The 57,671-nt window shown below is 41.2% G+C and carries 50 protein-coding genes and 3 tRNA genes (1 of these 53 running past the window's edge); 42 read left to right on the top strand and 11 right to left on the bottom strand.

Annotated features, from left to right (window positions below):
• The 29 genes from D7V92_RS12025 to hutH form a co-directional block, all read left to right on the top strand.
• Positions 1-1,418 carry the 3' portion of a lipopolysaccharide biosynthesis protein gene (locus D7V92_RS12025; protein ID WP_121772963.1) on the top strand. 16 nt of this gene lie to the left of the window's left edge, so 1,418 of the gene's 1,434 nt are visible here — the last part of the coding sequence; its start codon lies off the left edge, out of view; its stop codon occupies positions 1,416-1,418.
• Positions 1,419-1,454: 36 nt separating this feature from the next.
• Positions 1,455-2,567 carry a DegT/DnrJ/EryC1/StrS aminotransferase family protein gene (locus D7V92_RS12020; protein WP_121772962.1) on the top strand — a complete coding sequence of 371 codons (1,113 nt, stop codon included), beginning with the start codon at positions 1,455-1,457 and terminating at the stop codon, positions 2,565-2,567.
• A 2-nt stretch (positions 2,568-2,569) separates the two neighbouring features.
• Entirely contained in the window at positions 2,570-3,778 is a 1,209-nt protein-coding gene (locus D7V92_RS12015; protein ID WP_121772961.1) for an ATP-grasp domain-containing protein, read from the top strand.
• A complete protein-coding gene (locus D7V92_RS12010; protein ID WP_121772960.1) occupies positions 3,754-4,728 on the top strand; it encodes a hypothetical protein in 975 nt (324 codons plus the stop codon). Before D7V92_RS12015 ends, D7V92_RS12010 begins: the two co-directional genes overlap by 25 nt.
• Before the next feature lie 3 nt (positions 4,729-4,731).
• Positions 4,732-5,334, top strand: a complete 603-nt coding sequence (locus D7V92_RS12005; protein WP_121772959.1) for a GNAT family N-acetyltransferase — start codon at positions 4,732-4,734, stop codon at positions 5,332-5,334.
• Positions 5,321-6,490 (top strand): serine hydrolase, encoded by a 1,170-nt coding sequence (locus D7V92_RS12000; RefSeq protein WP_158598887.1) that lies wholly within the window; start codon positions 5,321-5,323, stop codon positions 6,488-6,490. The genes D7V92_RS12005 and D7V92_RS12000 overlap by 14 nt, the downstream gene beginning before the upstream one ends.
• Positions 6,487-7,725, top strand: a complete 1,239-nt coding sequence (locus D7V92_RS11995; RefSeq protein WP_121772957.1) for a hypothetical protein — start codon at positions 6,487-6,489, stop codon at positions 7,723-7,725. The genes D7V92_RS12000 and D7V92_RS11995 overlap by 4 nt, the downstream gene beginning before the upstream one ends.
• An 87-nt stretch (positions 7,726-7,812) precedes the next feature.
• Positions 7,813-8,952 carry a hypothetical protein gene (locus D7V92_RS11990; RefSeq protein ID WP_121772956.1) on the top strand — a complete coding sequence of 380 codons (1,140 nt, stop codon included), beginning with the start codon at positions 7,813-7,815 and terminating at the stop codon, positions 8,950-8,952.
• A 2-nt stretch (positions 8,953-8,954) separates the two neighbouring features.
• Positions 8,955-9,584, top strand: a complete 630-nt coding sequence (locus D7V92_RS11985) for an acetyltransferase (RefSeq protein ID WP_121772955.1) — start codon at positions 8,955-8,957, stop codon at positions 9,582-9,584.
• 18 nt (positions 9,585-9,602) lie between these two features.
• Positions 9,603-9,833, top strand: a complete 231-nt coding sequence (locus tag D7V92_RS11980) for an acyl carrier protein (protein ID WP_121772954.1) — start codon at positions 9,603-9,605, stop codon at positions 9,831-9,833.
• Positions 9,833-10,582 carry an SDR family NAD(P)-dependent oxidoreductase gene (locus D7V92_RS11975; RefSeq protein WP_121772953.1) on the top strand — a complete coding sequence of 250 codons (750 nt, stop codon included), beginning with the start codon at positions 9,833-9,835 and terminating at the stop codon, positions 10,580-10,582. Before D7V92_RS11980 ends, D7V92_RS11975 begins: the two co-directional genes overlap by 1 nt.
• A gap of 5 nt (positions 10,583-10,587) precedes the next feature.
• On the top strand, positions 10,588-11,346 hold the full coding sequence (locus D7V92_RS11970) for an SDR family NAD(P)-dependent oxidoreductase (RefSeq protein WP_121772952.1): 759 nt from the start codon (positions 10,588-10,590) through the stop codon (positions 11,344-11,346).
• A gap of 14 nt (positions 11,347-11,360) precedes the next feature.
• The gene (locus D7V92_RS11965; RefSeq protein ID WP_121772951.1) at positions 11,361-12,758 is read left to right on the top strand and encodes an AMP-binding protein; all 1,398 of its coding nucleotides are present in this window, start codon (positions 11,361-11,363) and stop codon (positions 12,756-12,758) included.
• A 12-nt stretch (positions 12,759-12,770) separates the two neighbouring features.
• Entirely contained in the window at positions 12,771-13,010 is a 240-nt protein-coding gene (locus D7V92_RS11960; protein ID WP_121772950.1) for an acyl carrier protein, read from the top strand.
• Positions 13,011-13,021: 11 nt separating this feature from the next.
• Positions 13,022-14,083 (top strand): 3-oxoacyl-ACP synthase III family protein, encoded by a 1,062-nt coding sequence (locus D7V92_RS11955; RefSeq protein WP_121772949.1) that lies wholly within the window; start codon positions 13,022-13,024, stop codon positions 14,081-14,083.
• A 28-nt stretch (positions 14,084-14,111) separates the two neighbouring features.
• The gene (locus D7V92_RS11950; protein WP_121772948.1) at positions 14,112-15,185 is read left to right on the top strand and encodes a polysaccharide biosynthesis protein; all 1,074 of its coding nucleotides are present in this window, start codon (positions 14,112-14,114) and stop codon (positions 15,183-15,185) included.
• Between the two features lie 19 nt (positions 15,186-15,204).
• A complete protein-coding gene (gene wecB / locus D7V92_RS11945) occupies positions 15,205-16,335 on the top strand; it encodes a non-hydrolyzing UDP-N-acetylglucosamine 2-epimerase (RefSeq protein WP_121772969.1) in 1,131 nt (376 codons plus the stop codon).
• 19 nt (positions 16,336-16,354) lie between these two features.
• Positions 16,355-17,212, top strand: a complete 858-nt coding sequence (locus D7V92_RS11940; RefSeq protein ID WP_121772970.1) for an SDR family oxidoreductase — start codon at positions 16,355-16,357, stop codon at positions 17,210-17,212.
• Positions 17,213-17,225: 13 nt separating this feature from the next.
• Entirely contained in the window at positions 17,226-18,428 is a 1,203-nt protein-coding gene (locus tag D7V92_RS11935) for a glycosyltransferase family 4 protein (RefSeq protein WP_121772947.1), read from the top strand.
• Between the two features lie 51 nt (positions 18,429-18,479).
• Positions 18,480-19,097, top strand: coding sequence for a sugar transferase (locus tag D7V92_RS11930; protein WP_233572839.1), 618 nt, complete (start codon positions 18,480-18,482; stop codon positions 19,095-19,097).
• Positions 19,094-20,089 carry a formyltransferase family protein gene (locus tag D7V92_RS11925; RefSeq protein WP_121772945.1) on the top strand — a complete coding sequence of 332 codons (996 nt, stop codon included), beginning with the start codon at positions 19,094-19,096 and terminating at the stop codon, positions 20,087-20,089. Before D7V92_RS11930 ends, D7V92_RS11925 begins: the two co-directional genes overlap by 4 nt.
• Positions 20,079-20,759 carry a PIG-L deacetylase family protein gene (locus D7V92_RS11920; RefSeq protein ID WP_121772944.1) on the top strand — a complete coding sequence of 227 codons (681 nt, stop codon included), beginning with the start codon at positions 20,079-20,081 and terminating at the stop codon, positions 20,757-20,759. The genes D7V92_RS11925 and D7V92_RS11920 overlap by 11 nt, the downstream gene beginning before the upstream one ends.
• 13 nt (positions 20,760-20,772) lie before the next feature.
• Positions 20,773-22,017 (top strand): DegT/DnrJ/EryC1/StrS aminotransferase family protein, encoded by a 1,245-nt coding sequence (locus D7V92_RS11915; RefSeq protein WP_121772943.1) that lies wholly within the window; start codon positions 20,773-20,775, stop codon positions 22,015-22,017.
• Between the two features lie 346 nt (positions 22,018-22,363).
• Positions 22,364-23,398 carry a Fic family protein gene (locus D7V92_RS11910; protein ID WP_121772942.1) on the top strand — a complete coding sequence of 345 codons (1,035 nt, stop codon included), beginning with the start codon at positions 22,364-22,366 and terminating at the stop codon, positions 23,396-23,398.
• A 235-nt stretch (positions 23,399-23,633) separates the two neighbouring features.
• Positions 23,634-25,637: a urocanate hydratase gene (locus D7V92_RS11905; protein WP_087342302.1), complete on the top strand. Its 2,004-nt coding sequence runs from the start codon at positions 23,634-23,636 to the stop codon at positions 25,635-25,637.
• Positions 25,634-26,539 (top strand): glutamate formimidoyltransferase, encoded by a 906-nt coding sequence (ftcD, locus tag D7V92_RS11900; RefSeq protein ID WP_048928726.1) that lies wholly within the window; start codon positions 25,634-25,636, stop codon positions 26,537-26,539. Before D7V92_RS11905 ends, ftcD begins: the two co-directional genes overlap by 4 nt.
• 3 nt (positions 26,540-26,542) lie before the next feature.
• Complete coding sequence (gene hutI, locus D7V92_RS11895; protein WP_121772941.1) at positions 26,543-27,793, top strand: imidazolonepropionase; 1,251 nt, start codon at positions 26,543-26,545, stop codon at positions 27,791-27,793.
• A gap of 35 nt (positions 27,794-27,828) precedes the next feature.
• Entirely contained in the window at positions 27,829-28,452 is a 624-nt protein-coding gene (locus tag D7V92_RS11890) for a cyclodeaminase/cyclohydrolase family protein (RefSeq protein WP_008779294.1), read from the top strand.
• A gap of 3 nt (positions 28,453-28,455) precedes the next feature.
• On the top strand, positions 28,456-29,952 hold the full coding sequence (gene hutH, locus D7V92_RS11885) for a histidine ammonia-lyase (protein ID WP_005859147.1): 1,497 nt from the start codon (positions 28,456-28,458) through the stop codon (positions 29,950-29,952).
• Between the two features lie 142 nt (positions 29,953-30,094).
• Here hutH and D7V92_RS11880 read toward each other — a convergent pair whose 3' ends face one another.
• Complete coding sequence (locus D7V92_RS11880; RefSeq protein ID WP_121772940.1) at positions 30,095-31,264, bottom strand: ATP-binding protein; 1,170 nt, start codon at positions 31,262-31,264, stop codon at positions 30,095-30,097.
• A gap of 232 nt (positions 31,265-31,496) precedes the next feature.
• Here D7V92_RS11880 and D7V92_RS11875 point away from each other — a divergent pair, with 232 nt between their 5' ends.
• Entirely contained in the window at positions 31,497-32,651 is a 1,155-nt protein-coding gene (locus D7V92_RS11875) for an acyltransferase (RefSeq protein ID WP_121772939.1), read from the top strand.
• A gap of 117 nt (positions 32,652-32,768) precedes the next feature.
• Here the strand turns inward: D7V92_RS11875 and D7V92_RS11870 are convergent, their stop codons facing one another.
• Complete coding sequence (locus tag D7V92_RS11870) at positions 32,769-33,878, bottom strand: Mrp/NBP35 family ATP-binding protein (protein WP_005859141.1); 1,110 nt, start codon at positions 33,876-33,878, stop codon at positions 32,769-32,771.
• A 27-nt stretch (positions 33,879-33,905) separates the two neighbouring features.
• Positions 33,906-34,664: a tRNA (guanosine(46)-N7)-methyltransferase TrmB gene (trmB, locus tag D7V92_RS11865; protein ID WP_057316424.1), complete on the bottom strand. Its 759-nt coding sequence runs from the start codon at positions 34,662-34,664 to the stop codon at positions 33,906-33,908.
• A 145-nt stretch (positions 34,665-34,809) separates the two neighbouring features.
• Here trmB and D7V92_RS11860 point away from each other — a divergent pair, with 145 nt between their 5' ends.
• Complete coding sequence (locus tag D7V92_RS11860) at positions 34,810-36,708, top strand: glycosyltransferase 87 family protein (RefSeq protein WP_121772938.1); 1,899 nt, start codon at positions 34,810-34,812, stop codon at positions 36,706-36,708.
• A gap of 104 nt (positions 36,709-36,812) precedes the next feature.
• Here D7V92_RS11860 and D7V92_RS11855 read toward each other — a convergent pair.
• The 3 genes from D7V92_RS11855 to D7V92_RS11845 all read right to left on the bottom strand — a co-directional run bounded on the left by D7V92_RS11855 (position 36,813) and on the right by D7V92_RS11845 (position 37,108).
• A tRNA-Asn gene (locus D7V92_RS11855) sits at positions 36,813-36,886 on the bottom strand.
• A gap of 43 nt (positions 36,887-36,929) precedes the next feature.
• A tRNA-Asn gene (locus tag D7V92_RS11850) sits at positions 36,930-37,003 on the bottom strand.
• 31 nt (positions 37,004-37,034) lie between these two features.
• Positions 37,035-37,108: transfer RNA gene (locus D7V92_RS11845), tRNA-Asn, on the bottom strand.
• A 111-nt stretch (positions 37,109-37,219) separates the two neighbouring features.
• Between D7V92_RS11845 and D7V92_RS11840 the strand changes: the two genes are divergently transcribed.
• Positions 37,220-38,197: an adenosine kinase gene (locus tag D7V92_RS11840; RefSeq protein WP_009016953.1), complete on the top strand. Its 978-nt coding sequence runs from the start codon at positions 37,220-37,222 to the stop codon at positions 38,195-38,197.
• A gap of 48 nt (positions 38,198-38,245) precedes the next feature.
• Positions 38,246-39,952 carry a S41 family peptidase gene (locus D7V92_RS11835; protein ID WP_044546013.1) on the top strand — a complete coding sequence of 569 codons (1,707 nt, stop codon included), beginning with the start codon at positions 38,246-38,248 and terminating at the stop codon, positions 39,950-39,952.
• Positions 39,953-40,022: 70 nt separating this feature from the next.
• Here the strand turns inward: D7V92_RS11835 and D7V92_RS11830 are convergent, their stop codons facing one another.
• From D7V92_RS11830 to D7V92_RS11815, 4 genes are all read right to left on the bottom strand, one after another.
• The gene (locus D7V92_RS11830; protein WP_009016954.1) at positions 40,023-41,201 is read right to left on the bottom strand and encodes a metallophosphoesterase; all 1,179 of its coding nucleotides are present in this window, start codon (positions 41,199-41,201) and stop codon (positions 40,023-40,025) included.
• Between the two features lie 2 nt (positions 41,202-41,203).
• Positions 41,204-42,298, bottom strand: coding sequence for a metallophosphoesterase (locus D7V92_RS11825; RefSeq protein ID WP_036610750.1), 1,095 nt, complete (start codon positions 42,296-42,298; stop codon positions 41,204-41,206).
• Between the two features lie 288 nt (positions 42,299-42,586).
• Positions 42,587-43,279 (bottom strand): response regulator transcription factor, encoded by a 693-nt coding sequence (locus tag D7V92_RS11820; protein WP_008772690.1) that lies wholly within the window; start codon positions 43,277-43,279, stop codon positions 42,587-42,589.
• 6 nt (positions 43,280-43,285) lie between these two features.
• On the bottom strand, positions 43,286-44,632 hold the full coding sequence (locus tag D7V92_RS11815) for a sensor histidine kinase KdpD (protein ID WP_233572838.1): 1,347 nt from the start codon (positions 44,630-44,632) through the stop codon (positions 43,286-43,288).
• Positions 44,633-44,822: 190 nt separating this feature from the next.
• On the opposite strand from D7V92_RS11815, the gene D7V92_RS22240 reads away from it, so the two are divergent.
• The 7 genes from D7V92_RS22240 (at position 44,823) to D7V92_RS11790 (ending at position 51,883) form a co-directional block, all read left to right on the top strand.
• Positions 44,823-44,969: a hypothetical protein gene (locus tag D7V92_RS22240; RefSeq protein WP_164497358.1), complete on the top strand. Its 147-nt coding sequence runs from the start codon at positions 44,823-44,825 to the stop codon at positions 44,967-44,969.
• 47 nt (positions 44,970-45,016) lie between these two features.
• Positions 45,017-45,181 (top strand): hypothetical protein, encoded by a 165-nt coding sequence (locus D7V92_RS22080; RefSeq protein ID WP_154398146.1) that lies wholly within the window; start codon positions 45,017-45,019, stop codon positions 45,179-45,181.
• 183 nt (positions 45,182-45,364) lie between these two features.
• Entirely contained in the window at positions 45,365-46,669 is a 1,305-nt protein-coding gene (locus tag D7V92_RS11810) for a radical SAM protein (protein ID WP_008772687.1), read from the top strand.
• An 11-nt stretch (positions 46,670-46,680) separates the two neighbouring features.
• On the top strand, positions 46,681-48,996 hold the full coding sequence (locus D7V92_RS11805) for a TonB-dependent receptor (protein WP_008772686.1): 2,316 nt from the start codon (positions 46,681-46,683) through the stop codon (positions 48,994-48,996).
• A gap of 2 nt (positions 48,997-48,998) precedes the next feature.
• On the top strand, positions 48,999-51,203 hold the full coding sequence (locus D7V92_RS11800) for a peptidase domain-containing ABC transporter (protein ID WP_121772937.1): 2,205 nt from the start codon (positions 48,999-49,001) through the stop codon (positions 51,201-51,203).
• A gap of 4 nt (positions 51,204-51,207) precedes the next feature.
• Positions 51,208-51,396, top strand: a complete 189-nt coding sequence (locus tag D7V92_RS11795) for a hypothetical protein (RefSeq protein WP_005859114.1) — start codon at positions 51,208-51,210, stop codon at positions 51,394-51,396.
• 52 nt (positions 51,397-51,448) lie between these two features.
• Positions 51,449-51,883 carry a nucleotidyltransferase substrate binding protein gene (locus D7V92_RS11790; RefSeq protein ID WP_008779305.1) on the top strand — a complete coding sequence of 145 codons (435 nt, stop codon included), beginning with the start codon at positions 51,449-51,451 and terminating at the stop codon, positions 51,881-51,883.
• Between the two features lie 262 nt (positions 51,884-52,145).
• Here D7V92_RS11790 and D7V92_RS11780 read toward each other — a convergent pair whose 3' ends face one another.
• Positions 52,146-52,787, bottom strand: a complete 642-nt coding sequence (locus tag D7V92_RS11780; RefSeq protein WP_005859107.1) for a SagB/ThcOx family dehydrogenase — start codon at positions 52,785-52,787, stop codon at positions 52,146-52,148.
• Positions 52,788-53,033: 246 nt separating this feature from the next.
• Here D7V92_RS11780 and D7V92_RS11775 point away from each other — a divergent pair, with 246 nt between their 5' ends.
• Entirely contained in the window at positions 53,034-55,508 is a 2,475-nt protein-coding gene (locus tag D7V92_RS11775) for an outer membrane beta-barrel family protein (protein WP_008779306.1), read from the top strand.
• A gap of 124 nt (positions 55,509-55,632) precedes the next feature.
• Entirely contained in the window at positions 55,633-57,387 is a 1,755-nt protein-coding gene (locus D7V92_RS11770; protein ID WP_121772935.1) for a DUF6057 family protein, read from the top strand.
• Positions 57,388-57,671: the final 284 nt, after the last annotated feature.

Genomic DNA, 57,671 nt, shown 5'->3' with positions numbered 1-57,671 from the left:
AATATAAAACAATTAAGGGCTTTATTTGGAGTGCTGTCGAACGTTTTTCTGTTCAAGGTGTACAGTTTTTGATCATGATTGTGATGGCTCGATTGTTATCTCCGAAGGATTATGGTTTGGTTGGAATGCTGACTATATTTATCGCTGTTTCTCAGTCTTTGATAGATAGTGGTTTTTCTCAGGCATTGATCCGGAAACAGAATCGCAAGGAAACAGATAATTCTACTGTTTTTTATTTCAATGTTGTGGTTGGTTTTTTACTTTATGGGATGTTATTCTTCATGGCTCCTTTTGTTGCTGATTTTTACGATACCCCGGAGTTAACCAACTTGATGCGTATTATTTGTATCAGTATTTTATTTAATTCTTTTGCGGTTGTTCAGCGAGCTTTATTGACGATTCGTATTGATTTTAAGACACAAGCTAAGGCTAGTTTTACCGCTGCTATTCTTTCGGGAATAGTAGGTATAAGTATGGCTTATGCTGGTTATGGCTATTGGTCTATTGTGGTACAACAATTGACTGATTTAGGTATTAATACTTTACTTTTGTGGTCACTTACTCAATGGAGACCTAAATGGGTTTATTCTTGGCATTCTTTTTGCGAATTATTTACCTTTGGATCTAAGTTAATGTGTTCTGGTTTATTGGATGTCGTGTATCGGAATATGTATTTGTTGGTTATAGGTAAGGTTTTTAATGCTTCTTCGTTAGGATATTATACCCGTGCCCATCAGTTTGCGGCGTTCCCCTCATCTAATTTGACAGGAATCTTGCAACGTGTTACTTATCCGGTTCTCTGCCAGATACAAGATGATGACGAACGATTGGCATTGATTTATCGCCGTTTTTTGCGTATTTCCGCATTCTTGATATTTCCTTTGCTGATGGGACTCTCTGCCTTGTCAAAGCCTTTGGTGTTATTATTGTTGAAAGAACAATGGCTATTTGCTGCGACCTTGTTGCAAATTATTTGTTTTTCCATGATGTGGTATCCTATACATGCTATTAACCTGAACTTATTACAAGTAAAGGGGCGTTCAGATCTTTTCTTGAAATTGGAGATCGTTAAGAAGATGGTGGCAGTATTGGTGTTATGTGTCACTGTTCCCATAGGATTGGTACCAATGTGTGTAGGACAGATAATGACTTCTGTTATTTGTTTGGTTATCAATACACATTATACAGGTAAGTTGATACAGGTGGGTTTTCTATGCCAGATGCGAGACTTATTCCCTATATTATTACTTTCCTTTAGTATGTGGATAGTGATTTATTTTTTTAGCACAATCTTGTTAAATAATCTCATTCAGTTGTTCGTAGGCGTAATGGTTGGAACCATCTATTATATGGCTGTTTCTTATCTATTTCGTTTTCCAGAGTTAGATGAACTACTTACCATTATCTACAGGAGATAATGTGATTTCAAGCCATAAACTAAGAAATATATATAAATGAAATCAAATGAATTGATTACGGTGACCTCCCCGTTGTTACCTGATCTTGATGGGTTTTACGAACTGTTGAAAGATATTTGGAAACGAAAATGGATCACGAACAATGGCTATTATCACCAAGAATTAGAAAAGGCTCTTTGTGAGTATTTGAAAGTACCATACATAAGCTTATTCACGAACGGTACTCTTCCATTGATAACAGCCTTGCAAGCGTTTCGCATCACGGGTGAGGTCATTACTACGCCTTACAGCTTTGTGGCTACCACCCATTCCCTTTGGTGGAACGGTATCAAGCCTGTATTTGTGGATATTGATCCATCTACGGGAAATATAGATCCTGACAAGATAGAGGTTGCCATCACACCTAAGACGACAGCCATTATGCCGGTTCATGTATACGGTAAGCCTTGTGATACGAGACGTATTCAAGAGGTTGCGGATAAGTACGGGTTGAAGGTCATATATGATGCCGCCCATGCCTTTGGTGTGGAGGTGAATGGTGAAGGTATTCTTAATGCGGGTGATATGTCCACATTGAGTTTTCATGCTACCAAGGTATACAACACGATAGAGGGGGGGGCTTTGGTAATGCACGATGCTCAGACCAAGAAGCGTGTCGACTATCTAAAAAATTTTGGTTTTGCAGGAGAAACGGAGGTGGTAGCCCCTGGTATCAATAGCAAAATGGATGAGGTGCGTTCCGCTTACGGTTTACTGAATTTGCGTCAGGTAGATCAAGCGATAGAGGCTCGTCATCAAGTTGCCATAAAGTATCGAGAGGCTTTGCGTGAAGTAGAGGGGATTACTTTCTTTGAAGATATGCCAGGTGTGAAGCACAACTATTCTTATTTTCCTATTTTCGTAGATGAAAAGAAATATGGGATGAGTCGTGATGAACTCTATTTCAAGTTGAAGGAACGAGGGATATTAGGTCGTCGTTATTTCTATCCGCTTATCAGTACGTTTACGACTTATAGGGGATTGGAAAGTGCCAATCCTAATAATCTGCCAAATGCGCATAAGATGGCTGAGGAGGTAATATGCTTGCCGATGTATCATGCGTTGAGCGAAGAGGATGTGGAGAGGATAATCGAACAAATAATCAAATAGTTATGATACAGAAGAAACTATTATTATTAGGAGGATTGCGTTATTTGTTGCCTGTGATTGAGGCAGCTCATAAGCAAGGTTATTATGTGATTACTTGCGATTATATGCCTGATAACGTAGCCCACCAATACGCTGATGAATACCATAATGTGAGTATTATAGACAAGGAGTCCGTTCTTAGGCTATCAAAGGAGTTGAGTATTGATGGCATTATGTCTTTTGCCGTGGATCCGGGTGTGATGACTGCCGCATATGTACAAGAACAAATGGGATTACCTGCTTTTGGCCCGTATGAGTCGGTTTGTATTTTGCAGAATAAAGATTGTTTTCGGAGTTTCTTGGCTGAGCATGATTTTAATGTTCCCAAAGCAAAAGGTTTTTCTTCTTTAGATGAAGCGTTGGCTGATAAAGATTGGTATCCTTGGCCTTGTATTGTAAAACCAACTGATTCAGCAGGGAGTAAAGGCGTGATGCGTGTGGATACTTTGGAAGAGTTAGAGCGTGCCTTGCGATACGCCTTTGAGCATTCGCTATCTAAAAGGGTTATTGTGGAAGAATTTATTGAAAAGCAGGGGTGTTCTTCGGATTCAGATTGTTTTTCTTTGAATGGGAAGTTGAAGTTTATATCCTTTTCCGCACAACGTTTCGATGAAAATGCGGTAGGGCCATATGTTCCCTCTGCATATTCATGGCCTTCATCTATGAATATGCAGCAGGAGACAGAATTGACATCTGAAATACAACGCTTGTTGAGCCTTTTGAAAATGCGTACCAGCATTTATAATATAGAGACGCGTGTGGGTATGAATGGTAAACCTTATATTATGGAAGTGTCTCCCCGGGGAGGAGGTAATCGATTGGCTGAAATGTTATGTTTTGCGACGGGCATGGATTTGATTACAGCCTCAGTTCGTGCGGCGGTAGGAGATGAGGTGGGTGTCATTGAACAATGTACCTATGATGGGCATTGGGCGGAGATAATACTTCATGCTGATAAGGATGGAAGTTTTGTTGGCTTAGATATAAATTCAGAATACAGGGAAAAGTATGTAAGGCAAATTGATTTGTGGGTGAAAGAGAATGATAAAGTATTGGCTTTTAAAGGAGCTAATAACGCAATAGGCACTCTTGTTCTGCAATTTGATTCTAAAGAAGAATTAGAGAAAGCATTAAAATATCAGAATGCATGGTTACAAGTGAAGGTGAATTAAAGGAGGCGATAGGAGGATATTTTGAATTAGAGTTATCAAAAGGGGAACACTATCATAAGGGGGCTCTGAGACTTAATACTGCACGTAATTGCCTTGAATATATAATGTTGGCTCGTGAATATGTAAAGGTTTATATTCCTTATTATACTTGTGAGGTGATGTTACAACCTTTTCATAAATATCATATCGCTTATGAGTTCTACCAAATTAATGAGTTTTTGGAGCCTACGGTCATAAAACCTTTACGAAAAGATGAGGCATTTTTATACACCAACTATTTTGGGGTAAAACAATCCTGTGTAAAAAAACTTTCTTCTATATATGGGAAGCGGCTAATAGTAGATAATGCACAAGCCTTTTATGCTCCACGGATAGATGGTATAGACACGTTTTACTCTCCTCGCAAGTTTTTTGGCGTGTCGGATGGTGCTTATCTTTATACGGATTGCTTACTGTCTGAAAACTTTCCACAAGATAAATCAAGTGATCGCATGCGACATTTGCTTTTAAGAATTGAAGATGGAGCAGAAAAAGGATATTCTTTTTTTAAAGAGGTGGATGATTCTTTGGATAATATGCCAATATTGAACATGTCAAATTTGACAACTGCGTTATTATGTGGTATTAACTATGACTCAGTAAAAGAAAAAAGGCGAAATAATTTCTTATATGTAGCTGAGAAACTAAATTCTTCGAATAGATATAAGTTTAAACTATTACCAGAAGAGGTACCGATGGTATATCCATATTGGTGTGAAAAGAAAGAGATTCGAAAAAGATTGTTTAACAAAAGAATATATGTTGCGCAATATTGGAAAGATATTTTGTCTTATATCCCGGCAAGTTGTATAGAACGAGATTTGGTAAATTATTTGTTGCCATTACCTATTGATCAACGTTTGTCGGCTAAAGAGATAGATTTAATAGTGGAACAAGTTTTAAATGAATAGTGTATGAATACAATATTTTTGCGAGGTCTTGAGTTAAATGATGCATTGGTTATTAATAAGTGGAGAAATAATTCTGAGATTCAGAAATTAGTTTCCACTTCTTTTAAATATGTTTCTTTAGAGATCGAAAAGGAGTGGGTGAAGTCTAAAATGATGGATAATCGGAAAGATATATATTTGGCTATATGCTTAAATGATGAGACTCAACAGATGGTTGGTTATGTATCCGTAAACGATATAAATTATATTAATCGTACGGCAGAAGGCGGTGGTATTGTTATTGATCCTATTTATCAGGACGGAATTGTCAGATATGAAGTGGGATTACTTATTCGAGAATTAGTGTTTGATCATCTCAACATCAATCGTTATGAAGGAAAATGTTTGTGTGAACATACCACTTCAAGAATAATAATGGAAGCAACTGGTTATAAATTAGAGGGTGTTCTTAGAAGTGCGGTTTATAAAGATGGTAAATATCATGATCAGTGTGTATATTCACTTTTGAGGAGTGACTATTATGATTGGATGGAGCGGAATGAATATTCTTTGGCCTCTTTTGCTAAAAAAGTCAAACTGTTGCGTGGACTTTATGAAAAATGTTAGGCTTGTAGTTTTCATCTTTTTATCTTTGATGGATATTGGGATGGGTGAACTTTTTGCAAAGAACTCTGAATCTTATCTTAACAGCCAAATTGATTCTATTTTCAAGAAAATGAAAATGACAGGATTAGGAATAGCCGTAACAAAGGAAGACTCAATAATCTATATAAAATCGTTTGGTTACCGGGATATTCCTTCTGCTGATAATGATAATATAGGAGAACCGTTAGACAATGAAGATCTATTTCGGATAGCTTCAATTTCAAAAACTTTTATAGCAACGGTTATATTACAACTTGTAGAGGAAGGTAAATTGAATTTAGATGATGATGTCCAAAATTATCTTAAGTTCCCATTGAGAAATCCACTCTTCTTTGATGATCCTATTACAATAAAGATGTTGCTTACACATACTTCAAGTGTAAATGACTCTCAAAAATATTGGTCACTTGATATTATTAATCCAAATGTTTCTAAGGAATATTTTGAATGCTATTCGAAGACAAAACCCGGCGTAGTATATAAATATTGTAATTTTAATTATCTGTTATTGGGTGCAGTCATTGAAGGTGTAACGAATAATAGGTTTGATGTGGAAATAGATCAGCGGATTATGAAGCCACTCGGCATTCATGGTGGATTTAATTGTAATGTATTGGAGTCTGAAAAATTCGTCAAATTATACCGATATGATAAAGATAAAGGAACGTTTAAAGAAGATGATGAGGCTTATCGTCCTTATAAATATCAAATTCAAGATCATTATGTTTTAGGAGAATCACTCGGCTTGGCATATCCTCCTTCTGGAATGAAAATAACGACCTCGAATCTTGCTAAATACATGATGATGCATATGCATGGAGGAATACTGAATGGTGTAAGAATACTATCAGAAGATAGTGAAAAAAGAATGCGGGATAATTACGTAGGAAAACATAATTATGGATTCTCATTTCGGCAATATCGAAATTTGATTCATGATACGATACTTTATGGGCAAACTGGTGGTGGTTTTGGTTTAAAAAGCGCCATGATTTTTGATCCGACTCATAAAATGGGTTTTGTAATCATTTCTAGTGGAAGTGCGTCTGAATATATTGATGGATATGGTGATATACATAAGCCGTTGATTCAATTATTATATTCTTTTTTTAAATGAAGAGTAGTCTTTGTTATAATAAGAAACTAAGGGTAAGTAGTGCTCTTTGGCCTTTGAGTATAGGTGTTATACTTTTGATGTATAAGTCTAATCGTATACTTTTTGTAAGACCTATCCCAGAAAGTTTAGTTTTTTTCTTAGCTTTTATTTTGTTTGTTATTTATTTTAAAGTAAATATAGGCAAACTAGTTAAAACGTCTTTGTTTAAATTTATAAGTGTTTTTCTGATTACTGTTATTTTCTGGTATGATCAGTTTATAATTGGAACATTTAGTATATTAGCCTATATTTGTACTTGTGTTAAAATTCTTGGGGCGACTGTTATTGTTCTTCTTAATGATAAGAAAAAGCAATGGATTCTTTCTTCTTTTATTTCTTGTACTCAGTTTATAGTAGCAATAGGTTTGTTTGGATGGATATTATATATTTTTAATGTATCACTTCCTCATTATATAGATTTATCTGATCCATATTATGTTCATACTATATATTATCTTTTTAATCTAAATGGATTACCAGAATTTCAAATTGTTCCAAGATTTTCTGGTTCATTCCTAGAACCAGGACATTTAGGTACTATGTGTGTATTCTTACTCTATATTAATCGATTTAATTTAAGGAAAAAAGGTAATATGGTATTGCTTATAGGAACATTGCTGTCATTTTCACTTGCTGCCTACGGTCTTTTAGTGGGAGCTATACTAATTATTTTGTATCAATATCGCAAATATTTATGGATCTCTGTATTATTGAGTATGTATCTTGGTGTTGGCTTGTTTTCCATAACCTATAATGATGGAGATAATGTTCTAAATATGGCTATTGTAAGCCGATTAGAGATGACTGATGAAGGAGAGATAGCCGGAAGTAATCGGACATCAATGGCGTTTGATTCGACTTATGAGAAATTTCTTAGAAGTAATGAAATATGGACAGGAGTTGGAAGTAAAGCTTTTGGTGTGCGAGGAGATGGGAGTGACAATGTAACGATAGGCTGTGCAAGTTATAAACGGTATTTCTTTTTAAGAGGAATAATAGGCTCTTCACTGATCGTTATATTTCTTATTCTTTATTGCTTTTATTATCATTCATCATGGAGTTGGGGTTTTTTAATAATTTATGTAGTAGCTAATTTGATTAGAGACTATCCGACAATGGAAATGTGGATGTATTTGTATTTGCTGGCAATTCCATATCTGTCAAATATACAGAAACAGCGGCTAAATATTGTGTAGTATTAATTCGTTAGGTTTCGATTTTTTGACTGTTTGTTTTTACTGTCTTTAAAGTAATGTGATTTTTTTATTTTAAGGTGCTTGTTTATGTTTGCATTGCATTTGTGTTTTGATGGAAATTTTATAAGTGATAGCTATTTTGTGTTTGAAAAATATTATCCAAATAGTAATTTATTCTTAATAGGCAAGGAATTATACAAGTGTAAATTGATAAAATGTAAGGAGAATTTTACTTATATTGATTTTGAAAATCCAGATTATAGAATTATTGATGATGTGTGTAGAACCAAGAATGTTGATCGATTAGTTTTGCATGGAATGTCATTGACTTATATTGGATTGATCAAGTATTTATCCATAAATAAGAATTTAAAAATTTATTGGCTTTTTTGGGGCTATGAATTATATATATCATTAGCGCAAATGGGAAAGTATAGTTTGATAGATGGTTATTCTATATTTTCTCCAATATCTTATATTGTACCAGGAAGGTATAATGTCTTTCTTAGAAGGTGCATTGGAAAAAAAATAATTTATGAATATTTTCAAGAAATGCTTCCTTATATAGATTACTTTTGTTTTTGGAACTACGAGGATTATAAGTTGTTAAAGCAGAATTTTAATGTTGATATTCAATATAAATTTTTTGCTTATAATGCGGGATATAAACTAGGCTTTGATGAGCTATATGAAAGGAATTTAGAATATAGTGAAAGAAGGAGTATTTTAATTAATCATCAAGCTTCTTTGACTGGAAATCATTTAACTATAATGAACCGTATAAATGCTATTGATTGTAATAATCAATATAAGAAAATATGTCCTTTATCCTATGGTAGTAAATATATACGGAAAATTGTTTTAAAAAAAGGAACAGATCTTTTCTTGGATAAGTTTTTTCCTGTTCTAGATTATATGCCTCGTGATGAATATTTTGATTTGATAACCTCTGTAGATGTTGCTTTTATTGGTGCTAAGCGTCAAGAAGCATCAGGAAATATTATTAATCTTTTGGGAAATGGAGTTAAGGTGTTTTTGCGAGAAGATAATAACCTTTTGAGGTATTATAGAGATAAGGGATTTATTGTATTTTCTTTTGATAAGGATTTTAATTCTATAAAGGATTTAGAACCTCTTTCTTTAGAAGAACAAGAGTGGAATCGTGATTGTAGGTTGCGGAATAGAATTTATTATGAGCAATTTATGCCTTCTTTTTTTAATGATTAAAAATGAAAAATCTTATAATCATTGCCGCCGGAGGCATGGGACGTACTTTATATGACATGTCTCGTGAGAGCATGGGATATGGTGATGAATTTGTTATTAAGGGATTTATCGATGACAACCTCCAAGCATTGGATGGTTTTGTAAACTATCCTCCTGTTTTAGATAAAATAAGCACTTATATTCCACAGGGAAATGATGTTTTTATATGTTCTATAGGTGGAGCGGTTCGTAAGAAATGTATGGAGGAGCTAATAAGTAGGGGCGCTCAATTTATTAATCTGATTCATCGTACGGCACGTATCGGGACTAATGTACAGTTTGGTCAGGGAAATATAGTTGGTGCGTACACCAGTATTGGTGCGGATGCTAAGATTGGTAGTTATAATCTGATACAATCATATACGGTGGTCGGTCATGATGTACGTATGGGGGATTGGAATCGGATAGATACTCATGTTACCTGTGTGGGTGGAACTATAATAGGGAATGAGACGGATATTTATACTTCTTCTGTGTTAAATCGTGGAGTTGTAGTAGAAGATAGAGCGCATGTGGGTGCGTGTAGCTTTGTTATAAGACGTGTAAAAGAAGGGACAACCGTAATAGGGAATCCGGCTAAGAAATTAATGTGAAAGTTAAATATATTAATTATGGAAATTAAAGATTTCATTAAGAATTTTGTGGAGCAGTTTGATGATACCGCAATCGAGAGTATTCATGTAGATACTAAATTCCGGGAATTGGAAGAATGGTCATCTTTAGTCGCTTTATCTGTTATTGCGATGGTTGATGAAATTTATGGTGTCACAATCAATGGAGAGGACATGCGTAATGCGCAAACTGTAGGTGATCTATTCGAAAGCGTACAAAACAAGAAATAATGTATAATCCTTTTTCTTTAGAAGGTAAGACGATACTTGTAACGGGTGCTTCTTCCGGTATCGGTAGGGTAACGGCTATAGAGTGCGCTAAATTAGGGGCAACTCTTATATTGACAGGCCGGAACGTACAAAATTTACATGAAACGCTTCAAAATCTGGAAGGAGAAAAGGAGCATCGGGCCATTGCCGCAGATTTGTCTGATGTGGAAGAATGTGATGGGTTGGTTACTTCATTGCCTATGTTGGATGGCTTTGTTTGTAATGCCGGTATAGGTAAGATGCTTCCCATACAGTTCTATTCCTCTGATGTATTGGCGGAAGTGTTTGGTGTCAATGTATTTGCGCCCATGCTTCTTATGAAATTATTGGTACGAAAGAAAAAGATGAAGAATCCATCTTCGGTAGTTTTTACGGCTTCTATTTCCGCTTATGAAAATGTGGCTCCTGCCAATGGAATTTATGGGGCTTCCAAGAGCGCATTAAGCACTTATATGAAGTATGCGGCTTTGGAATTGGCCGGTAAGGGTATTCGTTGCAATGCTGTGCATCCCGGAAGGATTCAGACTCCATTGATTGAAAATAGACTTTTGACAGCGGAAGAGATAGCCAAGGATATTGATATGTATCCGTTAAAACGTTATGGAAAGCCGGAAGAGGTGGCTCATGCTATTATCTATCTATTGTCGGATGCTTCATCATGGATTACAGGTTCCAATTTGGTGATTGATGGTGGTCGTAGCTTGAAATAATTGAGATGGAAAGATTTTTACATAATAAAGTATGTATTATTACCGGTACTGCACAGGGCATCGGAAAATCGATAGCCGATCGTTTTGCCGGTGATGGTGCTATTGTATATGCTTGTGACCGACAGGAAGAGAGCATGGATGTATGGGCGGAGCAATGTGCAGCTGCACAAGGAACTCGTGTGATTCCATTGTATTTTGATGTGACGGATACTGCGGCTGTCAAGTCTGCTTTTATGTCGATATTCAAACGAGAGGGACGCATTGATGTGTTGGTTAATAATGCTGGTGTGGTGTTTAATAAGAAAATCGGCATGATTGTTCGACCGGAAACAGAACTGATGTTCCGGGTAAATGTGATTGCGGTCATAGAAATGGTGCAGTTGGTATCTCGTTTAATGGCCCGTAATGGTGGTGGATCGATTGTGAATATAGCATCTGTTACGGCAGTATTGGGGTCTCCCGGTCAGTCTGCCTACTCGGCTACCAAAGGAGCTATTATGTCGTTTACCAAATCGGCTGCTAAGGAATTGGCTCCTCTTGGTATTAGAGTCAATGCTGTAGCACCGGGTATCGTGAAAACGGAACGATTCTCTGAATTGTATGAAGAGAGTGGAGAGAAAATAAATACACGCATTCAGAAAATAGCGTTAGGACGTTTGGGTACACCGGAAGATGTGGCAAACGCTTGTGCTTTTCTGGCCTCTGACAGGGCTTCCTATATTTCTGGTCAGATATTGGGCGTGGATGGTTGCGCTTCCATTTAGAATAAAATAATCAGATGATATTAGGTTTGAATGAGCGACCGCAGGATACGGTTGCCGCAATAGATGCTTTGGGGGCTATCTTGAGGTATGGGGAATTGTTGTCCTTCTCTGAGAGAATCGGATCTTTGCTTCCTGTACGTTCCTTATTGTTTTTGTTGACAGAAAACAATGTAGGGGGAATAGCGTGGAGCATGGGTTGTATTAATTCGGGTAATGTCCCTTTGATATTGAACGCTCATATCGAGGAGGGGCTTTATCGTAATTTGTTTGAAATATATCGTCCTTCTTATGTGTGTCTGCCAGCAAGTATGGCATCCGCATCGCGGTATGAGAAGGTGTGTGAGTACTATGGCTATACATTGTTACATACAGGTATGGAGCCTTGTGCGCTACATGCCGACTTGTCTCACTTGTTGCCAACTTCCGGCTCTACGGGAAGTCCTAAGTTGGTGCGCCATAAGTACGAGAATATAGAGGCGGCAGCTTTGAATATATCGACTTTCTTTGGACTTACGTCTAATGACAGGCCATTGCTGGTATTACCCTTGTATTATACAATGGGATTGTCAGTCGTGTTCAGTCACTTGTATGTGGGTGCCACTGTTTTGATAACCAATCAGAGTATGACGGACAAGGCTTTTTGGAACTTTATGAAGGAACAACGGGCAACTAGTTTTACGGGAGTGCCTTACAGTTTTGAGATATTGAACTTAATGCGCTTTTTCCGGATGGATCTGCCAGACTTGACCTTACTTACTCAAGGTGGTGGTAAAATGTCTCGTCAGTTGAATTTGAAGTTTGCCGAATATTGTCGTGACAACGGGAAACGCTGGATCGCAACTTATGGACAATCGGAGGGGACTGCTCGTATGGCTTATTTACCTGCGGAATGGGGCATTGAGAAAGTCGGTAGTATAGGCTGGGCTGTACCTAATGCGGAGTTGTCGTTGATAGATCGTGAGGGAAATCGTATAGAGGGGGCCAATACCGAAGGTGAGATGTGTTATCGAGGTAAAAATGTGACAATGGGGTATGCCCGTAATCGGGAAGACCTGTCGCTGGGTGATGAACGCAATGGTTTTATGCGTACCGGTGATTTGGCTTATCGGGATGAGGATGGCTGTTACTACATAGTGGGGCGCATGGGGCGTTTCTTGAAACTGTTCGGTATGCGCATAGGATTGGATGAGTGCGAGCAGATAATCAAAGGAAAATATCCGATAGAATGTGCTTGCGTAGGTACGGATGAGAAGATGACCGTTTACTTGACCGATGAGCGATATGCGATGGTGGTAAAAGAAGTGTTGGTAGAAAAAACCAAATTGGTGGCCTCGGCATTTGAGATAAAAGTGATTGATGAAATTCCCAAGAATGAGGCGGGAAAGATATTGTATAGTAAGTTAAATTCATAAAAGTAAATAGCTATGACAAATATAGAGAAGTATAATAATGCTTTTGTAGAAGTGTTTGGTGTAGAAATCGCAGTGTTGGATGATGACTTTTCAAAAGGCAGCGTGGATGCGTGGGATTCTGTTCATCAATTGAATATAATCGCTTTATTGGAAGAGTCTTTGGATATTATGTTTGACCCAGAAGATATCATGGAATTTACCTCATATGGTAAAGGACGTGAGATCTTGAAGAAGTACGATGTTGAGCTTTAACGGTTGGACTTATGGCAAGATGGGAAATTAAGAATGTTGGCATGAAAGGAGTGGCTATGGCTGTTCCTAAGAATGTGGTAACAACTTCCGAATTAGGACTTTTTTCTCAAGAGGAAGCGGATGTGTTCGACAATACGGTTGGTATAAAACGTAGGCATATAGCCCCGGATACCATGTGCGCTTCGGATATGTGTCAGGCTGCCGCTGAAAAACTGCTTGTAGAGTTAGGGTGGGAGAAAGATAGTATCGATGTATTGTTGTTCGAGTCTGTTACAGGCGATTATCGTACTCCCCCGACCTCTTGTGTGCTACAGGATAGGCTTGGCTTGTCGGAAAATTGTTTCTGTATGGACATACCCATGGGATGCTGTGGTTGTATGTATGCCATAACGGTTGCCGGTAATCTGTTGACGGCGGGTAATGTGAAGCGTGCGTTACTACTTATAGGGGATACGGCCTTGCGAATGGGTTCCATGAAAGACAAAAGCCGTGTACCTTTATTTGGAGATTGTGGTACGGCGATCGCATTGGAATATGATGAGGCCGCTAACGATATTGTAGTAGACTTCCATACCTACGGAAAAGGATATGAGGCTCTGATGACCCCTCATGGTGGTTTTCGCCATCCGGCTACTTTTACTTCTTTTGAATATGAGGATTTTGGTAATGGCATTGTCCGTGCGCCTATTCATTCGTTGATAAACGGTATGAATGTATTCTCGTTCGCTATATCCCGTCCTCCCAAGTCTGTCGAGACCTTTCTGGCTGATTATAATATCAATCGTGAAACAGATATAGATTATTTCTTGATTCATCAAGCGAACAAGATGATCGTGGATCGTATCGTGAAGAAATTGAAGTTGCCCAAAGAGAAAGTGCCTTACAATTTGGAAGAGTTTGGAAATTTAGGAGGTGCTTCGATTCCTTCATTGATGGTAACAAGGATCGCAGATCAACTTAGGACTAAAGAAACGACACTGTTAATGTCTTCGTTTGGACTGGGATTGAGTTGGGGGACGATGTGGATGAAGACGAAACCGATGGTGATTTCACAATTAGTAATATTAAGGTGATAGTCTAATTATTTATAAATGATATTATATGCCAATTTTTAAAGATAAGGTTCTTTTAATTACTGGTGGAACAGGTTCTTTCGGTAATGCTGTCTTACGTCGTTTCTTAAGTTCAGATATCAAAGAAATTCGTATATTCTCTCGTGATGAAAAGAAACAGGATGATATGCGTCATGCTCTTCAAAATCCCAAGGTAAAGTATTATCTCGGCAATGTTCGTGACAAATCATCTGTAGATGTTGCAATGAATGGCGTGGACTATGTATTTAGTGCAGCCGCTTTGAAACAAGTGCCTTCTTGTGAATTCTTTCCTGTAGAGGCCGTTAGGACTAATATTATAGGAACTGAAAATGTTTTAAACTCAGCCATAGAGCATGGTGTGCAAAGTGTAGTCGTCCTCTCTACTGATAAGGCGGCTTACCCAATTAATGCTATGGGAATGAGTAAAGCTTTAATGGAGAAAGTGGCAATAGCCAAAGGCCGTGAGTTGGGAGAAGGTGCTCAAACTACGATTTGTTGCACTCGCTATGGCAATGTGATGGCTAGTCGTGGCTCTGTGATACCTTTGTGGGTGGAACAAATGATGGAAGGTAAATCTATAACTATTACTGATCCTAATATGACACGCTTTATGATGACATTGGATGATGCGGTTGATTTGGTAATATATGCTTTTACTCATGCTCATAATGGTGATTTGTTTGTACAAAAAGCTCCTTCTGCTACATTGGAAACACTAGTACGAGCATTGAAGGATATATATGCTAAAGTTGACAGAAAGTATCTTGATACAGAAGTGAAGGTGATAGGTACCCGTCATGGTGAGAAGTTATATGAAACTTTAGTAACTCGTGAGGAAATGGTTCGCGCTATTGATATGGGGGATTATTACCGTATACCTTGTGACACTCGTGATTTGAACTATGACAAGTATTTCACCAAGGGGAATGAAGAGGTTTCTAAGGTAGAGGATTATCATAGTCATAATACTCGTCGCTTGGATGTGGAAGGCATGAAGGAATTATTGTTGAAACTCCGTTTTGTCCGTGAAGATATGGGACTTGAGCCTAAGGCGAAGGCTCGTGAAATCAGAAGTGAATAATAAAAATATAAGTATGGCTATGTTGAAAGTAATGACAATTGTTGGTACTCGTCCTGAGATTATAAAGTTGAGTCGGGTAATGGCTGAACTAGATAAATATACGGAGCACATAATCGTGCATACTGGGCAAAACTATGACTATGAGTTAAATGGCATATTTTTTCAGGAGCTTGGCATTCGTAAACCTAATTATTTCTTGGATGCTGCCGGAAAGAATGCTGCGGAAACGATAGCCAATGTAATTCGTAAGTCTGATGAGTTGATGGAGGAGGTGAAACCGGATGCTGTACTGCTATATGGTGATACTAATAGTTGCATCTCTGTGATCTCGGCAAAACGCAAAAAGATTCCCATCTTTCATATGGAGGCAGGTAATCGCTGCTTTGACCAAAGAGTGCCAGAGGAAATTAACCGAAAAATAGTTGACCATCTGAGCGACATTAACATGCCTCTATCTGAACATGCTCGTAAGTATCTTCTAGCAGAAGGGTTACGCCCAGAAACCGTTATAAAGACCGGATCTCCAATGACAGAGGTTCTTTTATATTATAGAGACGAAATCGAAAGAAATACGGTTTTGGAAAAGGAGGCTTTGACAAAGGGAGAGTATTTTATAGTCAGTACTCATCGTGAAGAAAATGTAGATTCTGAAGATAATTTCTCTAATTTGTTAATTTCTTTAAATGCTATTGTTGAGAAGTATCATAAGAAAGTGATTGTATCTACTCACCCTCGTACCCGGAAGAAACTGGAATCTATTGGTTTTATAAATTCTAATCCAATGATAGAGTTCATGAAACCTTTTGGATTTATGGAATATATCAAACTTCAGCAAAATGCTTTTTGTGTGATTTCGGATAGTGGTACGATTACGGAAGAGTCTTCTATCCTTCATTTTCCGGCGATAACAATTCGTCAAACTCATGAACGTCCTGAAGGTATGGATGAAGGAGTATTGATAATGAGTGGATTAAGAAGCGATCGTATTTTGGGTTCAATAGATGTTGTTACATCTCAATATGCAGAGAATGTAAATGCTATTCATTCTCTCCCGGACTATGAGGCAAACAATGTTTCTAAAAAAGTAGTCCGTATTATCCTTTCCTATACAGATTATGTTAATCGTACGGTATGGCATAAGACTTTCTAAACCTACATTTAAATATTCGATGAGAAAAGTTTTATTGTTTGGTGCCACAGGTATGGCTGGGCATGTTACTTATTACTATCTCCAGAGTACGGGCAAATATGATATTTCCAATGTAGTCTATCGTACTCCCTTGACCGAAGATAGTATAATTGTGGATGTAACAAATTGTGATGCGGTTGCTGATGTGGTTTATAGAGTGCGTCCGGAAATCATAATTAATTGTATCGGTATTCTTGTCAAAGGCTCTAAAGAGCATCCGGATAATGCTATTCTTATAAATGCTTATTTCCCGCATTTACTAAAACGATTATCAGATGAAGTTGGAGCCAAGTTAATTCATATAAGTACGGATTGTGTTTTTTCAGGAAAGAAAGGGAATTATACAGAAGATGATTTTCGGGATGCTGATGATGTGTATGGCCGTAGCAAAGCTTTAGGTGAGATCATAAATGATAAAGACCTAACGATCCGCACTTCTATTATTGGTCCTGAACTAAAGAGAAGAGGTGAAGGATTATTTCATTGGTTTATGCATCAACATGGGGAGGTTAATGGATTCAAGACAGCTATATGGGGGGGAGTGACAACTTTAGAATTAGCTAAAGCAATCGATGTAATCATTGAAGAAAATAAAACAGGATTAGTGCAATTAAGCAATGGGGGCGGAATATCAAAAAATGACTTATTGTGTTTGTTTAAGGAATTGTGGCATAGGAATGATATTGAGATCATACCTTGTAATGCTAATGGAGTAGATAAGTCTATAGCGAGATCTGTGCGATTTAATTATAAAGTTCCGAGTTATAAGAAAATGTTGGAGGATCAAGTTGAGTGGATGAAGAATCACCCAGATTTGTATAATCAGTATAATAATTAAACTATACTAAATAATGAATATTATTTTTTTGACGCTAGGACGTATTTACAATATAGAAGATAGTGGAATTTATACGGATTTAGTGAGAGAATTTATTAGGAACGGTCATTCTATGTATATCGTGACTCCGGCAGAACGCCGTTATCATCAATCTACGAGGTTGTGTGATAATGGAAATGTACATATATTGAGGGTTAAGACTTTAAATATACAAAAAACCAGCTATATAGAGAAGGGGATAGGTACGTTATTACTTGAAATACAATATTTGTGGGCTATTAATAAGTATTGGAGGAATATAAAATTCGATCTTATACTTTATTCAACACCACCTATTACTTTTAATAAAATCATTTGTACTTTGAAAAAGCGTTGGCAAGCTAAAACCTATCTGATGCTGAAAGATATTTTTCCTCAAAATGCGATTGATTTGGAGTTGTTTTCGAAGAATAGTATTATGTACAAGTTCTTTCGTAGAAAGGAGGAAAGACTATACTCTATTTCTGATTATATAGGGTGTACTTCTCCCGCTAATATAGAATTTGTATTATCTCATAATCCAACAGTTGATCCAAGTAAGCTGTGTATATGTCCCAATTGCGTAGAACTTATGGATAGAGCCAAAGAAGATAAAAAACAGAGTAAATTACTGAAAGAGTTAAATATCCCTATGGATAAAGTGCTGTTTATATATGGAGGAAATTTGGGAAAACCGCAAGGAATAGATTTTTTGTTGGAAATATTAGAAGCCAATGAAAAGAAAAGTAGTTCTTATTTTATTATAATAGGAGCTGGTACGGAATATGATAAAGTGAAATCTTGGTATAATATTCATAATCCTCAAAATTCTTGTTTGTTATCTTATTTGCCTAAAGACAAGTATAATGATTTAGTGGGACTCTGTGATGTTGGATTAGTCTTTTTAGATAAACGTTTCACTGTCCCTAATACTCCTTCAAGAATTTTGCCCTATATGGAATATTGTATGCCTATACTAATGGCGATTGACACACATACAGATATTGGTTCCATCGCTTTAAACAATGGTTTTGGATTATGGACAGAAAGTGGAAATATTGATGCATTCATGGAATTGGTAGAATATATGGTAGAAGATGAACAGCGTAGGAAGGAGATGGGAAAGAAAGGCTATAAATACTTGTGTGAGAATTATACAGTAGAGAAAGGATATGAGGCAATAATGAAGAACTTTTGAAAGCGTTTATAAATAGTATTGATTGCCTACTACGAAGTATAATATGGTGGCGTGACATTTAATTTAAAATCAAATTTTGTAATTTTGTTTGTTATGTATCTGGTGTTTAAGCGTTTGTTTGATCAGCTTGTGTCATTTGTTATTTTGTTGTTCCTATTCCCATTTTTGATGTTGGTGGCCCTCTTGATAAGGCTAGACTCAAAAGGACCTATTTTTTATTTGCAGAATAGAGTGGGAAAGGATGGATATCTTTTTGGAGTTTATAAGTTTCGTACGATGACAGATATGGAGAGAGATCCCAATGTGAAGCAAACCTATTTACAAGATCCGGATATTACAAGAATTGGAGGATTCTTGAGGCGTTTTAAGATTGACGAGTTGCCTCAAATATGGAATGTGTTTATTGGTGATATGTCTTTAGTTGGCCCTCGCCCTGCGTTACCGAGTTTATATGAGAAATTTGGAGAAATTGCAAAGAAACGATGTGAAGTTAGGCCGGGAATGACAGGTTGGGCGCAAGTTAATGGTAATATCTATCTTCCTTGGGAAGAGCGTTTATGCTTGGATCGTGAGTATGTTGACCGTATGTCGTTTATGTTGGATTTGAGGATTCTTGTCAAGACCGTGGCGATTGTTTTGTTTGGAGAAGAAAAATATATTAAGAAATGAGGGTTGGATTGATTGGTAGTGTTGGCAGTAGTTTGCTGACGTTACAAAAGTTGGTGGAACATTCATTTAATGTTGTTGGAGTTTGGGGGTATGAACCTCACTCGACTTTAAATGTAAGTGGTTATTGTTCGATGCGTAGATTTGCGGAAGATAATCATCTTTCTTATTATCCTTTCATAAAAATAAATTCGAACGATATCAAGGAGCAAATTAGGAATGCTTCGGTTGATATTCTTTTTGTGGTTGGTGTCTCTCAGTTGGTTGATGAAGATATTATAAGATTACCTCGATTGGCTTGTGTAGGATTTCATCCAACGAAGTTGCCAAAAGGACGAGGTCGGGCTCCTATGGCTTGGCTGATATTGGACAAGGGAGAAGGTGCGGCAACTTTTTTTAAAATAGACACAAATGCTGATGAAGGGGATATTTTTGTGCAGGAACCTTTTTCTATAAGGGAAGATGATGATGTTACTTCTATTGGTGTTAAGTTGAAAGAGGCTATGGTTCGGGCTTTGGATCGTTGGCTTCCTTCTTTGTCTTCTGTCGGATTAAAAGGGATTCCTCAAGATGGGAAGGCGGCTACTTTCTATGCTAGGCGGGCTCCTTTGGATGGTTGTATAGATTGGTCGAACACGGCAAAAGATATTGATCGTTTGATAAAGGCTAGTACATCGCCTCATCCCGGGGCTTTCTCTTTCTATGGTAATAATAAGGTTCTGGTATGGAAATCAAATTATTATGCTTCTGGATATGCGAAAGGTGTTATTGGTCGTGTAGTGAATTTCAATAATGATAATCCTGTTGTTCAAACAGCTGATGGTTATGTTGAATTGGTGAAATATAACATGGTTGATTATTTGGATAGACCTGTCGATGAGCATTTGGTTGTAGGTTCTAGATTAGGCTATTATGATCAATATGAGATTTTCCGTTTGCGGAATGAGATAGAAATGATAAAGCAAGATTTAACGTTGTTGAAAAATGAAAAATAATGTTTTGTTTATCGCACCTCATGCGGATGATGAAATATTGGGCTGTGGGGCAACTATTTATAAGATGATACAAGAAGGTCATAATGTGTATGTGCTGATTATGACAAATGCCAGTAAATCAGATCCAAATATTTTTCCCGAAAAAGGTATTCAGCGTGTTAGAACAGAGGCACTGGAAGCTCATCGTTTACTAGGTGTAAAACAGACCTTTTTCTTTGATTTTCCGGCTCCTGCATTAGATCAATATCCAGGTTATATCATGTCTCGTGAAGTTTCAAAATGTATATCCGAAAATCAAATAGATACAGTGTTTATTCCCCATAGAGGAGATATACATAAAGATCATCGGATGGTCTTTGACAGTGTATTAGTCGCTTGTCGTCCTGTTGGAGATTATACGGTTAAGCGAGTTTATACCTATGAAACGTTATCTGAAACGGAATGGGCTGCTCCTTATGCGGATGATGCTTTTATTCCCACGGTATTCATTCCTTGTAGTCAAGATGGAATAAAAATGAAATTGAGAGCGATGGAGTGTTATCAATCTCAACTAAGGCGGTTCCCTAGTTCTCGTTCTTTAGAGGCTTTGGAAGCTTTGGCGAAATATAGAGGTGCTACAATTAGCGTAGAAAGAGCTGAGGCTTTTATGCTGATCCGAAGTATTTTCTAAAATCACAATAATAATGAATAAACGAATTTATCTTTGCCTTGCTCACATGAGCGGCAAAGAACAAATGTATATCAAAGAAGCCTTTGATACGAACTGGGTCGTGCCTCTAGGTCCGAACGTGAATGGATTTGAGAAAGATCTGGAGGAATTCGTGGGTGAAGGTAAACATGTGGTGGCTCTGTCTGCCGGTACTGCTGCGGTACATCTAGCGTTGCTTGCTTGTGGCGTGAAGCCGGGGGATGAGGTGCTGGTACAGAGCTTTACCTTCTGTGCTTCCTCGCATCCGATCACTTATTTGGGGGCTACGCCTGTATTCGTGGATTCGGAGGTGGATACTTGGAATATGGATCCTGTGTTGTTGGAAGAGGCTATTAAAGATCGTATCGAGAAGACGGGAAAAACACCGAAAGCGATTGTCCCAGTGGCCTTATATGGGATGCCTTATAAGGTGGATGAGATTATGGCGATCGCTGATCGGTATGGGATTCCGGTCATTGAGGATGCGGCGGAGGGTTTTGGTTCTCGTTATGATGGACGTATGTTGGGTACGTTTGGAAAATATGGGGTGCTGTCGTTCAATGGGAATAAGATGATTACGACCAGTGGTGGTGGTGCGTTGATTTGTTCGGATGAGGAGGCTAAGCGGGAGATCATGTTCTACGCTACGCAGGCTCGGGAGGCTTATCCGTATTACCAGCATGAGCGGATCGGGTATAATTACCGGATGTCGAATATTTGTGCGGGTATCGGGCGTGGTCAGATGACGGTAGCTGACGCTCATGTGGCTCATCATAAGCATACGTGTGATTTATATCGGGAGCTGTTGAAGGATGTGAGAGGGATCACCTTGCATGAGAATCCTTCTGGTCGTTTTGATAGTAATTATTGGTTGAATACGATTGTCTTGGATCCTTTATTGAGGGTGAAAGGGCAGGAGAATGCTTATCAAGCAACGGTACAAGGTGCTGTTGGTGGTGCGGGCGGTGTGACTCACGTAGCGGTTAACGCACATACGGATTGCGAGCCGAATGCCAATGTCGAGGCGATGCGTGTGGGACTTGATGCGATGGGTATAGAATCCCGTCCTTTGTGGAAACCGATGCATAAGCAACCTGTCTATAAAGATTGTCCGGCTTACGTGAATGGGGTGAGCGAATCTTTGTTTAAGGTCGGGTTGTGCTTGCCTTCCGGCCCGTATGTAACGGATCGGGATATTGAGTATATCATTGGAGGTATAAGGGGCTTGATTGAGCGTTGATTTTAACAGCTATTCCATGAGTTAAATTCGTTTTACTGTGTAGGCCTAAGTAAAGGCTAATCATAAAGATTTTATTTTCGTTACGAGGAGGGTGTGTCATTTTTTGATGTACCCTTTTTGTGTTCTTTAGCTGAACTTTTCCTTCGCCCCAAAGTCTTACTCTATTCGAGAGCGGAGTTTATGACCATGTGTGAGAGAGCTAGGATCGTGTTCCTACGCATTGGGTATTGGGAAAATATTGCAAATCGGCTCAAATATTGCGGTAAAAATACGAATATCGGCTCAATTTGAGCCGATAGTTGAAGGGAAATTAGTACTTTTGAGCCGATTTAGTGAAAGGAATGTTATGACTATCGAAACAGAAATCCTACGGGTATTGCACTATCATCCGCTATCAAATAGAGGAGCGATAGCTTCCATGCTGGTAAATGCACCAAGCGACAGCACCATGAAAAGACTCTTGGCTGATGCTGTCAGCAAAGGTCTTATAGAAGTGTATGGAAAAGGACCTGCTACCAAATACTCGCTTACTCCACAAGCTCAGGTAACGATGCCTTTGGATATTGATACCTATTTCAAGAATGAAATGGATGATCGTACTGTGCAGGAAAATTTCAATTTCGAACTCATAAAACAGATTCTGCCAAAGGTTTCACTTTTCACAGAAGAGGAATGTAAACGTTTGGATAAAGCTCAGTCCATTTTCAGAACCCACCTTGAAGAACTTTCTGAAACAGATTACAAAAAGGAGATGGAAAGACTGGGAGTTGACCTGTCATGGAAATCTTCACAAATCGAGGGCAATACTTATTCCCTGCTAGAAACGGAGCGCCTGCTGAAAGAAAGACAGGAAGCTACTGGTAAGACAAGGGAAGAAGCTATCATGCTGCTCAATCACAAGGATGCGCTTGATTTTGTTCTCAATGTGCCCGACTATCTTAAGGAAATATCCGTCCACCGCATAGAGGACATCCATTCTTTACTGACCAAGGACTTAGGTGTGGAAAGAAACATACGACGCCGACGTGTGGGTATCACAGGTACGAACTATCGTCCCCTTGATAACGAGTTCCAGATTCGTGAGGCATTGGAAGATTCCTGTAAACTTATCAATGGCAAAGACAATATCTTTGAGAAGTCATTACTTGCACTGGTTCTCCTTTCTTATATTCAGGCATTTTCGGATGGAAACAAACGTACTGCCCGTATCACAAGCAATGCCATACTGATAGCCAATGGTTATTGCCCAATCTCATTCAGAACGGTTGATTCCATAGACTACAAAAAAGCTATGCTGATATTCTATGAACAGAATAACATTGCCGCTTTCAAGAAGATATTCATAGAACAATTTGAATTTGCTGTCAAAACTTATTTTTGATTTCTTTTGTGAAAACTAACGGACTATTGTATTTACGAAACAACTTCTACTACTGAACAATTATAATTATGCCCCCGTCTTTCTTTCCCTTAGGGAGGATGAGAGAGACGGGGGCTTTTTTATGCTTCTAAACATGGAATGATAATTGGCTGGGATTTGGATAATCGCTAACTTGTCGGCGCTGAATCCGTGAAATTCCTTGCAGATTGTAAGCACCTACTAAATCATTCACGTTATGGAAATACATCTTGATAATTATTTGCCGGAATATCCTTCCTTCGTTTCCGGTATTCGCCGTGCTCCCGATCGCGGCTATTCGCTTACGCCCGCTCAAACAGAAACGGCATTGATGAACGCGCTTCGTTACATCCCTGTTGAATTACATGAGAAGCTAGCTCCTGAGTTCATGGAGGAATTATTGACCCGGGGACGGATCTATGGTTATCGCTACCGTCCGCAGGGAGACCTGAAAGCGAAGCCTATCTCTGAATATAAAGGTAAATGTATCGAGGGAAAGGCCTTTCAAGTAATGATCGATAATAACCTCTGCTTTGATATCGCTTTGTACCCTTACGAGTTGGTTACGTATGGCGAGACTGGGCAGGTCTGCCAGAATTGGATGCAATATCGTTTGATTAAGAAGTATTTGGAGGAGCTGACCGAGGAGCAGACCTTGGTGATTGAATCTGGGCATCCTCTGGGATTGTTTCATTCTAAGCCGGATGCCCCACGGGTGATTATCACGAACTCCATGATGGTGGGAATGTTCGATAACCAAAAGGATTGGCATATCGCCGCCCAGATGGGAGTCGCTAATTATGGACAGATGACGGCCGGAGGTTGGATGTATATCGGCCCGCAAGGTATCGTACACGGTACGTTTAATACATTGTTGAATGCCGGACGTAAGAAATTAGGGATTCCACAAGATAAGGATTTGCGAGGCTATCTGTTTGTATCTTCCGGTTTAGGAGGAATGAGTGGCGCTCAACCTAAAGCCGCCGTGATTGCCGGTGCTGCCAGTATAATCGCCGAGGTAGACGCTTCCCGTATCGAGACACGCCGATGCCAAGGATGGGTCCAGCATGTGACGGATGATATGGGGAAAGCTTTTTCCTTAGCCGATGAGGCGATTCGTAAGAAAGAACCGATCTCTATCGCTTTTCATGGCAATATCGTGGATTTATTGGAATATGCCGATAAACAGGGGCTTTCCATCGACCTTTTGAGTGACCAGACCTCGTGTCATGCGGTCTATGAAGGTGGTTATTGTCCGGCAGGCGTGACGTTTGAGGAACGTACGGAATTATTGGCTCATCACCGGGAAGACTTTTGTGCTTTGGTCGATAAAACGTTGAAGCGACATTTCGAGGTGATCAAGCGTCTGGTTGCCCGGGGTACCTATTTCTTTGACTATGGGAACTCCTTCATGAAAGCGATCTATGATGCCGGTGTACATGAGATTTCCCGTAACGGTGTGGATGAGAAAGATGGTTTTATATGGCCTTCTTATGTGGAAGATATCATGGGGCCGGAATTATTTGATTATGGGTATGGCCCTTTCCGCTGGGTATGTTTAAGCGGTAAGCCGGAAGATTTGATTCGCACGGATCATGCGGCTATGGCGTGTATCGATCCGACTCGAAGAGGGCAGGATATGGATAATTATAATTGGATACGTGACGCGGAGAAGAACCGTTTGGTGGTGGGTACGCAAGCCCGGATCTTATATCAAGACGCTGAGGGGCGCTTGAAGATCGCCCTTGAGTTTAACCGAATGGTACGTGATGGGGAGGTAGGCCCGATTATGTTGGGACGAGACCATCATGACGTGAGCGGTACGGATTCTCCATTCCGTGAGACCTCTAATATACGGGACGGGAGCAATGTGATGGCTGATATGGCGGTGCAGTGCTTCGCTGGAAATGCCGCCCGGGGTATGAGCTTGGTCGCTCTTCATAATGGTGGAGGAGTTGGTATCGGTAAGGCGATAAACGGAGGTTTCGGTATGGTTCTCGATGGTAGTGAGCGGGTGGACGAGATACTTCGCTCTGCTATGATATGGGACGTGATGGGGGGTGTCGCTCGTCGCTCATGGGCCCGTAACCCGAATGCGATGCGTACGAGCGCTACTTTCAATGAGAACCGTGGCGAACAGTATCATATTACCCTTCCGTATATCCCGGAGAGGGCGTTTATTCATGAAATCGTACAAACATCATTAAATAAAAAGGTATGAGTACTTGGAATAAGATTATGGAATGTGTCCCTAACTTCAGTGAAGGACGGGATCTGGAGAAGATAGATAAGATCGTAGCGCCTTTCCGGGCTAAGACGGGTGTTAAACTGTTGGACTATAGTAATGATGAGGATCACAATCGCTTGGTTGTTACCGTGGTAGGGGAGCCAGTCGCTTTAAAACAAGCCGTATTGGAGGCCATTGGAGTTGCCGTTGAGCTGATCGATTTAAACAAGCATAGCGGTCAACATCCTCGAATGGGGGCCGTAGATGTGGTTCCTTTTATACCGATTCGCGGATGTACGATGGAAGAGGCGATCGCCTTGTCTAAGGAAGTAGGGGAGGAAGTGGGCGCTCATTATGCCGTGCCGGTCTTCTTATATGAAAAATCGGCTTCCGCCCCTTACCGGGAGAATCTGGCGGCGATCCGTAAAGGAGAGTTTGAAGGGATGGCAGAGAAAATCCATCAACCGGAGTGGAAACCTGATTTTGGTCCGGCCGAAAGACATCCGACAGCCGGTACGGTCGCCATAGGAGCCCGCATGCCTTTGGTCGCCTATAATGTGAATTTAGGAACGAATCAATTGCAGATCGCTACGGATATAGCGAAGAAAATCCGTTTCATCGGCGGAGGTTTACGCTATTGTAAAGCGATGGGGGTTGAGTTGAAGGAACGTGGTATCGTACAGGTCTCTATTAATATGACCGATTATACCCGTACGGCTTTGTACCGGGCCTTCGAGTTAGTTCGTATCGAAGCTCGCAGATATGGTGTTCCGGTGGTGGGGAGCGAGATTATCGGCTTGGTTCCTATGGAGGCGTTGATCGATACGGCCTCTTACTATTTGGGATTAGAGGACTTCTCTATGAATCAAGTATTGGAAGCTCGTATTATGGAATAGCGTATGGAGAATAGCAAGATATTAATCAGGAATGCTGCCCAGATCGTCACTTGTCATGGGGATAAGGCACGACGGGGAGCGGAGATGTCTGATTTAGGCGTTATCGAGGATGGAGCCGTAGCGATGTCTGATGGGGTTATTACGCATGTAGGACCTACGGAGGAGGTACTTCGAGACATCCATGCGGAGGATTATTTGGAGATTCGGGCGGAGAACCAAGCGGTGTTACCCGGATTTGTTGATAGCCATACGCATTTTATCTTTGGCGGTTACCGGGAGGAGGAGTTCTCTTGGCGATTGCGGGGAGATAGTTATATGTCGATCATGGAGCGTGGTGGAGGTATCGTGAATACGATGAAAGCTACCCGTGAAAGTGATTTCGATACACTATGGGACAGAGGGGAAGAACGTTTGGATGAGTTATTCTCCATGGGTGTTACCACGGTGGAGGGGAAAAGTGGTTATGGTTTGGATTTGCAAACAGAATTAGTTCAGCTTCGTGTCATGTCGGACCTGAATGAGTCTCATCCGATGGATGTCGTATCGACCTTTTTGGGAGCTCATGCTGTTCCTCCTGAATTTGCCGGTCGTACGGACGATTATGTGGATTATATGATCGAGGAAGTTCTTCCTGCCATACGAGCCGAACATACGGTTACGTTTTGTGATGTGTTTTGTGAGAAAGGCGTTTTCTCGTTAGAACAGAGTGAGCGCTTGCTTCGTGCCGCCCGTCATCATCGTTTTAAATTGAAGATGCATGCGGATGAGATCGTTCCTTTCGGAGGGGCGGAACTGGCGGCCTCCTTGAAGTGTGTAAGTGCTGATCATTTGTTACATATATCGGACACAGGCATCAAACGTCTGGCAAGAGCGGGTGTCGTGGCTACCTTACTTCCGCTGACTGCCTTTTCCTTGAATGAGCCGTATGCGCCTGCCCGGAAAATGATAGATGCCGGTTGCGCGGTGGCTTTAGCTTCCGATCTAAATCCGGGAAGTTGTTTCTCGGCCTCGATCCCGATGATGATAGCCTTGGCCTGTATCTATATGAAGATGAGCCCTGAAGAAGCGGTAACGGCATTGACCATTAATGGAGCCGCAGCTGTGGGACGTGCCTCCGAGATTGGAAGTATCAGCGTGGGAAAACGTGCGGACGTGATCTTGCTGAAATACCCGTCTTATAAGTTCCTACCTTATCATGTGGGAATGAATCTCGTGGATACTGTAATTAAGGATGGGGAACTTTATATGATGTAAGATAAGAATTGTTGAATCATTTAAATCAAAATACTATGTTAGCAGACTTGACAATTAAAGATTTTTTGGCGGAAACGGCGGGTAGTGCTCCCGTTCCCGGTGGTGGAAGTATATCTGCCTTGAATGGCGCTATAGCGGCAGCTTTGACAGAGATGGTGGCCCATCTGACTGTTGGCAAAAAGAAATATGCGGAAGTGGAAGGACAAATGAAGACGATCGCTATCGAGGCGGCTTTGATCCGTGAGCGTCTTACTGAATATATTGATAAGGACAGCGAGGCTTATGATCGTGTATTCTCAGCTTTTAAGTTGCCGAAAGAAACGCCTGACGAACAGGTGATCCGTACGAATGCGATACAGAGCGCTACTAAAGAGGCGGCTATTGTTCCGATGAGGGTGGCGGAGGAGATCGGTTCCGTAATGGAGACGATAATCTATGTGGCTCACAAAGGTAATCAGAATGCCGTCACGGATGCTTGCGTGGCGATGATGGCTGCCCGTACTTGTGTATTGGGGGCTTTATTGAATGTCCGAATTAACTTAACGTCCATCCAAGACGAGGTGTTCGTCGGAATGATGCGGAAGAAAGCGGATGAACTGGAGGCGAACGCTATCCGTGTAGAGCAAAAGTTATTGGATTGGGTGAAGACTAAATTATAGCATATGAGTAATGTTTATTATGTGGGTTCCGAGCCTCTCTCTTTTGAGGGAATCGAACGGATACTTACTCAAAATATGAAGTTGGAGCTTTCACCCGAGGTGAAGGAGCGCATCCAGCGTTGCCGGGATTACTTGGATCATAAAATCGAGCAGCAGGAGGGGCCTTTGTATGGGATTACTACCGGTTTCGGGTCCTTATGTAATAAGAATATCTCTCCGGACGAATTGAGCACCTTGCAAGAGAACTTGGTGAAAAGTCATGCCTGTAGCGTAGGGGATGAGGTAAGTCCGGTGATCGTCCGTTTGATGATGTTATTGAAAGCGCATGCCCTTTCGTTGGGGCATAGTGGCGTACAGGTGATCACTGTACAACGTATTCTGGACTTTTTCAATAATGACGTGCTTCCGATCGTGTATGATCGTGGCTCTTTAGGCGCTTCCGGTGATTTGGCGCCTCTGGCGAATTTGTTCCTGCCTCTGATCGGCGTGGGTGACGTTTATTATAAGGGCCGCAAACGGGAAGCGATCAGCGTATTGGACGAGTTCGCTTGGAAGCCTGTGAAGCTGAAAAGCAAGGAGGGGTTAGCTTTATTGAACGGTACGCAATTTATGAGCGCCAATGGCGTATTCGCCTTGATGCGTGCGTTTAGCCTGTCCAAGAAAGCGGATCTGATCGCCGCTTTATCTTTGGAGGCTTTCGATGGGCGTATCGATCCTTTCATGGATTGTATCCAGCAGATGCGTCCGCATCCCGGACAAATCGAGACCGGGGCCGCTTTTCGACGGTTATTGGAGGGAAGTGAGTTAATCGCCCGGAAAAAGGAACATGTTCAGGACCCGTATTCATTCCGTTGTATCCCTCAAGTGCATGGGGCTACGAAAGACGCTATCAATTATGTGGCGAATGTCCTGCTTACCGAAGTAAATTCCGTGACGGATAACCCGACGATCTTCCCGGAGGAGGATAAGATTATTTCCGGCGGTAATTTCCACGGTCAGCCCTTGGCGATTTCTTATGATTTCTTGGCGATTGCCTTGGCTGAGTTAGGAAATATATCGGAACGTCGTGTCGCTCAATTGATCATGGGTTTGCGGGGATTGCCTGAGTTCTTGGTCGCTAATCCCGGCCTGAACTCCGGTTTCATGATCCCTCAATATGCGGCCGCTAGTATGGTAAGCCAGAATAAGATGTATTGCTATGCGGCGAGCAGCGATTCTATCGTGTCCAGTAATGGGCAAGAGGATCATGTGAGTATGGGAGCGAATGCGGCGACGAAGTTGTTTAAGATCATGGACAACTTGGATCATATCTTGGCGATCGAGCTGATGAATGCGGCACAAGGAATCGAGTTCCGTCGTCCGGCTAGGACTTCTCCGGTATTAGAGAAGTTCTTGAAGGATTACCGGAAAGAGGTGCCATTTATCGACGAGGATATTATCATGTACACGGAAATACATCGTACGGTGGCGTTTATTCGTAGGAAAGACTTTGTATATTAATTTTAGGAACACGGAGCACACGGAATACACGGATTTGTTTTGCGATATGTAATATTGATCTGTGCGATGCCGTGTATCCTGTGTGCTCCGTGTTCTTTTTGTATATTCGCCAACTATTACGAATGAAACTAAATGAGCGGATTTAATAATTAAGCCCGAACTGCCACAAAGGGATTACATTCATGTATCCTTGTTCGATATTGTCCTTTACAACGAAGCCGTTCTCTATTCCTTGCAGTTGCTTTTGCTTTTTATTTTTTCCTCCAACTTCGAAAGTATAGTCGGCTATTTGAAAATCCGATATAGGGGAGGTGATGACTTCTTGCTCCACACGTGTTTGATTCAAGAAGAATGTTTCTCTGATGTTCCCGATGTTGGATATTTCCTTCCCCAAATTGTACATAAGAGTAGGATTATCCAGATAAACTTTATCTACTTTGCCTAGCCCTCTGATGCCACCGACTCCATCACGTAGTTGGGAGATTAATCCGGATTCCTCGAGATAAAGAAAGTAATCGGATAAATTGTTGCGACTTACTCCTAGCATAATCGCTATGCTACTCATATTCGGTTTGAATGGTACGCTTTGAGCAATGATGGTGAGCAATTGCTTTAGTTTTCGTGCTGTTGATATGCTCATTTCTGAATACTGCGGTATATCAACTTCCAACGTTGTGTTTATTACTTGTTGTAAGCGTATATGAAATTGGTCTTCTTTCGAGAACGGATAATACCCTTTCTCTAGATAGGATTGGAAATAAGCATAAGGACGGAATTTCCCGGGGAGTTCTATGCGGTGTTCTACGATATCGGCTAGTGTATGGGTCTGGATCTCTATGTTGTGAAACATATTAAGATATTCGCGAAATGAAAGCCCTTGCATAGAATAGACGATAGCCCGTCGGCTCAGGTCTGCCGATCCCTTGTTGATATCAAGGATGGAGGAACCTGTGAAGAATATCTTTAGATCTGCGTGATAGTCATACATCAGTTTTAGCTCGCGGGCCCAGTCCTTGTATTTATGGATTTCGTCTATAAGAAGATGGGTCCCTCCTCGCTTGACGAAGTCATCAGCTAAATCCACTAAGTGGTGGCTGGAAAAGTACAAATCATCAGCGTTGACGAACAAGGTCGTATTTCTGTTCAGTTTTTCTTTGGCATATTGCAACATCAAAGTAGTTTTCCCAACGCCACGCGGACCTACTAAGCCCAATAGCCGGTTGTTCCAATTAATGCGGTCGAACATATATCGATGGAATGAGGTAGGTGTAGTACGTAACATCGCATCGAAACTTGTTTGTAACTTATCCATATATTATAATGTTTTCGCAAATATACTAATTTGCACTGTGAATAGTGCATTTTTCGTAAAGAATTGCACTACTTGCGGTGCAATTTATGTTATCTTTTCTTGATTCTTGGTTGCGATCACCCGTTCTGTCGGGTGAAGAGCGAGAGCCGGAGCTATATAGCCGTGGATACGATGTATGACTATTCCTTTTTTTGTATATTCGCCAACTATTACGAATGAAACAGTTATTTATATGGAACAAAAGCAAATCTCTACCGTGAAAACTCATGTCGTATGGTTGGACGTTGTTCGCCTGATCGCGATGTTTACCGTTGTTTGCTGTCATTGTACAGACCCGTTTAATTTCTATCCCGGAGATTCTCCGATTATTGGGGATATTAAGTTTTGGGGAGCTGCCTATGGGGCTTTTCTTCGTCCTTGTGTACCTCTGTTCGTTATGATTACGGGAGCCTTGTTGCTACCGGTCCGGGAAGAGACTCCTATTTTCTATAAGAAAAGGATATTGCGTGTATTCTGGCCTTTCTTGATTTGGTCTGTTATTTATAATTTATTTCCTTGGTTTACGGGACTGCTTGGTTTGAGGCCGGAACTTATTCTTGATTTCTTCCCTTATTCGGGAGAAGAGGTGACTCGTCAATCGTTGAGTGTGTCTTTAGGCTATATCGCCCAGATACCGTTCAATTTCTCATTGTTGGATGTACATATGTGGTATATCTATTTACTGATAGGTTTATATCTTTATTTGCCGATCTTCTCCGCTTGGGTCGAGAAAGTTTCGGATAAGGCGAAATTATGGTTTCTGGCAGGTTGGGGAGTGACTTTGTTTATTCCTTATTACCGGGAATTCGTATCTCCTTACATTTGGGGTGGATGCTCATGGAATGAATTCAGTATGCTTTATTATTTCGCCGGGTTTAACGGTTACTTGCTATTGGGGCATTATCTGCGGAATCATGATTGGTCGTTAGGAAAGATCGTTGGGATAGGCATTCCTATGTTTGTCGTAGGCTATGCCATTACTTTCTTCGGTTTCCGCTATACGACCGCTTTGCCTGCTTACACGGAGGAACAGTTAGAGTTATTCTTCTACTATTGTTCTCCCAATGTGGTGATGATGACGATTCCTATCTTCTTGCTGGCGAAGAAGGTGAATGTGAAATCAGGCACGATCAAACGAATGTTAGCGAACTTAACGGTATGTGGTTTCGGAATCTATATGGTACATTATTTCTTTACGGGACCCAGCGTGCTGTTGGCGAGAGCCTTGAATATCCCATTGGGTTTACAGATTCCTGCCGCTTCTGTGGTAGCATTCGCTGTATCTTGGCTGATTGTGTTGGGTATCAGAAAGATTTGCGGTAAGAAAGCCAAGTATATTGTGGGCTGAATTTATACGTACGTTCGCATAGGCTGATACGTATATAGGCGTAGGCCCATGCGAGCGTACGTGTAGGACGATACGTATATACGTGCGAGGCCACACGTATATACGTATAAATCATCTTTATTTCTTGGTTACAATCACTCGCTCTGTCGGAGCCAGATGCTCGTTGCGATAGTCTATCTGCTTGACTACATTCTCGGCCAATTCTTGGAATGCCTTACCTGTGATCGAGTCCGGGTTCAACGCTACCGGCTTACCTTGATCTCCTCCTTCGCAGATACTTTGTACGATAGGAATCTGTCCCAGTAACGGCACGTTCAGTTCCTCAGCTAGGCGTTTACAACCTTCCTTTCCGAATATATAATATTTGTTTTCCGGTAATTCCGCTGGGGTAAACCAAGCCATATTCTCGATCAATCCTAAAACAGGGACATTAACCTTATCCCCAGTGAACATGCTGATACCCTTACGAGCGTCCGCTAAAGCAACCTCTTGCGGCGTACTTACTACCACGGCTCCGGTTATCGCTAGTGTTTGCACCATTGTCAAATGGATATCACTCGTTCCGGGAGGTAAATCGATTAAGAAATAATCAAGCTCACCCCAGTTGGCGTCGCCGATCAATTGCTTCAATGCGTTGCTAGCCATTGCTCCACGCCATAGGACTGCGTCGTTTTTATTTACGAAGAAGCCGATGGATAACATCTTGACACCATAATTTTCGGCCGGCTTGATCAGTTCCCTGCCCTCTACCTCTTCCATATAAGGGCGAGCCTCTTCTAGGTTGAACATCTTGGGTTGGGACGGCCCGAATATATCGGCATCCAGCAATCCTACCTTATATCCTTGTAAAGCCAATGCGACAGCCAGATTAGCGGCAACGGTACTTTTACCAACTCCTCCTTTACCGGAAGATACGGCGATAATATTTTTTACTTGCGGTAATAATTTATCCGGTTCCGGGCGAGCTAACTGACGGGCTTTTACCGTGATGTTTCCCTTGATATTCACCTCCGGGCTTACATAGGTTAAGATAGCTGTCTCCGCGGCTTTTACTACGGAGCGGATAAACGGATCATTCGGCTTCTCGAATAATAACGAGAAGGTGACATTCATACCATCGATACGAATGTTGTCTTCTACGAGGCCCATGGAAACGATGTCCTTTCCGGTACCCGGGTAACGAACGTTCTTCAACGCCTCAATAATCAGATTCGGATAGATTGTCATATCTGTTGATTTTTTTAAGTCATTCTTTTATTTACCAGAAGCCAAAGCGCTTCGTTTACTGCGATTAAAGCTACGATAAGGATCTAACTCGATTTCTACGTCAGGTTCCACCAATCGTTCCCTTTCCTCACAAACAAACTTGATGTATTTGATGTTTAATCCACGATCCAGCCATTGTTGCTCGTAATAGGTCTTGATGGATAAGATCTCATCCGCCAGATTGGAATGATATAGGTCGTCTGTACTGAACAATACGGGATAATGGTTCGCTTTTACCATCTCGCACGTATAGGTATACATAAAGTTACTGTCCGTTTTTAAATGGATAATACCATCTCCGGAAAGGATTTCCCGATACATTTTCATGAAACGGGTTCCGGTCAGACGCTTATTGACCTTTTTCATTTGAGGGTCCGGAAATGTGATCCAGATCTCGGCTACTTCGCCCGGAGCGAAGAAATAGGAAATCAATTCGATACTGGTACGTAGGAAAGCCACGTTACTCATCCCGGCTTCCAGCGATTCTTTCGCTCCGGTCCACATACGTGCTCCCTTGATATCGACACCAATAAAATTCTTATTTGGGAAAAGCTTTCCCAAACCTACGGTATATTCCCCTTTTCCACATCCCAATTCCAAGACAATAGGATGGTCGTTCTTGAAAAAACGTTCATGCCACTGTCCTTTCATATCAAACCCTTTTTCTTGTAGGGCGGCGAAAGGGTATTGGAATACGTGCGGATAGCCCGCCATATCGTCAAACTTAGCTAATTTATTCTTTCCCATGTCGCGAAGATAATACTTAAAAAAATGCTTTTTACGTTTTTTCTACTGTTTTAGATAGGGGTTTTTATGCGTTGGCGAGTCTTTTGAACATATAGGCTGTCAGAAGTTTTATTTGAAAGTGGAGTTGTAACGAATAAAAAAGGATATGTTGAGAGTATTTTTTAGACGCCCGATATTTAAGAATCCGAGGTTTGTCGGATTTGTTTGGTTTGCGACGGCCCTTGTCGCTTGCTTATTGAAATTACCTGTGGGAAGGACTTATAATAACTTTATGATTTATAGGGCTTCCTTTTTCCATGCGTTAGAGTTGAAAGACCTTTATATATATTATCCGAATGAATACCACGACCGGTTTTTATACGGGATCCCTTTTACGGCTATAATAGCGCCTTTCTCCCTCTTCTCTCCTTATATCGGGATGTTGCTATGGTGTCTCGCGAATAGCTTGCTGCTTTATATGGCTATCCGTAAACTCGGATTGGCGGATTGGAAACAGGCGTTTGTCATTTGGGTATGCTTGAATGAGTTATTTACGTGTGTTCTTATGCAGCAATTTAACATAGCCATAGCCGGCATGATTTTATTCTCGTTTATTTTTATTGAGCGGAAACAGGAGTTTTGGGCGGCGCTAATGATTGTCTTGGGTACGATGACTAAGATTTATGGCATTGTCGGTCTTGCTTTCCTGTTATTCTCAAAACGCCGGATCGCCTTTTTGAAAGGACTTATTTTCTGGGGCATAGTCTTGTATGTTCTTCCGATGTTATATACGTCTCCTCAATATGTGGCAAGTCAATACGTGAAATGGTATGAGGTACTTCTCGATAAGAATGTAGAGAATTTATTTACTCCTTATACAAATATCTCTTTGTTGGGGATGGTTCGTAAGATTTCGGGAGTCAATACGTATAGTGATCTCTGGTTGGTTATCCCCGGGCTACTTTTATTTATTGCTCCTTATTTTAGGATAAATCAATATGATAACCGGCGGTTCCGCATGCATTTTCTTTGCTCTACTCTTTTGTTCATGGTTCTTTTTAGCTCCGGAACAGAGAATAGCGGATATTTGGGAGCCATGATAGCCGTCTGCCTTTGGTATATAGGTACGCCTACCCGTAAGACGACTCCTGTCTTGAATACGGTACTATTCGTTTTCTGTTTTATTCTTACATCCCTTTCTCCAACAGATATATTTCCCTGTTATATCCGGAAAACGTATGTTATTCCTTATGCGTTGAAAGCACTACCTTGTGTGTTGATCTGGTTTAAGATCGTATGGGAGCAATTGACATTGGATTTTTCAGAGCCGCTTCATCGGCCGAAGACTCTCCCGGGTAAAGAGGAGGCGATCGACCTTATCTTGCCTTGTTATAACCCACAAGAAGGCTGGGAACGTTTGATGATCGAGAAACATGCGGAATTGGTAAAGATGCTTAAAGGTCGCTCACTTCGTTTTATCGTCGTGAATGACGCTTCGAAGAGAGGATTTACGAAGGATGCGGTGGGACGTCTTCTGGAGGCTCTCCCTGATACGATGATCGTAAGTTATGATACGAATAAGGGAAAAGGAGCCGCTGTTAGGGCTGGCTTGTCTCATTCCACTTCATCCATTACTTTATATACGGATTATGATTTTCCGTATGAGACGGATTCTATCTGCCGGATGGTAGAATGGTTGGAATCGGGATATGATGTCGTTATCGCCGTGCGGAATCATACTTATTATACCCATTTAAGTACTCGAAGAAAGATTATGAGTTATGCTTCCCGTATATTGAATTTTACGCTTCTAGGATTAACGCATACGGATGCTCAAGGAGGTTTGAAAGGTTTTAACCAGCGAGGAAAATCGTTCTTGGCGTCAACTCAGGTGAATCGCTTTTTGTTTGATACGGAGTTTATTTATAAGGCTTCGCTGGAGTCGGATGTACTTATTAAAGACATGCCCGCTGATTTGCGGGATAACGTTCATCTTCCCAATATGCGTCGTGGAGTCCTTGCGGAAGAATTAAAGAACTTATTTTTAATCGCTTGGAGAGGGTAGGAGGATTACAGGGTTGTTAATAACCCTGTTGAAAACCCTGTGAATAACGGAAAAAGAACAAAAGAAAAAAGAGATACCTATTAATAGGTATCTCTCTCTTTTTGCTCTTCCTCTTGGACTTGAACCAAAGACCCTCTGATTAACAGTCAGATGCTCTAACCAACTGAGCTAAGGAAGAATCAGTTTTTAACTTTTTAATCTCTATATGAAAACTCTTTTCGCTCTTCTTCTTGGACTTGAACCAAGGACCCTCTGATTAACAGTCAGATGCTCTAACCAACTGAGCTAAAGAAGAATGTTTTTCAGTCTTTCCCGATGTCTTTTCGCTCTTCCTCTTGGACTTGAACCAAGGACCCTCTGATTAACAGTCAGATGCTCTAACCAACTGAGCTAAGGAAGAATTTTTTCGCTCTTTCAAAGGTTATTCCGTAACCCCTTTCTGAAATTGCACTGCAAAAGTACGGGGTATTTTCGAAATATGCAATATCTTTGCGAAAAAAATTACGAAAAAATGAATACAATAGGTTTAGGAAACGCTTTGGTTGACGTTTTATTGAGGCTTGAAAATGATGATGTCCTATCGGAAATCGGGATACAGAAAGGAGCTATGGATATGATTAACAGGGAACAAATGATCGCTATCCGTACAACTTTAGCCGGCTTGCCACGTACGCAAACCCCGGGAGGATCTGTCTGCAACACGATGCGTTCGATGTCTTCTTTAGGGGCGAATTCCGGTTTTATCGGTAAGATCGGGGATGATTCGATCGGCGGATTTTATGAGGATGCGTTGGAAAAAGCGGGTGTCACTTCCTATTTTATCAAGACGGATGGACTTACAGGTAGCTGTACGGTGATGATTTCTCCGGATGGGGAACGTACGATGGGGACTTTCCTTGGCCCGGCCCCGACAATAACCCCGGATGAGATCACCGAGGAGATGCTAAGTAAATATCAATGTATTTATATAGAAGGTTACTTGCTCGTAAACGAGCCGTTGGTTCGTTCTACGATGGAGAAGGCTAAAAAGTTGGGCTTGAAAGTAGCGCTGGATTTGTCGAACTTCAATATCGTGAATGCTTTTAAAGGAATGCTGGAGGATATCATTCCTAAATATGTGGATATTTTGTTCTCTAATGAGAGTGAGGCTGAGGCTTTCACCGGGCAAAAGGCTGCTGAGGCCGTACATACCTTGTCTGAGTTGGTGGAGGTCTCATTGGTCACATTGGGAAAGGAAGGTGCCTTGATCGGTAGTCATGGTCAATTTTATTCTGTCCCGGCTGAGGGGGGCAAGCCTGTTGATACGACTGGCGCCGGTGATAACTTCGCCGCCGGATTCTTATACGGTCAATCCATAGGAGCGTCTTTGGTACAATCCGCACGCATCGGATCGATGTTGGCGGGCTATGTGATCGACGTGGTTGGCCCGGAGATTCCGTATGATAAATGGGAACAAATAAAGTTAAAAGTAAAAGGGATATTGGCTTAGGCGGCGTATTATTCCTTACATTTATGCCGTTAATTAACTAAATATTGTATGTACAGATTGGTTCAACGAAGAGGAATTATAGGTTTATTTTGCTTGCTGTTCGTCGCAAGTAGCGTAGTGCCGGGATGGGCGCAAAAAGATAACCGCTTTGAGGTGAGTAAGAACCTAGACATTTTCAATTCTTTATTGAAAGAAGTAGAGATGTTCTACGTGGATTCAGTGGATGTGGATAAAACCGTTCAGCGGGGAATCGAGGCAATGTTGGCTGGTTTAGATCCTTATACGGAATACTATCCTGAGCAAAAAACGGAGGAATTGAGTCTGATGACGACCGGCGAATACGGAGGTATCGGTTCCTTGATCCGTCAGCGTAACAATGAGGGAGGCGTGATGATTGCCGAGCCTACCGAGGGAATGCCGGCCGATTTAGCGGGTCTGAAGCCGGGCGATCTGATCTTGGCGATCGATACGATCGATGTTTCCAAGGCGACAAACTCCCGGGTCAGCGAGTTATTGAAAGGTGTTCCCAATACGAAGATGGTTTTGACGATCCAACGTCCGGGCGAGAAGAAACCCCGGAAGTTCGAGATTACCCGTAAGCAGATCACGACACCTCAAGTTACTTACTACGGGGTTAAGAATGACAGTATCGGTTATATTTATCTAAAGGCATTTACTATCAAGAGTGCTCAAGAGGTGAAAGAGGCATTCTTGGATTTAAAGAAAAATCATAATATTAAGTCTTTGGTACTGGATTTGCGCGGTAACGGCGGCGGCGTGCTGGAAGGTGCCGTACAAATCGTAGGTATGTTCGTACCGAAAGGCAGCGAGGTGCTTTCAACGAAAGGAAAGATCAAGCAATGGGATCGTACGTACCGAACCTCTACGGAGCCTTTGGATACGGTAATGCCGTTGGCTATATTGATCAATGGAGGTACGGCTTCCGCCGCTGAGATCGTATCGGGATCTTTGCAGGATATGGATCGTGCCGTGTTGGTGGGACAACGTTCGTTTGGTAAGGGGTTGGTGCAAGCTCCTCGTGACCTGCCTTATAATGGGAAAGTGAAAATCACGATGAGTAAATACTATATCCCGAGTGGTCGTTGCATCCAGCAAATCGATTATTCGCACCGGAAAGAGGATGGTAGCGTGGCGGCTATTCCGGATAGCTTGACTTCCGTATTCTATACGTCCAAGAAGCGTCCGGTTCGTGATGGGGGTGGCGTACGTCCGGAGTTTGAGGTGAAGGAGCCGAAAGTGCCTACCATGATGTATTATTTGGCGGCGGATACGGTCTTGTTCGACTTCGTTACGGATTGGGCACAAAAGCATAAGACGATCGCTCCCATCGAGGAATTTACGGTTTCCGATGAGGATTTCGAAGCTTTGAAGCAATACGCCAAGTCCAAGAATTTCACCTATGACCGCCAAAGCGAGAAAGTATTGAAGAACTTGAAAGAAGTGGCTGAGTTTGAGGGGTATCTGGAGGAGGATTCTACTGCGTTCAAGGAATTAGAGGCTAAGCTGACTCCGAATCTGGAAAGAGATTTCGATCGTTTCAAGGATGAGGTGAAACGAGTAATGGCCGCCGAGATCGTAAAACGTTATTATTACCAACGAGGAGAGTTGCAAGAAAGCTTGAAAGATGATCTTGTATTGGAGAAAGCGTTGGAGGTATTGGGCGATCCGGATTTATACAGGCGTACATTGAGCGTGCCGGTTGAGTTGGAAGCGGCCACCAAGGGTACCGAATAGGCGGGTTTCTGCCGATGCCCATTCAAAGGGCCTTACAATGCCCATTCAAGCGAGCTTACGATGCCCATTGTCAGCTCCCTTGAATGGGCATCGTGCTTTTCCCTCTTTCGCCAGTCTGTTTGGGGGCTTTGAAGCGGATATGCAATACGACCAATTCCGAGACGGTTCCCACCCGATAAGGAGGTCCTGCTATACCAATGCCGGAAGATACATAGAATTGCGTAGGTCCTTTCTTATAATATCCGTACGGGCATTCATACACAAGTTTCATCAGCAGGGGATAAGGCCATAACTGTCCGTTATGCGTATGTCCGTGCAGTCCCAAATCCACCCCATTCATATTCATCTCGGCGAACGACCAAGGTTGATGATCCAAAACGATAATCGGTTTGCCGGTATCCACCCCTTCCATTAACGAATGAAGCGATTTTCGTTTCTTATGGATGAAATCATCCCTCCCTATCAAATAAAAAGTTGAGTCCGGTTGGACCACCGAGTCTATTAGTAGCGTACCTCCGGTCTTTTGCAGCCAACGATATTTGGCGTTCCGGTTTGCCCGGTATTCATGATTCCCGTAAACGATATATACGCCCAACGGAGCTTTTAATTGTTTTAAATCATCCTCGATGTGGGCGTTTTCCGCAAACCGGGATTCATAATCCATGATATCCCCCGCTAATACCACCATATCCGGATGCTGTGCGTTGCTGAGCGCCACATATTTTTGTACCAAGTCCTTCCCGATAACCTCTCCGATATGTAAGTCGCTCATCATGACAATAGTCAGGCTATCCCGATCCCCCGCGGCTTTGGGCAACGTGATATATACGTTCTTAACAATCGGATTCATTACCGTATGGTATGCGTGAATCATTAAACCGGTAACACCGAATACGATAAGAAAAAACAGGGTTAGCTTGGTTTGTTGCCAATGCCCTTTCATCCATTTGGGGAACCATGGCTTGATACGTTGGGAGAGCCTGATCAACTCAAGTACCAAGAGAGATAAAGTGATATAAATGGACGCTATATACCAAGTGTTACAGATGTATTGGATCGTGATTATCACGTTATCAGGTAGTTCATTCCTAAAAATAAATCCGAAAAAATAAAGCGATAGTTCGAGTACGAAAAACAAGATAAAAGGAATCCGGCAACTTTTCTTAGGAGGAAGCGCTTGATATCCTCTCCAGAAAATATACGGATTTAGTAATAGCTGCGCTACGATCGATTGAATAAATACTTTCATCTTTACTCTTTGAATGTAATATTGAACACCACCATCTCGCTGTCCGTTCCGATACGGAAAGGCGGTCCCCACAAAGATAAGCCGGATGAGACATAAATCGTACTATTTCCGATTTTTTTAATCCCGTAACTTAATTCGAACAGATGATCCACGATCCAGTTCATCGGCCATACTTGTCCTCGATGTGTATGTCCGCTAAACTGTAAGTCTACGCCAGCCTCTTCCGTTTTCTCTAAATCGTAGGGTTGATGGTCTAGTAAGATAACAGGTTTGCTTTTATCAAGGTTCGCGGTAAGCTGACCTAAAGTTTTCCGTCCTTTGTTATGCCGGTCGTCCCGTCCTACGAGTTGGATCTGATTGGGCAAGATAGCCACGGAATCCCTTAAAAGTACGATGGGCGTCTGCGCTATGAATTTCTCGCTCTCCTCTATGCCACTGATATACTCATGGTTACCCGGTACCATATAAACGCCTAATGGAGCGTATATCTTGGACAGTTCCTCTTCCATATGCTCGTATCGCAGAGGTGCGACACTGTTGTCTATCAAGTCTCCACCGATAAGAACGATGTCCGGGCGTTGGGCGTTTATCATATCCACATATCCGGCAAGCATCGTCTTGTTGGTAGCGTATCCTAAGTGTATGTCGCTAATGGCTACGACCTTCAGCGACTGTCCATCGGTATCGGCCGGTTTGTTGATAACCATGTTGATAACTCGTGTATCAGGATGTTGGTAATTATAGTTTCCATATCCTAATAAGCTGAGTGTTAAGAATAAGGATAAATAGAATGAGTATTTGAAACGTAGGTGGAAAAGTCGTAAGATATCAAATACCAACAGGGCCAATACCATGTATAAAGTGAACACGAGCCATCCTGTTCCTACTTGAGAAACTGTTTGAGCGAAAGAAGCCGGCATATCTAGGTTCCTGAATAGAAAACTACTGAAGAACGATAAAGCTCCTCCCCAAAAAACAATGGATAACAATACTTTAACTCCGGTAGACTGGCTTTTCAAAGCCTGTTTTCCCTTTAGATAAATATAAATATTCCCTGCAAGATACAGGATTGGAAGTATGATAAAGAACGTCCACATCTCAATTAATTTTCCGCGAAGATAATGAAAACTCTTTAGGTAGCAAACGCTGCACGCTACGTCCCTATAGGATCGATATAAATTCCAAACAATAAGTTTGGTAATGAAAAGAATTATATAATATACTGATTATTAGTATGCTAAAAACAGGATGATCTTTTACTCAAAACATGTACGTGTTTTTGGGAAAAGTCGTACGTGTTTTTGGGAAAAGTCGTACGTGTTTTTCCCGAATCATGCGATAGGGAACAAGGGCGTATCTAGAAATCTACAATAAGCCCCCCTTAATTACGATGAGGAGAGTTGGTCTTTTTTTGATAATATATATCCAACTCCTTTTACGGCATCTATTGAAAGTGTGGTATCTTTTTCCAATAATTTGCGCAAACGCGAGATGCTGTTGTTTAGGCTATCATGAACTTCTTGCCCATCCCATATTTCATGAAAAAGCTTTTCTCTGCTTACTGGCTGATTTAATTGCTCGGATAACAGATAGAATAACTTGAAATCTTTAGGACTTAATGTTTTTGACTGTTCTTGTTTATAGAATAATTTATGAGTGGAGAGTTCCAGTTGGTAATCTCCAATAGATATACTATTTGATATCGGACTGCCCTTTTTACAAAACCTTTGGATTAGGAAATCTATTTCTTGTATATCATACGGTTTTTTGGTGTAATGATTAGCTCCGGCTTCATAGCAGCGTGTTATTTCCTCCCCTTCGTTGTGGGAAGAGGCTATCAGTACAGGCAATGAAGGATGCTTTGAACGAATAAAAGGCAAATAATCCAATGCGTTTTGATTGCCAACTTCCAGATCGAGAAGCAGGATATTAGGGCAGTCTTTTTCTATCATGTCTTGAATACCGCTTAACGTGTTGGCGTAGCAAACCTCGTATCCTTTGCTTTGTAAGGCCATTGAGATGATCGATCCAAGGTTTAGGTCATCTTCAATAAAGATCACTTTCTGTTTATCTTCCATATAGTGTTATGAGTTTTCGGCCGGCAAGTTAATAAAAAACGTTGAACCTACATTTTTCTCGCTCTGAAAAGTTAGGGAGCCGCCCATTTCTTTAGCCATTAGCATTACGCTACTCAAACCTAATCCATATCCCGGTTGCGCTGGCTTGTCGGCTTGTTTCACCCGGAAGAATTGTTGTCCGAGTTTCTTCTGGGCTTTCTTGGGGATTCCCCAACCAGTGTCTTTTATGGCTATTCGGTAATGGTTGTTTATCATAGTCAACGTTACGGTGATTCGTACATCGTCATCCGAATATTTCAATGCGTTCTCTAGCAAATTCCGGAGGCAACGTTCCATACGAACGGTATCGGCTTGTATCATGTCGGGGAAATTCTCGCTTTTCTCAAGCTTGAACAAGGGGATCTTGTTAGGATAGAGCCTAACTATCGCTTGGTAGGTTTGCTCAATAAATGATTTAATTTCTATAGGTGACCTTCGTGTGCTCTCTTTTCCATCCGCTGTTTTCAGTAGGGATAGCATGGATTCGATGATCTCTATCAATTGTCGGATTTGTGTTTTTCCGATATTTAATATGTTAGCTTTCATCGGCTCTTTCTCTTGGCTAGCGATAAAATCTATAGAGGCATATGCTGTGTTCAGCGGGGATTTCAAGTCGTGGATGGCGCTGTGAACGGCTATTTCACGGTCTCGGAGTTGGGCGTGGGCTTTACGTATTGTTCTTAATAAATAATATAGGCAGCTCGCCGAGGTAAGGATGATTAGACAAGATACGGTAAAAGCCAAGAGCATTCGTTGGACAATGTCAGAAAGTGGTAATTTAACGAAAGCCTGTACATATTGTAATCCTTGCGTTCCTATCGGGAGCCTTTCTGTTTGGAACTTATAAAATGAAAGGTTGAATTTTTTTCCTACCGTATTTACGGTTTGCCGGGTAGAGTCTGATATTTCTATATAAGATATTGCTTGTAAATTGTGATCAGTTAATGTTTTATTGAATAGGCTGTCTAATACATTTGGTTTTAAGGGTTTATTCGCATTACGTAGACCGTCTTGTATACGTTGCGTTAATAGGTCGGCATAGTTATCTTTTAGATTCCGATTTTTTATTTGCGGTATAGTTATAGTGTCCCCTTTTAGCTTAGCTCGTTCTTCCGGGGTCATATCACTAGCTCTTCTTATGATTCTTTTGGGACTGTTGGGGTCTTTCGGTTTGTTGCTAACCATTCGCTTGGACATTTCTTGCTTGATAGCTTCTTCGAATAGTTCTTCAAGGACTTCTTGCGTTTTATATTTTTCAGCGTTATATATATTGTATAGCCAATATCCTTGGGAGAGTATTAATACTAGCAACATAATGGCCGCAATATATAAGGAGTGTTTCATGATAGATTCGTTATTTTGGATGTGAAGATAGTGAATAATCTTAAAAAAAGATGCGTTTTTCTCGTTTTGTTAGCTTTTTGTTAGATAAAAATTAGGTGTTTGTTAGATAGAGTACGAAATTTTACTTATATTTTTGAGACAGACTAAAAAGCATATAGACATGGAAACTGGTGATTTGTTGTCGAAGGAAGAGCTTTCCGCCATTAAGGGTGGAGGATGGGTTTATGATGAAGAGACTGACGAATGGTATTGGATTGAGGATGGGAGGAAGGTTCCTTATTCTTTCAATATACATGAAAAATATTAAGCTCTTATAAAGAGCCTTTATTGTTTAACTATCAAATTCTAAGTATTATGGATACAAAAGAAAAAGAAGAGTTGTTTAAACTCGAAGTTGAGAACTTATCTCTATTAGAGGGACGTGAAATCAAAGGTGGTGGCGAAGGTAGTGGCAAATCTTGTACAAATCCAGGATGTGAGGACAGTGGTGACGATTGTACAAATAGAGGCTGCAAGTGAAAATATTCGGTTAGGATAGAAGTTGATGGAGGGTGTGTCAAGTTTAATAAAACGGATGATGATAATTCAGAACATACGGACTTTTTTTATAGATAATAAATAATATCTGTGTTTGTTGGAGTTATCTGCATTTGGTAAATACAGACTTTTGATTCACACCCTCTATTGAAATATTAAAAGATCATGAAAAGTAGCAGATATAATTTTATATTAGAAAAGGAAGACTTCTTGTATTGTTTTAATGCCTCTACATTTAAGTTTTTTGTTCTTAAGAAAGAGTATAAGAATTTGTTGGAAAGTTTGTTATCTTCACCTGATGATAAATTGATGGATCTTCCGAATTTTAAGAATTTATTATTAGAAGGGCGTTTTTTATTGGATGATTCTGAAAATGAGTTGGACTATATTTACAAAAGGAACCAAAGCCAAGTAGATCGCCTAGATTATAAACTAGTTATTCTTCCTACATTCTCTTGCAATTTTAAATGTTGGTATTGTATTCAATGTCATAAGCGTGAATTTATGGCAGAGCAAGTTGTTGAATTGGTAAAGAAACATATTCTTTATATGATTCAAGAAAAAAAAATCAGATCATTGAACATTGAATGGTTTGGAGGAGAGCCTTTGCTGGGCTTTGAAAACGTTATATATCCAATAACATCATATGCAAAAGAATGTTCTGATCAAAATAATATTCCTTTTTCTTCTAGTGCGACAACTAATGGATATCTTTTTACGAAAGAGATGTTGATAAAAATGAGAGGCTTGGATGTGGTTGGTTTCCAAATTACATTGGATGGTATGCGTGAATTTCACGATAAGGTTCGTGTGGCTCCTAATAAGTCTTCTTTTGATGAAATATTAAAACGTATAAATTTGATTTGTGATATTCTTGAAGATGCAAACGTCAAAATTAGAATCAATTATGATGATAAAAATTTTGATCCCAATATATTTCTAGAACAGATCAGCAGTCGAATCGATGAAAAACACAAGCAGCGAATATCTTTTCTTCTCCGTAAAGTTTGGCAAGTGGAAAACTCAGATGAAAATAAGGCGAAAAATATCTACTTTGTACAAGAGGCTAAGAAGCAAGGGTACAAAGTCTCTCCTCAAACTTATTTGAATACGAATTACTGCCGTTGTTACGCCTGCCGAAAATATTATAATATGATAGCGCCTAATGGTAATATTTACAAATGTACGGCCCAAGAAGATTATTCGGAAGATAGGGCATTGGGGCGACTGAATCCAGATGGGAAAATAGAATGGCTGATCCCTGATTTTGAAGAGAGGTACTTTGGCTATCGTCCGTTTGAGAATGAACAATGTAGAGAGTGTAAATATCTTCCATTGTGTTGGGGAGAGTGCCCTCGTTCTTTTGAGGTCGCTAATTTGAGGGCTTCGAAATTCAAATGTGTTAAATCCAGACAGAACGATATGTCTTTCGAGGAATCCATACTCGAATATTGTGTGTCTAATAGTTAAACTAAATTATTATGAGAGTACTGATCGTCCTTTGTAGCCTTTTTACTCTATTTTCTGTGGAAGCACAGAAGAAAATCGTATTATCCGGAATTGTCGTAAATGCGGAATCTGAAGCTTTGGTGGGTGCGAATGTGGCTTTGTACAATGCGACTGATTCGACCTTGATCACAGGGAAGGCATCGGATGCGAAAGGAGCATTCAAAATAGATTGTAAGCTGATAAATCGTTGTTACTTGCAAATTTCTTTTCTTGGCTATAAAACACAGAGACTCGGCTTGGTAAATGTCTACGAGAATCAAGAATTTGGAAAAATTATACTAGAGACAAACGAGGTGATGACGGATGAAGTGCAGATAATAGCCTCTCAACAAGTGCAGGAGTTGGATCGAATGATTGTTTATCCGGATCGTATACAGGTGAAACAGTCCGCTACTCCATTGGATTTATTAGCAAATATGATGTTGCCGGGTTTGGATGTCAATACGGTAGAACGGACGGCGACAGCGTTGGATAAAGCCGTAGAGTTCCGTATAAACGGACGAAAGGTAAATGTAAAGGATGTGGATGCTTTGACAGCCTCAAACATACAAAAGGTGGAATATATTGATAATCCGGGTTTAGAGTACGGAAAGGGGGCGGGAGCGGTTGTGAACTATATTACGAAAGAACCTATAACGGGATTCTCCACTTCCGGTAGTTTGCTGAATGCCGTTTGGGTTGGATTTGGAAATGATTTCTTGAACATGCGCTGGAATCACAAACGGTCTGAGATTGGAGTGAGCTATAATACGATGTTCAGGAAGTATAAGAAACGGTCGAATGATCAAACCAACCGATATTTCTTTCCGGATCAGACAGAGATCCTTCGGGAATATATGGGTGAGAATACGCCATTCAAATCACAAGAACACAATTTGAATATCTCGTATAGTTTGATGAAAGAGAAAGATTATCTATTTAGCGTGATAGGTCGTATGGCTTATAAATATAATGAAAAAAATTATTTGGCGAACATCTATGAAAATGGAGCATTTAGCAGTCGTCAGGGAAGCGAGCGGAGTACTCGTGATATATTGCCGGAGTTGGATATTTATTTTTCTAAACAAATTACGCCTCGTCAAGGTTTAAGTGTAAACGTGGTTGGAGGTTATGTCAGTTCTGATTTAGATTATTGGTATGAGGAGGAGGAGAGGGATCGTTATTTTACTTCATTTAGTGCGGATGGTTCCAGATATAACCTTATCGGGGAGTTGAAATATAATGATCGGTTTTCCAAGAATCATAGTTTGTCAATTGGAATCAAGGAGAGCCATTTTTGGGAAGAGGATCGCTATTCTAATGAATCGGGAGTTCGGGAAACGGATAACAACTATCTCTACGCTTACGCTCAATTATCAGGAAATTTCAATAAATTCATTTATAATGCTGGTGTTTCCGGGGCTATGAGTCGTTATGGCCAGTTAGATAGAAACTGTACTTTTTGGTCTTTCCAGCCTGCTATTAGTCTGGGGTATCGTTTCTCTAAGACATCATTGCTTCGTTATAATTTTGAACTATCTTCGGAAGATCCTCAAGTAGCTTATCTGAATGACGTGGTACAGGTTGTGAATCCATATTTGCAATCACAAGGAAATCGAAACTTATCAGCTTATAATGCGTATGAAAATTCATTGGTTTACTCGTTTACACATAAGAAGCTTAACTTGCAGTTGTCCGGCTATCATTATTATATGGACAATCCGGTGACTGATCATATTTATTATGATGATAAAGCAGGTATGTTTATCAATAGCTATCTTAATCAAGGCTATATGCAGCGTTATTTTTTGATGGCATATGGCCGTTACAGTGGTCTGTTTAATAATATATTGACCTTATCTGCTCGATTGAGATATTCGCATTATAAGACTTCCGGAGAGAATTATCGGCATCATTTGAATACGTTTAGTGCATCGTTTCAGGCGAATATTAATTACAAAGATTTTTCTTTGCTTCTTACTGCGGATACCCGAGATAAGTACTTGATGGGGGAACGTTTGGAATATCGATCATTATCATCAATCGCTATGTTACAATATAGCAAGAAACATTTCATCGTTGGATTGGGCTTGTATTATCCTTTCGCAAAGCAATGGGATGCTGGAAGCGACTTGTTATCTTCCATCACTCCACAAAAATCATGGACTACCATTAAGGACAACGGCAGGATGTTATTTGTGCGTCTTAGTTGGAATTTCTTTTCTGGCAGGAAGTATAAGAGTGGAAAGAAGAGTTTGAATAATGAAGGAGGTATGCCAGGATTATCAACGATGCCAGTAATTGATTAATTGTGAGATTCCCTCATATCAAACAACCCGACTCCATGGAATGCGGTGCCACCTGCCTCCGCATGATCGCCAAGTTCCACGGCAAGGAGTATTCCGCCGAGACGATGCAGAACCTTTGTGTTGTCACTCGGGAAGGAGTCTCTATGTTGGGTATCGCTGATGCCGCCGAGTATATAGGATTTCGTACGATATGTGGACGAATGACCTTGGGGAAGATGGTGGAGCAACGTCCCTTCCCTTGTATCCTCCATTGGAACCAAGATCATTTTGTCGTATTATATGACGTTAAAAAGAAACAGGATGGGAAATCTGTTTTTTATATAGCTGATCCCGGTAAGAATTTGTTGCGTATTGATGAGGAAGAGTTTCGTAATGCGTGGATCAGTACCCGTTCGAGAGGGGAGGAGAAAGGCATATTAATGGCCTTGCAGCCGACCCCCGCTTTTTATGAGCGGAAAGATGAACGTCATACGGGAAGGGATCCTTTTCATTTCCTTTGGGGGTATATGAAACCTTATAAACGTTTCTTTATCCAGTTGTTGCTGGGGCTTGCGCTGGGAAGCGTGTTGCAATTAATCTTTCCGTTTCTTACCCAAGTGATCGTGGATAAAGGTATAGCTACTAAGAATCTGAATCTGATCTATCTGATCTTGGCGGGACAGTTGATGCTGGTCTTGAGCCGTGCCTCGGTGGACTTTATCCGTCGCTGGATATTACTGCATATAAGTGCGAGGGTGAATATATCATTGTTATCCGATTTCTTGATCAAACTGATGCGATTACCCATGTCGTTTTTCGATACGAAGATGACGGGCGATCTCTTGCAACGCATCCATGATCATGAGCGTGTGGAACGTTTCTTGACGGCGCAGACATTGACGGTGCTTTTCTCCGCTTTCAGCTTTGTGGTGTTCGGTGGGGTATTACTTTATTATAATCGATTGATATTCTTTATTTTCGTACTAGGTAGCGCTTTATATGCCGTATGGGTGACATTCTTCCTTAAAAAACGCCGTTTGCTGGACTATACTTATTTTGAGCAACGGGCCCGTAATCAATCGAAAACCATGCAGTTATTGAATGGTATGCAAGAGATCAAGCTTCAGCATTGTGAGCGACGTCGGCGTTGGGAGTGGGAGGATATACAAGCGGACTTGTTCCGGACAAACATCGAATCGATGCGGCTGCAACAGAGTCAGGAGGCCGGCAGTATCTTGATTAATGAGGTAAAGAATATCGTGATTACGGTGATTGCCGCTACGGCTGTGATCGGGGGTAGCCTGTCGTTGGGTATGATGTTGGCTATACAGTATATTATCGGGCAGTTGAACGCTCCGGTGGAACAGTTCGTGCAGTTTCTTTATAGTTGGCAAGACGTGAAGATTAGTCTGGAACGGATGAGCGAGATCCATGATCGGGAAGAAGAGGAGACGCCGGAACGTATGATAACCGGTTTTAACGGAAGCGATAGGGACATTGAGATTCGTAACGTGACGTTTCAATATGAGGGCATCCATTCGCCGAAAGTCTTGGAGCGGATAAACCTTAAAATACCTCGAGGCAAGATTACGGCGATCGTAGGAACGAGTGGTAGCGGGAAAACAACCTTGATCAAGTTATTATTGGGCTACTATAATCCGGTAGAAGGTGATATCCGGGTGGGTGGAAATGATTTGCGATCTTTCAGCCTTTTATGGTGGCGTGACCAATGTGGTGCGGTGATGCAAGACGGTTATCTGTTCTCTGAATCGATCGCACGCAATATTGCCGTGGATGACGGTGAGATTGATAAATCTCGCTTATTATTGGCAGCTCGTATCGCCAATATAGAGGAATTTATCGAGCGCTTACCCTTAAAATATAATACGGTGATAGGTCCGGATGGTCAAGGCGTAAGCCAAGGCCAGCGTCAACGGATCTTGATCGCCCGGGCGGTTTATAAGGACCCTTCTTATCTCTTTTTCGATGAGGCGACGAATTCGTTGGATGCCAACAATGAACGTGCCATAGTGGAGAATCTGACGGACTTTTACCGGGGTAAGACGGTAATAATCGTCGCCCATCGATTAAGTACCGTACGCAATGCCGATCAAATAGTCGTTCTTGACAAAGGCCGTATCGTAGAGGTAGGCACCCACGACGTGCTGATCGATCGCAAAGGCGCTTATTATAATTTAGTGAAGAATCAATTAGAGTTGGGGAATTAAAGATATGTCGACATACAATGAGATGAAGAAAAAAGCAGAATCGGATCAAAACCGTATCGAGTTACGTAGCGAGAAAGTCCGCAACATGATTGGCGAGATGCCTTCCTTCCTGATTCGTTGGGGGAATACGATCTTGGTGGTTATATTCGTGCTGCTGGCTTTGATTGCTTGGTTTGCATTTTTCAAGAAATGAATGTAGGAATATCTTCTGTTTTTCTTATCTTCGTATTCTAAAGTTTACATATATGGCACAAGATATACGTTGGTTACAGCGATTTTCTAATTATTGTAAGGCTTTGGCTAAATTGGGTCAAGCGGTGGACATTGTATCTTGGCGGTTGGAATTAGCGGACGAGATTGATGAACTTTTGCAAGAAGGATTAATCCAGCGTTTTGAATATACCCGTGAATTAGTCTGGAAGGTGATGAAAGATTATGCGGAATATCAAGGTTATACGGATATTCGAGGTTCACGTGATGCTATACGTAAGGCTTTACAAATAGGGCTTATAGAAGATAAACGATGGATGGAGACAATTGAGGATCGTAATTTGACTTCTCATAATTATGATGACGATGTGGCTTCTGAAATTTATGAGAATATCGTACTGGTTTATTATCCACTATTTTGCCGGTTTGAAGAGAGGATGTTATGTATATCGGAAAATGAGACTAGATGAAGCTGTAAATGAAATATGGATTGAGTGACATAGAATTGAATAAGTTGCGTGAGTTTTTCGCTCGATACGAGGATATTGAGGAAGTAATACTTTACGGTTCGCGAGCTAAGGGAAACTTTCATAAATTGACGAATATGGAATTGGTTGATCATATTCGGAGAGTCGGAATATCTATTTTTTGTAAAGATTGTTCTCAGCCTCCTGCGTGAGCGGTCTTGTAAGCCCACAAGATGATTCTCGGGGGCTTACGTGAGTGCTGACGTTATTTCGCGTATCCTACCGGATGATTGATCATCGGGATTTGGGAGTCGGATAGCTTCAACACTTTTTTCAAAGCATCAGCCTCCATGCTGCCGCGGGGAACCGTTACCAAGCCACATCCGGAGCAGAACAAGGCGATATTCTGAGAGACCAGCCCGGCATCTAAGGCTCCAAAGCGCTCACGTAATTGTGGTGTACCTACATTGCCGAATTTGGAAACATCAGAAACCATCAATAGACAAGCGGGAGCTGAGTTCACGGAGGTTTGCTTTCCTCCGATCAGTGGACGGTGATCGCCTTCCGCTACCGGGTTCAGTTGATGGGCTTTCGGATCATACAGATAAGCGCCCTCTTCCATCAATACGTAGACATCCACATCTTGCTTATTCAAGGCAGAAGCGGCGGTACGTTTCCCATCCTCCCGGTTGATACCGATAGCGGCCCACATCAAATCGGAAAGATCTTGTAGGCTGAGTTTCTTGTTGGCAAACTCGCGCTCGGAGTGACGGTCTGCCAAGGCTTTCATTACCGAAGCGCCCCGGGTCTTGTCGGGAGCATTCAACTTAATGGCTTTTAAACTCTGGGCTTGCAGACTCGTCAAACCCAACATCAAAGTGGCTAATACACAAAAGATAGTTCTCATGACATTGTATTTTAAAGAATTACGAATGCAAAAATAACAATATATTCGTTTTCTCAAAGATTCCTAGGATTATTGTGCAACCTATTTTACTTGATGTCCGTCTATTATGAAAAAATACTCTTTTTTCAGACTTCTTTAGAAGAAAAAGGAAATATGAACATTATTAATGACTTTATTTGTACGATGAAATCGTAAATAGTGTAATTTGCAGTAAAATGTATTATTTTTATAGTGATAGATGAACGTATGAAAGAGAAATTGTTTGCCTTATTTTGGGTACTGTTCTTTGCGCTTCCTCTGTATGCGCAAGCGGACAAGACAGGTTCCTATTCAATTAAGGGACAGGTGTTAGACTCGCTGAGTAACGAGTCCGTACCCTATGCGACGTTGAGAATTGCTTTAGCGAAGACCCCCGATAAGCCGGTCAAGCTTTTAGCGTGTGATGTGGATGGTAAGTTTCAGGCACCATTGAGTAGCGCCGGTAAATACATCATCTCTATGCAATCGATAGGAAAAGCTCCTGCCGAGAAAACATTTACGATCTCGGATAAACAGAGGAACTTGGATTTGGGTAAGTTGTATATGCAGGAGGATAACCAGCGGCTGGGGGAAGTGACGGTTACGGCACAGAAACCTTTGGTGAAGGCTGAGATCGATAAACTTACCTATAGCTTGGAAGATGATCCGGAGGCACAGACAAACAATACATTGGAAATGCTGCGCAAGGTACCGATGGTAACCGTGGACGGAGATGACCAAATCCAATTGAAAGGCTCCACGAACTTTAAGATCTACATGAATGGCAAGCCTTCTAACCTGTTGAGTAACAATCCAGCTGAGGTATTGAAGAGTATGCCGGCCAATTCCGTGAAAAACATAGAGGTGATCACAGACCCGGGCGCTAAATATGACGCTGAGGGTATCGGTGGTATTATTAATATCATTACGACGAAAAACGCTCTACAAGGATATACTGGTACGGTTCGTGTGAACGGTAGTTCGTTGGGGCGTGTAGGCGGTGGCGGCTATATATCCCTTAAAGCAGGTAAGTTCGGGTTGACAGCGAATTATAATTACAATTATAATAGGGAGCCTTGGAATGAGTCTACCTCGATACGTGAGGATTTGGAAAATGACGAGCAACATTTCTTGACGCAAAATGGACGTAGGAAGAATAACGGACCCTTCCAGTTTGGTTCGCTGGAAGGTAGTTATGAGATCGACTCCTTGAACTTGCTGACCGTAGGGGCGAACTTATTCCATGGTAAGATGACGAACCGTTCGGAATACACGGTGAATATGCAGGATATCAATCGTAATCCGGTATACGATTATAATCGTAATTCGGACGCTACGGAAACGTTTGGTTCTACGGACGTGAGCGTGGATTACCAACACTCTACCCATAAAAAAGATGAGTTGCTGACGATCTCCTACCGTTTCAGCCATTCTCCCAATGATAACAAGGATTATACGGAATTAAAGAATGTCGTGAATTACAATCCTTGGCTCGGCTATCCGCAAAATAATATCAACAAGGCTTCTACGAACGAGCACACCGGGCAGGTGGATTATACGACCCCTACGTGGAAGGATCAGACCTTGGAGGTTGGCGCAAAATATATATTCCGCCAGAGCCGGAGTAATACGGATCGTACCGCTTTCAACGATTCGTTGAATATATGGGAGGACATAACTTCTAAAGATAGCCATTTCCGTCATACCCAACATATCTATTCCGCTTATCTGGGCTATTCGATGAAGTTTGATAAGTTTGGCGTGAAGGCGGGGGTACGTGCGGAAGGAACCGCTTTGGACGTGAAATATGAGATGGCTCCCGATATGAATTTTGACACCCATTATTTCGACGTGGTGCCAAACGCTACGGTCTCTTATCAATTGAGTATGGCGCAACAGCTTCGCTTGGGATATAATATGCGTATCCAGCGTCCGGGTATCTGGTATTTGAATCCTTATGTAAACAATGCGGACCCACAGAACATATCCTTCGGTAACCCGAATCTGGACTCGGAGAAAAGTAATAATATAAACTTGAACTATAGTATGTTCGCCCAGAAATTCAGCATTAACGCGAGCGCTACTTATACGTTCGTCAATAATTCGATCGAGCAATATACCTTTATCGATCCGGAGAATCCGGGTGTTTTCCAAACCACCTACGGTAATATCGGAAAGAAACAATCTACCGGCTTATTCGTATACGCAAATTGGAATCCGGTTCCTTTGTTCCGTATCTATATGAATGGTGGAATGGATTATACGGATTTGAAGAGCGAAAAGAATGATATGGCGAATAGTGGATTCAGCGGACGTATTTTCGCCGGTACGCAGTTTAATTTCCCGTTGGATTTCCGTGTGAACATACAGGGAGGATATTTCTCTCCTTGGATCCAGTTACAGGGGAAAGGCTCTCCATTCTATTTCACGGGAATCTCCGTGAACAAGGATTTCTTGAAGAAAAAGCTATCTGTCCAGTTGTCTTTCCAAAACCCCTTCTGGAAGCGAATGAAGATGGAAAATACTACTTCCGATGATACCTTCTTCCGTCGTGAGATCAATTACCGTACGATGAGAATGTTAATGGTTAGTGTATCTTATCGTTTTGGCACCTTGAAAGATGCCATCAAGAAAGTAAAAAGAGGTATCAGCAACGATGATATGAAGAGCGGCGGTTCCGGCGGCGGCGAGCAACAGATGTAAGAAATATAGCTTTGAACATGGAGCACACGCTCCGTGTGTTCCGTGTTCAATATAATAATTAAACCTTTTCTTTTGCCATCTTCTATATACTTTCTATCTTTACGATCTGAAAAACAGTTGGAGAATGAAGAATAGACTATTTGTTAACAATAATACTATTATACTATTCCTTTTTATTATAGGAAGTATCCTATTCATAGAGTTGAATTTTCGGTATTGGTATCGTTTTCTGGAGCAGTATATGATGTTTCAGACTACCGGTAGTTATTTCCAAGACCGATTGGCCGAACCGGGTGGATTGAATGAATATGTGACTGAGTTCTTATCGCTCGCGTTTATCCATCCTTATGGAGCTTCGGTAGTGATCGCTTTATTATTAGGACTGATCTCCGGCTGTTTTTTCCTTTACTTAAAAGCTTGTGGGGTGCGTGCCTCTATGTTGGCGGCTATTCTTCCCTCTTTTTTAATTTGGATCTATCCGCTGGAGTCAATCGCCTTGTTGACGATGCTCGCTTTCGTGCAGGTTCTTGCGTATTTGTATACTTCAATCAAGATTGATTGGCTTCGTTATCTCTTTGGCTTCTTGTTTTTGGGGGGCTCTTATTTTTTTGCGGCACCCGCTAATTTATTATTGGCCTTATTGATCGCGGTTTATGAGTGTTGTGCTAAAGGGGATAAGGCTCGTTTTGGAGTAGCCATTATCGCTATCGCTTGGGGAGGTTTGCTACCGTTGATCGCCATGCGTACGGTTTATATTCTTCCGATGCGGGAAGCGTTCTTCAGCAAACATCTATGCCATCCCGAATATCCGATACCTAATTCTTTAGGATATATCATGCTTGCGTATCCTTTGATCGCTTTCATTCTTTATTATGTAAGGAGCCGGGTTTTCATCCGTAAGGAATCTTGGAAACGAATCGTTTCTTACGTTTTTCTTTTGATAGCGATGGTCGCCGGGATTCTCTATAAGAAAGATCCGATGGAGCAGGCCTATCGGTATGATTACTATGCACGGCTGGGAGAATGGCAGAAGATTGTCTCGCACGCTCGTGCGCATTCTGTGCGGGATATGGATGCCTTGATTTATCTGAATTTGGCTTTGTCGAAAACCGGACGTTTTACTTCCGATTTGATGCGTTTCCCCCAGATCGGTGAGGGTGGTTTTATTCCGCACGATCCGAAAAGCCGGATGGGATTGATCGAGGCGAGTGAGGTGGCTTGGCAAGTCGGGCAAGTGAACGCCGCCCAACGTTTCGCCTTTGTGGGGGTATTAAGTTCACAACGTTGCGTGCAACCTCGTTTGATGAAGCGTTTGGTGGAGACTTATCTGGTAACCGGCGAATATCGTGCGGCGGAGAAATATATCAAGATACTGGAATCGAACCCGCATTACCGGGATTGGGCAACCGCTCAACGTCCATTATTGGACTCCGTGGCTTGTGCGTCGGAAGATTGGATAGCGGCAAAACGGGCGATGCTTCCGATTACCGATAATCCTTTGGACCTGACCTTGATCTTTCCGAACGCATTGGCTTTTTTGATCGACGATCATGCCGATAACCGTCCGGCTTTCGAATATGGGATGGGATATCTTTTGGTTTATAAGGATTTGATGACTTTTATGCATTATATGGAATTGATGAAAGAACGGGGTGAGGCATTCCCGGTGCTTTATCAAGAAGCTATTTGCTTGTTCTTTGCGGCCGTACAGAAAGATCCGGAGGCGTTCCGGAGCTTCCCGATCAGTCAGGAGGTGCAGAACCGCTTCCTGCAATTCATGAAAGTGGCACGCTCTATGCCGCCGGCAGCCTTGAAGCAACAGTTTGGTGATACCTATTATTATTACGCTCAATTTATCCCGACTCCTAAACGACAATAATACATGGATAATACAAAGAAAAGAAAGATCGTCCGAAATTTTGTGATCGGATATCTAATAATACAAGTTCTCACTATAGTCGTATATTTAGGCTTTTGGTCCTTGCATCCGGAAGGCATTACGAATGTCACGAACGAACGTATGTCCCCGCCTCCTATTTTTCCGGATTATAAAGGGACGACTATACCTTATAATATAGCTCCGTTGAATGGTTCGGAAATATGCACCGTTTAGGTGCTTCATTTCCTTGTTCAAGGCAGTTTTACCCACCATACACTATTACA

It is taken from the genome of Parabacteroides sp. CH2-D42-20 (assembly GCF_003670185.1).
In the GTDB taxonomy this organism is placed as follows: domain Bacteria; phylum Bacteroidota; class Bacteroidia; order Bacteroidales; family Tannerellaceae; genus Parabacteroides; species Parabacteroides distasonis.
This window is presented reverse-complemented; position numbering and strand designations above follow the sequence as displayed.

Bases quoted from the DNA above. Each gene is read 5' to 3' on its own strand.
- D7V92_RS12020 (WP_121772962.1), top strand. From the start codon at position 1,455: ATGAAATCAAATGAATTGATTACGGTGACCTCCCCGTTGTTACCTGAT.
- D7V92_RS12015 (WP_121772961.1), top strand. From the start codon at position 2,570: ATGATACAGAAGAAACTATTATTATTAGGAGGATTGCGTTATTTGTTG.
- D7V92_RS12010 (WP_121772960.1), top strand. From the start codon at position 3,754: ATGGTTACAAGTGAAGGTGAATTAAAGGAGGCGATAGGAGGATATTTT.
- D7V92_RS12005 (WP_121772959.1), top strand. From the start codon at position 4,732: ATGAATACAATATTTTTGCGAGGTCTTGAGTTAAATGATGCATTGGTT.
- D7V92_RS12000 (WP_158598887.1), top strand. From the start codon at position 5,321: ATGAAAAATGTTAGGCTTGTAGTTTTCATCTTTTTATCTTTGATGGAT.
- D7V92_RS11995 (WP_121772957.1), top strand. From the start codon at position 6,487: ATGAAGAGTAGTCTTTGTTATAATAAGAAACTAAGGGTAAGTAGTGCT.
- D7V92_RS11990 (WP_121772956.1), top strand. From the start codon at position 7,813: ATGTTTGCATTGCATTTGTGTTTTGATGGAAATTTTATAAGTGATAGC.
- D7V92_RS11985 (WP_121772955.1), top strand. From the start codon at position 8,955: ATGAAAAATCTTATAATCATTGCCGCCGGAGGCATGGGACGTACTTTA.
- D7V92_RS11980 (WP_121772954.1), top strand. From the start codon at position 9,603: ATGGAAATTAAAGATTTCATTAAGAATTTTGTGGAGCAGTTTGATGAT.
- D7V92_RS11975 (WP_121772953.1), top strand. From the start codon at position 9,833: ATGTATAATCCTTTTTCTTTAGAAGGTAAGACGATACTTGTAACGGGT.
- D7V92_RS11970 (WP_121772952.1), top strand. From the start codon at position 10,588: ATGGAAAGATTTTTACATAATAAAGTATGTATTATTACCGGTACTGCA.
- D7V92_RS11965 (WP_121772951.1), top strand. From the start codon at position 11,361: ATGATATTAGGTTTGAATGAGCGACCGCAGGATACGGTTGCCGCAATA.
- D7V92_RS11960 (WP_121772950.1), top strand. From the start codon at position 12,771: ATGACAAATATAGAGAAGTATAATAATGCTTTTGTAGAAGTGTTTGGT.
- D7V92_RS11955 (WP_121772949.1), top strand. From the start codon at position 13,022: ATGGCAAGATGGGAAATTAAGAATGTTGGCATGAAAGGAGTGGCTATG.
- D7V92_RS11950 (WP_121772948.1), top strand. From the start codon at position 14,112: ATGCCAATTTTTAAAGATAAGGTTCTTTTAATTACTGGTGGAACAGGT.
- wecB (WP_121772969.1), top strand. From the start codon at position 15,205: ATGTTGAAAGTAATGACAATTGTTGGTACTCGTCCTGAGATTATAAAG.
- D7V92_RS11940 (WP_121772970.1), top strand. From the start codon at position 16,355: ATGAGAAAAGTTTTATTGTTTGGTGCCACAGGTATGGCTGGGCATGTT.
- D7V92_RS11935 (WP_121772947.1), top strand. From the start codon at position 17,226: ATGAATATTATTTTTTTGACGCTAGGACGTATTTACAATATAGAAGAT.
- D7V92_RS11925 (WP_121772945.1), top strand. From the start codon at position 19,094: ATGAGGGTTGGATTGATTGGTAGTGTTGGCAGTAGTTTGCTGACGTTA.
- D7V92_RS11920 (WP_121772944.1), top strand. From the start codon at position 20,079: ATGAAAAATAATGTTTTGTTTATCGCACCTCATGCGGATGATGAAATA.
- D7V92_RS11915 (WP_121772943.1), top strand. From the start codon at position 20,773: ATGAATAAACGAATTTATCTTTGCCTTGCTCACATGAGCGGCAAAGAA.
- D7V92_RS11910 (WP_121772942.1), top strand. From the start codon at position 22,364: ATGACTATCGAAACAGAAATCCTACGGGTATTGCACTATCATCCGCTA.
- D7V92_RS11905 (WP_087342302.1), top strand. From the start codon at position 23,634: ATGGAAATACATCTTGATAATTATTTGCCGGAATATCCTTCCTTCGTT.
- ftcD (WP_048928726.1), top strand. From the start codon at position 25,634: ATGAGTACTTGGAATAAGATTATGGAATGTGTCCCTAACTTCAGTGAA.
- hutI (WP_121772941.1), top strand. From the start codon at position 26,543: ATGGAGAATAGCAAGATATTAATCAGGAATGCTGCCCAGATCGTCACT.
- D7V92_RS11890 (WP_008779294.1), top strand. From the start codon at position 27,829: ATGTTAGCAGACTTGACAATTAAAGATTTTTTGGCGGAAACGGCGGGT.
- hutH (WP_005859147.1), top strand. From the start codon at position 28,456: ATGAGTAATGTTTATTATGTGGGTTCCGAGCCTCTCTCTTTTGAGGGA.
- D7V92_RS11880 (WP_121772940.1), bottom strand. From the start codon at position 31,264: ATGGATAAGTTACAAACAAGTTTCGATGCGATGTTACGTACTACACCT.
- D7V92_RS11875 (WP_121772939.1), top strand. From the start codon at position 31,497: ATGGAACAAAAGCAAATCTCTACCGTGAAAACTCATGTCGTATGGTTG.
- D7V92_RS11870 (WP_005859141.1), bottom strand. From the start codon at position 33,878: ATGACAATCTATCCGAATCTGATTATTGAGGCGTTGAAGAACGTTCGT.
- trmB (WP_057316424.1), bottom strand. From the start codon at position 34,664: ATGGGAAAGAATAAATTAGCTAAGTTTGACGATATGGCGGGCTATCCG.
- D7V92_RS11860 (WP_121772938.1), top strand. From the start codon at position 34,810: ATGTTGAGAGTATTTTTTAGACGCCCGATATTTAAGAATCCGAGGTTT.
- D7V92_RS11840 (WP_009016953.1), top strand. From the start codon at position 37,220: ATGAATACAATAGGTTTAGGAAACGCTTTGGTTGACGTTTTATTGAGG.
- D7V92_RS11835 (WP_044546013.1), top strand. From the start codon at position 38,246: ATGTACAGATTGGTTCAACGAAGAGGAATTATAGGTTTATTTTGCTTG.
- D7V92_RS11830 (WP_009016954.1), bottom strand. From the start codon at position 41,201: ATGAAAGTATTTATTCAATCGATCGTAGCGCAGCTATTACTAAATCCG.
- D7V92_RS11825 (WP_036610750.1), bottom strand. From the start codon at position 42,298: ATGTGGACGTTCTTTATCATACTTCCAATCCTGTATCTTGCAGGGAAT.
- D7V92_RS11820 (WP_008772690.1), bottom strand. From the start codon at position 43,279: ATGGAAGATAAACAGAAAGTGATCTTTATTGAAGATGACCTAAACCTT.
- D7V92_RS11815 (WP_233572838.1), bottom strand. From the start codon at position 44,632: ATGTTGCTAGTATTAATACTCTCCCAAGGATATTGGCTATACAATATA.
- D7V92_RS22240 (WP_164497358.1), top strand. From the start codon at position 44,823: ATGGAAACTGGTGATTTGTTGTCGAAGGAAGAGCTTTCCGCCATTAAG.
- D7V92_RS22080 (WP_154398146.1), top strand. From the start codon at position 45,017: ATGGATACAAAAGAAAAAGAAGAGTTGTTTAAACTCGAAGTTGAGAAC.
- D7V92_RS11810 (WP_008772687.1), top strand. From the start codon at position 45,365: ATGAAAAGTAGCAGATATAATTTTATATTAGAAAAGGAAGACTTCTTG.
- D7V92_RS11805 (WP_008772686.1), top strand. From the start codon at position 46,681: ATGAGAGTACTGATCGTCCTTTGTAGCCTTTTTACTCTATTTTCTGTG.
- D7V92_RS11795 (WP_005859114.1), top strand. From the start codon at position 51,208: ATGTCGACATACAATGAGATGAAGAAAAAAGCAGAATCGGATCAAAAC.
- D7V92_RS11790 (WP_008779305.1), top strand. From the start codon at position 51,449: ATGGCACAAGATATACGTTGGTTACAGCGATTTTCTAATTATTGTAAG.
- D7V92_RS11780 (WP_005859107.1), bottom strand. From the start codon at position 52,787: ATGAGAACTATCTTTTGTGTATTAGCCACTTTGATGTTGGGTTTGACG.
- D7V92_RS11775 (WP_008779306.1), top strand. From the start codon at position 53,034: ATGAAAGAGAAATTGTTTGCCTTATTTTGGGTACTGTTCTTTGCGCTT.
- D7V92_RS11770 (WP_121772935.1), top strand. From the start codon at position 55,633: ATGAAGAATAGACTATTTGTTAACAATAATACTATTATACTATTCCTT.